The sequence below is a fragment of the Kitasatospora kazusensis genome (assembly GCF_039529945.1).
GTDB classification, from domain to species: Bacteria; Actinomycetota; Actinomycetes; order Streptomycetales; family Streptomycetaceae; genus Kitasatospora; species Kitasatospora kazusensis.
On the sequence record NZ_BAAANT010000032.1, the window covers coordinates 1 to 57,037 of the forward strand.

Consider the following 57,037-nt stretch of genomic DNA (forward strand, 5'->3'; position numbering starts at 1 on the left):
ACATATCTGGCGTTGACTTTTGGCACGCTGTTGAGTTCTCAAGGAACGGACGCTTCCTTCAAGCTGCTCTCGCAGGCTCTCCGGGCGCTTCGTTCTTGTCACTAGCTTACCAGATCCGTTTGCCTGGTCTTAACCAGAGCTTTGCGGTTCTGACTCGCAATGTTCACCGCTTCGTTCCGCGGCGACTCGACAAACGATAGCCCTTCCCGCGCCGAGTGCCTAATCGAGCCGCGCGGCGCGTCGCCCGGCTGGCGCAGTCAGGGCGGGCCGCGGGGGCGGTCGAGGCGATCGTGCCTCCTCATCCCGATGCCGTAGAGTGCGGCGAGTCGGCCAAGAGGACTAGACCACTTGGGCGCGCAGGGGCCGCCGGCCACTGGTACGACTGCCCTGTCGGCACGTGGCGATGGGCCGGTGGTGCTGATGAAGCAGCTCGGTACCGCCTGGCCATCCCCTGTGGGTCGAGTGCGATATGTCCGTAGTTGACATGATTTAGGCTTCAGCCGATGTCCTTGCCGCTGTCCTGCGGCTGCACCTTGTACTCCGCACCCGGGAGGCTCCCCCATGACCACTGTGATGTCGCCGCTGGCCGGCCGCGCCGTCGGGCTCGCCGCCGTGCCCGACCCCGTCTTCTCCGGCGCCATGGTGGGCCCCGGCACCGCGATCGACCCGGTGCGCGAACCGACGGAGGCGGTGGCTCCGGTGGACGGCGTGGTCGTCTCGATGCACCCCCACGCGTTCGTCGTCGTCGACGGGAACGGGCACGGCGTGCTCACCCACCTCGGTATCGACACCGTGCAACTGAACGGCGAGGGCTTCGAGCTGCTCGTCAGCAAGGGCGACACGGTGACCCGCGGGCAGGCCGTCATCAAGTGGGACCCTGCCGCCGTCGAGGCGGCCGGCAAGTCGCCGATCTCCCCGATCGTCGCGCTGGAGGCCAGCTCCGACGCGCTCGGCGAGGTCCGCGAGGACGGGGACGTCAAGGCCGGCGACACCCTGTTCAGTTGGCAGTGACCTCTGCTGCGTCCCGGGCCGCTCGGCGCCCTGGGCGCGGGTGCACAGCGGGTGCACAGTGGTGTGGGCCAGCAGGCGGACACGCAAGCCGAGCATCCCGCCTCGTCGGACCGGACGGGGCGGCCAAGGACAGCGCGGCCGTCAGCAGGCCGCATCCCAAGCGGAGACGGTGAGATGGAAAAGACGCTGCGAGGCGTAGGTGTCAGCCACGGTGTCGCGATCGGCCCCGTGCGGCACATGGGTACTGCGGTCCTGGAGCCGCCCGCGACGCAGATCCCGACCGAGGACGCCCCCCGCGAGCAGGCCCGGGCCCAGGCCGCCGTGGACGCCGTGGCGGCGGACCTGATCGCCCGGGGCAACCTGGCCGGCGGCGAGGCGCAGGCCGTGCTGGAGGCCCAGGCGCTGATGGCGCAGGACCCCGAGCTGATGGCCGACGTCAGCCGCCGGATCACCGTCGGCAGCAGCGCCGAGCGCGGCGTCTACGACGCGTTCGCCGCCTACCGGGCGCTGCTGGCCGCCGCCGGGGAGTACCTGGCCGGGCGGGTCGCGGACCTGGACGACGTGCGCAACCGGATCGTCGCCCGGCTGCTCGGTGTCCCGATGCCCGGCCTGCCGGACAGCGACGAGCCGTACGTCCTGTTCGCCCGGGACCTCGCGCCCGCCGACACCGCGCTGCTCGACCCCGCGCTCGTGCTCGGCTTCGTCACCGAGGAGGGCGGCCCGACCAGCCACAGCGCCATTCTGGCGCGGGCGATGGGCGTGCCGGCCGTCGTCGCGCTGCCCGGTGCCGCCGAGGTGGCGGAGGACGTGGTCGTGGCCGTCGACGGCAGCAGCGGTGAGGTGCTGATCGCTCCCTCCAAGGAGAAGCAGACCGAGCTGCGGCGGGTCGCCGCCGAGCGCAGGGCGGCGCTCTCCGCCAGCTCCGGCCCCGGGCAGACCTCGGACGGGCACCTGGTGCCGCTGCTGGCCAACGTCGGCGGGCCCGCCGACCTGCCCGCCGCGCTGGACGCCGGTGCCGAGGGCGTCGGCCTGTTCCGGACCGAGTTCCTCTTCCTCGACGACTCGGCGAAGGCGCCGAGCGAGGAGAAGCAGGTCGAGGCGTACCGCAAGGTGCTGGAGGCCTTCCCCGAGGGCCGGGTGGTGGTGCGGGCGCTGGACGCTGGCGCCGACAAGCCGCTGGACTTCCTCACCCCGGCCGACGAGCCCAACCCGGCGCTCGGCGTACGCGGGCTGCGGACCCTGCTGGAGCACCCCGAGGTGATGCGGACCCAGCTGCGGGCCCTGGCCAAGGCCGCCGAGGGTCTGCCGGTGCACCTTGAGGTGATGGCCCCGATGGTGGCCGATCGGGTGGACGCCAAGGCGTTCGCGGACGCCTGCCGGGAGGCCGGGCTTCGGGCGAAGTTCGGCGCGATGGTGGAGATCCCGTCCGCCGCACTGCGGGCCCGCTCGATCCTGCAGGAGGTCGAGTTCCTCTCGCTGGGGACCAACGACCTCGCGCAGTACACCTTCGCCGCCGACCGCCAGGTCGGTGCGCTGGCCCGTCTGCAGGACCCGTGGCAGCCGGCGCTGCTCGACCTGGTCTCGCTGTCGGCGGACGCGGCGCGCTCGCTGGGCAAGAGCTGCGGCGTGTGCGGTGAGGCCGCGTCCGACCCGCTGCTGGCCTGCGTGCTGGTGGGGCTCGGGGTGACCAGCCTGTCGATGGGCGCGGCGTCGATCCCGTACGTGCGGGCGGCTCTCGCCAAGGTGACGCTGGCGCAGTGTCAGCGGGCGGCGGAGGCTGCGCGGGCGATGGACAGCGCGGAAGAGGCGCGGGCTGCGGCGGCGCAGGTGCTTTCCGGGGAGTAACTCGGGCGGGGCGCGGGGAGCTGGGCTGCGCAACTGTGCACGGAGGTGTGTGGTTGGCAGCGCAGTTCCTCGCGCCCCTTTGGGGTTCACCGGTGATGAGAGAGACGTAGGGGGCGCGGGGAACGCGCTGCGCGGCTGTGCACGGGAGTGCAGGGTCGGCAGCGCAGTTCCCCGCGCCCCTCTGGGGTGCTCAGCCGCGGCGGGTGGCGGCGAGGCGTTCGAAGAAGCGGAGGTGGTCGAGGTTGTCGACCGAGCCGGGGTTGACCGCCTGGTCGAGGGGGGTGCCGGAGAGCAGGCGCTTGACCGGGACCTCGATCCGCTTGCCGGTGAGGGTGTGCGGGAGGCCCTCGACGGCGATCACCTCGTCGGGGACGTGGCGCGGGGAGAGCTCGGTGCGCAGCGAGGTGCGGATCCGGCCGATCAGCGGGTCGTCGAGGGTGGCGCCGGGGGCGAGGACGACGAAGAGCGGCATCCAGTAGCCGCCCTCCGCCTCTTCGAGGCCGATCACCAGCGACTCGGCGATCTCGGGGAGGCGCTCGACCACCTCGTAGATGTCCGAGGAGCCCATCCGGACGCCCTGGCGGTTCAGGGTGGAGTCGGAGCGGCCGTGGATGACGACGGTGCCGCGCGAGGTGACGGTGATCCAGTCGCCGTGGCGCCAGGTGCCCGGGTACATCTCGAAGTAGCTGTCGCGGTAGCGGGCGCCGTCGGGATCGTTCCAGAAGCCGATCGGCATGGACGGCAGCGGCTGGGTGACGACCAGCTCGCCGACCTCGTCGGTGTGGGCCTTGCCCTGGACGTCCCAGGACTCGACGGCCGCGCCCAGGCAGGGGGCCTGGATCTCGCCGAGGTACACCGGGAGGGTGGGTACGCCGCCGACGAAGCAGCTGCAGACGTCGGTGCCGCCGCTGACCGAGGCGAGCCAGAGGTCGGACTTCACCTCGTCGTAGATCCAGCGGAAGCCGTCGGGCGGCAGCGGCGAGCCGGTGGTCCCCAGGCAGCGGACGGCGCTGAGGTCGAGGTCACGGCCCGGGTGCAGGTCGGCCTTGCGGCTGGCGATCACGTACGCGGCGGAGGTGCCGAGGACGGTGGCGCCGGTGCGGGCGGCGACCGACCAGAAGGCGCCGGTGTCCGGGTGGCCCGGGCTGCCGTCGTAGGTGACGACGGTGGCGCCGACCAGCAGGCCGGCCGCCAGGAAGTTCCACATCATCCAGCCGGTGGAGGTGTACCAGAGGAAGCGGTCCTCGGGGGTGAGGTCGAGGTGGAGCCCGGCCTGCTTGAGGTGTTCGACCAGGATGCCGCCCTGGCTCTGCACGATGGCCTTGGGCAGGCCGGTGGTGCCGGAGGAGTAGAGGACCCAGAGCGGGTGGTCGAACGGGAGCTGCTCGAAGACCGGCTCGGTGGCGGAGGCGGTGAGGTCGTCCCAGTGCAGGGCGCCTTCGGGGGCGGGGCCGCCGAGCAGCGGGACGTGGACGACCGCGCGCAGGGTCGGGAGTTCGCGGCGCAGCTCGGCGACCACCTCGGTGCGGTCGTGGTTCTTGCCGCCGTAGTGGTAGCCGTCGACGGCGAACAGGACGACCGGCTCGATCTGCTGCAGGCGGTCCAGGACGCTGCGGGCGCCGAAGTCGGGAGCGCAGGAGGTCCAGACGGCGCCGATCGAGGCGGTGGCGAGCAGGGCGACGATCGCCTGCGGGATGTTCGGCAGGTAGGCGCCGACCCGGTCGCCGGGGCCGACGCCCTGGGCGCGGAGCGCGGCGCTGAGCGAGCCGACCTGGCGGCGGAGCTCGGCCCAGCTGAGAGCGACCGGCTCGGGGGTCTGCTCGTCCATGTGCAGGATGGCGGGCCGGTCCGCGTTGGCCAGGTCCTCGCCGTGGCGCAGCGCGTGCTCGGCGTAGTTGAGGCGGGCGCCCGGGAACCAGCGGGCGCCGGGCATCGCCGGGTCGGCGAGGACTGCGTCAGGTGCGGTGGAGAAGCGGACGTCGAACCAGGCGGTAACGGCCGTCCAGAACCGGTCGAGGTCCTCGGTGGACCAGGCGTGCAGGGCCGCGTAGCGGGCGGCGGCCTCGTCGTCCGTGGTGGTGGGCGCGAGGGGCGCGGCCGGGGCTCCGTGGTGTTCGGCGGCCCAGGCCTGGAAGGCCACCAGCTGGGTGGCAGCGGCGCGCTCGGGGGCGGGCCGCCAGAGCGGCTGGTCCTGGGTGGAGGTGGTCACGGTGGTGGTCTCCCGGCCGAAGGATGGGGGACGGGGGCTGCTGGTCGCAGGGCCCGTCCGGGGTGGCTCTGACGGTGCAGACCCTGCCACGTGCGGCCTGGCTGCGCCAGGGGCTCGCCTGGTCACGGGGGGTCGGGGGGTGCGTGGTGCGGGAGGGTGCGGGGGTCGGTTGGGGGGTGCAGCTGGCTCTGGGTGCGGACGGTGCGGGGCGGTCGCCTTCCGGGTTCGCGCAGTTCCCCGCGCCCCTGGGGAAGTGCAGCTGACTTTGGGTGCAAAGGGTGCGGGGCGGTCGCCTTCCGATTTCGCGCAGTTCCTCGCGCCCCTGGGGTGGCTGGGCTGGTGTTCAGAGTTTGGCGTAGTCGCCGGTGAACCAGGACTGTTGGACGCCCGTGTGGAACTGGAAGGCGAGGGGGGTTTCGGCGGTGGCGAGTTGCCAGCCGTCGGTCTCGTCGGTGGGGCGGGAGGGTGGGAGGTCGGCGAGGGGGCGGGCGGGGAGGAGGCCGAAGAGGCAGAGGAAGCCGCCGGCCGCGTCGGAGGCGGTGGAGACCAGGGTGATGTCGGCCGGGTCGGCGTGGATGCCGGTCTCCTCGCGGAGTTCGCGGACGGCGGCCTGCTGCCAGCTCTCGCCGTAGTCGATGTAGCCGCCGGGGAAGGCGAGTTCGCCGTAGCCGGGCTCGATGGTGCGGCGGATGACGACCAGTTGGCGGTCGCCGTCGGGTACGTCGACGGGGAGCAGGACGACCACCACGGGCAGTGGGTTGCGGTAGCTGATCTCCGCGCAGCCGGGGCAGCTGCGGGGCCAGTCGACGGTGCCGGGCGGGTAGGGCGTTCCGCACCAGTGGCAGTGGGAGTGGGGCCCGTGCGCGGTCCGGTCGGCCTCGTGAGTGGTCATGTTGTGGATGGTAGTGCGGCGGGGAGGTGCGGTCAGGCGTCTTGCCCTACGGGGTCGGCGGCCGTGCGGTCGTAGAGTTCAGGCACTGTCCGAGCCCCGCTGGAGGCCCTCCGTGCGCGTCCGTCCCGCCACTTTCGCCGAGGCGCTGGCCGCCGGGCCGCTGGTGCTCGACGGGGGGCTGTCGAACCAGTTGGCGGACGCGGGCCAGGACCTCTCGGACGGGCTGTGGACGGCCCGGCTGCTGGCGGACGAGCCGGAGGCGGTCGTCCGGGCGCACGCCGGGTACTTCGCGGCGGGGGCGGAGGTCGCGGTGACCGCGAGTTACCAGGCGAGTTTCGAGGGGTTCGCGCGGCGGGGCATCGGGCGGGCCGGGGCCGTACGGCTGCTGGGGTCGAGTGTGGAGCTGGCGCGGGAGGCCGCGCGGCGGACGCCCGGGGGCGGTGCACGCTGGGTGGCGGCGTCGGTCGGGCCGTACGGTGCGGTGCTGGCGGACGGGTCGGAGTACCGGGGCCGGTACGGGGTGGGCGAGGCGGAGCTGGAGCGGTTCCACCGACCCCGGCTGGAGGCGCTGGCCGCCGCCGGGCCGGACGTGCTGGCGGTCGAGACGATCCCGGACGCGGACGAGGCGCGGGTGCTGCTGCGGGCGGTGCGCGGGCTCGGGGTGCCGGTCTGGCTGTCGTACAGCGTCGAGGGGGCGCGCACCCGCGCGGGGCAGCCGCTCGCGGAGGCGTTCGCGCTCGCCGCCGAGGTGGACGAGGTGGTCGCGGTGGGTGTGAACTGCTGCACGCCCGGGGACGCGGGGCGGGCGGTGCGGATCGCGGCCGGGGTGACGGGCAAGCCGGTGGTGGTCTATCCGAACAGCGGCGAGGCCTGGGACGCCGGAGCCCGGGACTGGCGGGGTGTGCAGGGGTTCCGCGCGGCGGAGGTGGCCGGGTGGGTGGGCGACGGCGCGCGGCTGGTGGGAGGCTGCTGCCGGGTGGGTCCGGCCCAGATCGCGGAGCTGGCGGCCGCCGTCCGGGGGCGGGCGGCGGGCGGTAGCTGACGGGGGAAGGTGCACGGTCGGGCGTCAGCCTGGCAGACTCATGCCGAGACCATTCCGGTCGACAATGTCGACCACTTGTCAGCGGAGGTACCCATGCCCGGCCCGATCCAGTCGCTCTCCCGGGCAGCCGCGATCATGCGACTGCTGGCCGGCGGCGAGCGCCGGCTCGGCCTGTCGGAGGTGGCGACCTCGCTGGACCTGGCGAAGGGCACCGCCCACGGCATCCTGCGCACCCTCCAGATGGAGGGGTTCGTCGAGCAGGACCCGGAGAGCGGGAAGTACCAGCTGGGCGCGGAGCTGCTGCGGCTGGGCCAGAGCTACCTGGACGTGCACGAGCTGCGCGCCCGCGCCCTGGTCTGGGCGGACGACCTGGCCCGGGCCAGCGGCGAGACGGTCTACCTCGGGGTGCTGCACCAGCAGGGGGTGCTGATCGTCCACCACGTGTTCCGGCCGGACGACACCCGGCAGGTGCTGGAGGTCGGCTCGATGCAGCCGCTGCACAGCACGGCGCTCGGCAAGATGCTGCTGGCGTACGACCCGGTGGCCCGTGGGGAGTTGGGCGAGGGGCCGTTGGAGTCGTACACCTCGCGGACCCTGACCGACCTGGGCGACATCGACGCCGAGTGCGCGTTGGTCCGGGAGCGCGGCTGGGCCGACTCGATCGAGGAGACCTGGGAGGGCGTCGCCTCGATCGGCGCGCTGATCCAGGACCGGCGGCGCAACCCGGTCGGCGCGGTGTGCATCAGCGGCGCGGTGGAGCGGGTGTGCGAGGACGGGTTCGTCCGTCCGTCGCTGGTCGCCTCGGTGCGCAGCGCCGCGCGGGCGATCTCGCGGGACCTCGGCGCGGGACGTTTCTGACCCCTTCCTCCCTGTGAGCGCGGGCGGGCTTCGGCCTGTCCGCGCTCTGGCGTTTTGTCAGGATTTCGTGGCGTTCTGCTGCTAGTTTCACGGGCGACCTACGGTCACAGCGAGTGATGGGTCACAGGAGGGTCACCCTCCCTTGACGTGAGCCGGGACGAGAGAGCAAGCTTCCGCATGACGGTCGACATTGTCGAACGGTGGCCGCAGAACACCGAACGACACGCCGTTCTCCCCCACCTGCTCCAGGCCATACGGACAAAGGAGTCTTTGTGTCCGCCTTCTCCAACGGCGACATCTTCGTCGGCGAAACCATCGGCACCGCTGCGCTGATACTCCTCGGCGGTGGCGTCTGCGCCGCCGTCACGCTCAAGAAGTCCAAGGCTCTCAACGCCGGCTGGCTCGCGATCACCTTCGGCTGGGGCTTCGCGGTGATGGTCGCCGCCTACATGGTGCTCCCGAAGTCCGGCGCCCATCTGAACCCGGCCGTCACCATCGCCCTCGCCGTCCAGAGCGGCGACTGGAGCAAGGTCCCGGTCTACATCGGCTCCCAGCTGCTCGGCGCGATGATCGGTGCCGTGCTGGTCTGGGTCACCTACTTCGGCCAGTTCCAGGCCAACGAGGAGCCGACGCTCGGCATCTTCTCGACCGGGCCCGAGATCCGGAACCCGGTCCAGAACCTGCTGACCGAGATCATCGGCACCATGGTGCTCTGCCTGGCGATCCTCACCCACGGGCTGAACAAGGGCGACCTGGCCCTCAACGGCGTGGGCGTGCTCGTCACCGCCTTCACCGTGGTCGGCATCGGCCTCTCGCTCGGCGGCCCGACCGGCTACGCGATCAACCCCGCCCGTGACCTCGGCCCGCGCATCGTGCACGCGCTGCTGCCGATCCCGAACAAGGGCGGCTCCGACTGGTCGTACGCCTGGATCCCGGTGGCCGGCCCGGTCATCGGAGCCCTGCTCGCCGGCGGGCTGTACAACGTCGCCTTCTAGGAAGTCGCCTTCCCGTCGGAGCGCCGCCTTCAGCCCGGGTTTGCCCGAGCACGATATACGGGACTGAACCTGCGTCAGGCAGACCGGTCCCGTTCCCCCCAACCCCTCCTTCCGAGCCGAGGACCTCATGACCACCGAGCTTTCCGGTAACTACATCGCCGCGATCGACCAGGGCACCACCTCCAGCCGCTGCATCATCTTCGGCGCGGACGGCCGGATCGTCGCGGTCGACCAGCAGGAGCACAGCCAGATCTTCCCGCAGCCGGGCTACGTCGAGCACGACGCCGCCGAGATCTGGACCCGGGTGCAGTCCGTGGTCCGCGGCGCGCTGGAGAAGGCCGGCCTGACCAAGGACGACATCCGCGCGATCGGTATCACCAACCAGCGCGAGACCACCGTCCTGTGGGACAAGAACACCGGCAAGCCCGTCCACAACGCGCTGGTCTGGCAGGACACCCGGACCGAGGCGCTCTGCCGCGAGCTCGGCCGCAACGTCGGCCAGGACCGCTTCCGCCGCGAGACCGGCCTCCCGCTGGCCAGCTACTTCGCCGGCCCGAAGATCCGCTGGCTGCTGGACAACGTCGAGGGCCTGCGCGAGCGCGCCGAGGCCGGCGACATCCTGTTCGGCACCATGGACACCTGGGTCATCTGGAACCTCACCGGCGGCGTCGACGGCGGCAAGCACGTCACCGACGTCACCAACGCCTCGCGCACCATGCTGATGAACCTGAACACGCTGGCGTGGGACGAGAAGATCGCCGAGTCGATGGGCGTGCCGCTGGCCGTCCTGCCGGAGATCCGCTCCTCCGCCGAGGTCTACGGCCACGCGGTCGGCGACCTGGCGGGCGTACCGGTCGCCGCCGCGCTCGGCGACCAGCAGGCCGCGCTGTTCGGCCAGACCTGCTTCAGCGAGGGCGAGGCCAAGTCGACGTACGGCACCGGCACCTTCCTGCTGCTGAACACCGGCGAGAAGATCGTCAACTCGTACCACGGCCTGCTGACCACCGTCGGCTACCGGATCGGCGACCAGGCCCCGGTCTACGCGCTGGAAGGCTCGATCGCCGTCACCGGCTCGCTGGTGCAGTGGCTGCGCGACCAGCTCGGCATCATCTCGACGGCCGCCGAGATCGAGACCCTCGCCAACACCGTCGAGGACAACGGCGGCGCCTACTTCGTCCCGGCCTTCTCCGGCCTGTTCGCCCCGTACTGGCGCTCCGACGCCCGCGGTGTGATCGCCGGTCTGACCCGGTACGTGACCAAGGGCCACCTGGCCCGCGCCGTGCTGGAGGCCACCGCCTGGCAGACCCGCGAGGTCGTCGACGCGATGGAGAAGGACTCCGGCGTGACGCTGACGGCCCTCAAGGTCGACGGCGGCATGACCTCCAACAACCTGCTGATGCAGAACATCGCCGACGTCCTGGACGTCCCGGTCGAGCGCCCGTACGTGGCCGAGACCACCGCGCTGGGCGCCGCCTACGCGGCCGGCCTCGCGGTCGGCTTCTGGCCCGACCTGGACACCCTGCGGGCCAACTGGCACCGCGCCGCCGAGTGGACCCCCCGCATGGACGAGGCCACCCGGGAGCGCGAGTACAAGAAGTGGCTGAAGGCCGTGGAGCGCACCATGGGTTGGGTGGAGGAGGACGAGCAGAACTAGCCGTACGAGCCGGCCGGGGCCCTGGGCCCCGGCCGGCCGAAGATGTTTCCGGCTCTGACGGGCCGGACCCCGGCCTCCAGCTGAGGCCGATCGCACACCCGAGAGGAGAAACGGCGCCCGCCCGCACCGGACGCCGTAAAACAGACCATGGCTACCTTCCCGACCCTGGGCGCCGGCCGCAGCACCGGCCACACCGCCTCCCGCGCCGAGACCCGCGAGCAGCTGGGCAAGGCCACCTACGACCTGCTGGTGATCGGTGGCGGCATCCTCGGCACCGCGACCGCCTGGACGGCGGCCCAGTCGGGCCTGAAGGTCGCCATGGTCGACGCCGGCGACTTCGCCGGTGCCACCTCCAGCGCCTCCTCCAAGCTCGTCCACGGCGGGCTGCGCTACCTGCAGACCGGCGCGGTGAAGCTCGTCGCGGAGAACCACAAGGAGCGCCGCGTGCTCTCCAGCGACGTGGCCCCGCACCTGGTCAACCCGCTGACCTTCTTCGTCCCCGTCTACAAGGGCGGCCCGCACGGCGCGACCAAGCTCGGCGCCGGTGTCTTCCTGTACTCCGCGCTCTCCGCCTTCCGCGACGGCATGGGCCGGGTCTCCACCGCCGCGCACGCCGCGCAGCAGGTGCCCGCGCTGCGCACCGAGGGCCTGCGCTCGGTCGCGGTCTACGGCGACCACCAGATGAACGACTCGCGCGTCGCGGTGATGACCGTGCGCGCCGCCGTGGAGGCGGGCGCCGTGGTGCTCAACCACGCCGAGGTCACCGGCCTGCGCTTCACCGGCACCCGGGTCACCGGCGCCGAGCTGAAGGACCGGCTGGACGGCACCGAGTTCGGTGTCAACGCCCGCCTGGTGCTGAACGCCACCGGCCCCTGGGTCGACCACCTGCGCAAGATGGAGGACGCGGGCTCGGCCCCCAGCATCCGCCTCTCCAAGGGCGCGCACGTGGTCGTCAAGCGCCGTACGCCGTGGCGCGCCGCGCTGACCATCCCGATCGACAAGTACCGCGTCTCCTTCGCCATCCCGTGGGAGGACCACGTCCTGCTCGGGACGACGGACGAGGAGTACACCGGTGACCCGCAGGACGTGCGCGCCACCGAGGCCGACATCGACCAGATCCTCGGCGAGGCCGGGCACGCGATCAAGGACGAGCACCTCGACCGCGACCTGATCACCTACTCCTTCGCCGGCCTGCGGGTACTGCCCGGCGGCCCCGGCGACACCTCGGCCGCCAAGCGCGAGACCGTCGTCACCGAGGGCCGGGGCGGCATGCTCTCGGTCGCGGGCGGCAAGTGGACGACGTACCGTCACATCGGCCGTACCGTGCTGGAGAAGCTGGCGCACGTCTCGGGCACCGGGCTGGCCGAGGACATGTCGGCGATCCCGAACACCGTCCCGCTGCCGGGTGTCGGCGCGCCGAACGCCGTCGCGCACCGGCTGCTGATCGACCGTGAGCCCGGCTCGCGGATGGAGCCGCTGGTCGCCAAGCACCTGGCCAGCCACTACGGCACGCTCTCCTTCGAGATCGCCCGCCTGATCGCCGACAACCCCGAGCTCGGCGAGCCGATCCACCCGGACGGCCCGGACGTCTGGGCCCAGGTCGCCTTCGCGGCCGACAACGAGTGGGCGTACACCACGGACGACGTGCTGCGCCGCCGCACCACGATGACGGTCCGTGGGCTGGACACCCCGGAGATCCAGGCCCAGGTCGCCGCCTTCCTCGCGAAGCGCGGAGCGAAGTAGGCACCCGCTCAGCCACAGTCAGGGGCGCGGGGAACTGCGCGAGAGCGGTAGGGCACAGGTCGTCGCCTTCCGGTCTCGCGCAGTTCCTCGCGCCCCTTTTGGTTACCCGGGTGCGCGGAAGCTCAGGGGAAGCTCAAATTTTCTTGATCTTGCCGGTTCGCGGGCGATCCATGATCAACACTTCGAACGTGCTGGTGGAGACCACCGCGACCGGTCCGGCACAGTGACCTCCGGTCCGACAATCAGCAGACGAAGGCGACGGCCATGCCCGACATACCCCTGACCACCCTGGCCCTGCTCTGCCTCGCGGCGGGCGGGGCCGGGTGGGTCGACGCGGTGGTGGGCGGCGGCGGCCTGATCCAGCTGCCCGCGCTGCTGCTCGGCCTGCCGCACCTGCCGACGGCGTACGTCCTGGGTACCAACAAGGCCGTGTCGATCGTCGGCACCGGCGCGGCGGCCGTCACCTACACCCGGCGGACCAGGATCGACCTGCGGACCGCCTTCCGGATCGGCCTGGCGGCGGCCTGCGGCTCGCTCTGCGGGGCGTTCTTCGCGGCAGGGATCGACAGCGCGGTGCTGCGCCCGCTCATCATGGTGGTGCTGCTGACCGTCCTGGCGTTCGTACTGTTCCGGCCGTCCTTCGGCTCGGCGCCGGCCACCGGGCCGGTGAGCCGGCAGCGGGTGCTGGTCGCCATCCTGGTCGTCGGAACGGGCATCGGCTTCTACGACGGGCTGGTCGGCCCCGGTACGGGCACCTTCCTGGTGCTCGCGCTGGCCACGACCCTGCACCTGGACCTGGTGGCCGCCTCGGCGACCACCAAGATCGTGAACCTCTGCACCAACCTCGGCGCACTGGTGATGTTCTCCTACCAGGGCAGGGTGCTCTGGCAGCTGGCCGCGCTGATGGCGGCCTTCAACCTGACGGGCGGGCTGATCGGCGCGCGGATGGCGCTCAAGCGCGGCAGCGGCTTCGTCCGGGGGGTACTGGTCGTGGTGGTGGTGAGCCTGGTGGTGAAACTCGCACACGACCAGTGGTTCGCCTGAGCAACGCTCAACGGGGGGCGGGGAGGGCCCGGCACCGGAGGACAGCCTCCGGTGCCGGGCCCTCCCCGCTCCCCCCGGCGCAGTGGGTCAGACGAGCAGGCTGAGGGGCATGATCAGCGCGATGGCGACCACCGAAATGATCGTCTCCATCACTGACCAGGACTTCAGGGTCTGACCGACGGTCATCCCGAAGTACTCCTTGACCAGCCAGAAGCCGGCGTCGTTGACGTGGGAGAAGAAGAGCGAGCCCGCGCCGATCGCCAGGACCAGCAGGGCCGTGTGGGAGGTGGACAGCCCGGCGGCCAGTGGGGAGACGATGCCGGCGGCGGTGATGGTGGCGACCGTGGCGGAGCCGGTCGCGAGGCGGATCAGGACGGCGATCAGCCAACCGAGCAGCAGGGCCGAGACGTGCCACTTGCCGGACCACGCGCTCACCGCGTTGCCGACCCCGACGTCGATCAGGGTCTGCTTGAAGCCGCCGCCCGCACCGACGATGAAGACGATCCCGGCGATCGGCGCGAGTGACTTCTCCAGCGTGGTGGAGATCCGGGCCTTGCCGAACCCGGCCGCCCGGCCCAGCGTCAGCATGCCGAGCAGGACGGCGGCCAGCAGCGCGGTCAGCGGCGAGCCGACGAAGTCCGCCACCCGCTGCGGCAGCGCCTTCGGTTCGTCGACGACCACGTCCGCCAGGGCCTTGCCGAGCATCAGCACGACCGGCAGCAGGATGGTCGCCAGCACCGCGCCGAAGGACGGGCTGCGGTCGCGCTGCACGCTCTCGGCGGGCGTGACCTGGGCCGGGAGGTCGAGCGGGCCGACCCAGCGCTCGGCGAGGCGGGCGAACAGCGGGCCCGCGACGATCAGGGTGGGGACGGCAATCAGCAGGCCGAGCGCGAGCGTGACGCCGAGGTCCGCCTTCAGCGCGTCGACGGCGACCAGCGGGCCGGGGTGCGGCGGCACCAGGCCGTGCAGGACGGAGAGTCCGGCCAGCGCGGGGATGCCGATCCGGATCAGCGGCAGGTTGCCGCGCCGGGCGACCAGCAGCACGATCGGGATCAGCAGCACCACGCCGACCTCGAAGAACAGCGGCAGCCCGAGCACCGCCGCGATCAGCGCCATGGACCAGGGCAGCATCCGGCGGCTGGACCGGCCGAGCACGGTGTCCGCGATGATGTCGGCCCCGCCGGAGTCGGCGAGCAGCTTGCCGAGCATCGCCCCCAGCCCGATCAGCAGGCCGACGCTGCTGACGGTGGCTCCGAATCCGGTGGTGAAGCTGGTGGTGAGCTTGTCGAACGGCACGCCGGCCACGGCGGCGAGCAGGCCGGAGCCCAGCGTCAGGGCGAGGAAGGGGTGCAGTTTCAGCCTGGTTATCAGCAGCACGATCGCGCCGATGCTGAGCAGCACCGCGACCAGCAGGCGGCCGTCGCCGCCGCTGTGGGGCAGCGCCGGCGGGGCGGCGGCGAGCAGGGTGGGGAGCGTCACGCGAGGTCTCCATTGACGGGCCGGAGCAGGGCTTCGGCCATCTCGACGAGTTGTGCGGGGGTGTGGGCGACGTCCAGGACGGCGCCGTGCTCGTCCGGCTGGAGCGGTTCGAGCGCGGCGTACTGGGAGTCAAGCAGCGAGGCCGGCATGAAGTGCCCGGCCCGGTGGGCGAGGCGGTCCTCGACCAGGCCGTGCCCACCGCTGAGGTGCAGGAAGAACGCGTCCGGGCAGTGCGTCCGCAGGGTGTCGCGGTACCGCCGCTTGAGCGCCGAGCAGGTGACCACGCCGCCCGCCCCGGCCTGCGCCCGGTCGCCGAGCCAGCCCGCGAGGGCGGCCAGCCAGGGGGCGCGGTCCGCGTCGTCCAGCGGGGTGCCGGCCGCCATCTTGGCGATGTTGGCGGGCGGGTGGAAGTCGTCCGCCTCGGCGTACGGGAGGGCGAGCCGCTCGGCGAGCAGCCGGGCGACGGTGGTCTTCCCGACGCCCGAGACGCCCATCACCACGATGGTGGGCCGACGGTTCTCGACGCTGAGAGCCATGGGGTGGTGCTCCTGTTCTCCCTGATCTGGCGCAACCTTCTCGCAAAGGTATGACTTATTCAAGACCATGAAACTCAATCGTCATACTTTTCATGCCCGTCTCCTCCGACCCGGCCCGGCCACCCCGGTGATCGGCCTCTAATCTGGACGGATGGACATCCAGGGCCTGCCCGGCCGACTGCTCGCAGACCTCGGACCAGCCATCGCCTCGGGTGAGATCCCGGTCGGCGCGGTACTGCGCGGCGAGGAGCTGGAGGCGAAGTACGGGGTGTCCCGGACCGTCGTCCGGGAGGCGGTCAGGATCCTGGAGTCGATGCGGCTGGTGGCCTCGCGGCGGCGGGTCGGGATCACGGTGCAGCCCAGGTCGGACTGGGACGTCTTCGACCCGCTGGTGATCCGCTGGCGGCTGGCCGGCGCGGACCGGGGCCCCCAGCTGCGCTCGCTCGGTTCGCTGCGGGTCGCCGTCGAGCCCGCCGCCGCCGCGCTGGCGGCCCGTCAGGCCACCGACGACCAGCGCCGGGAGCTCGGCGCCCTGGCGGTCGAACTCACCGTCACCGCGCGCGCCGCCGACCTGGAGACCTTCCTACGGCACGACATCGCCTTCCACGCGACCATCCTGCGGGCCTCCGGGAACGAGATGTTCGCGCACCTCGGCGGCACCGTGGGCGCGGTGCTCACCGGGCGGACGGAGCATCAGCTGATGCCGCACCAGCCGAGGCCGTACGCCGTCCAGTTGCACCGCGAGGTGGCCGACGCGATCTGCGCGGGCGACGCGGAGCAGGCCGAACGGGCGATGCGCACGATCGTGGTGGGGGCGCTGGAGGAGCTGGACGCGACCCTGGGCTGACCCGGATGCCCGGTTTGCGGCGAATTTGACCATTCGTGGGAATGAATCGGCCCGGACGGGGCACTCTGTGGCACGGAGGGCGCGTTGTGCGCCGTCGCACGCCGCCCGCGCTGGGAGTCTCCGATGTCAGCCGTCCGACGCCGTCTGCCCGACGAGGTGCGCTCCGCAGCCGTCCGGGCCTGGCTGTACCTCTCGTGCACGGTGGTCGCCCTGCTCGTGGCCGGGCTCGCCTCGATCGCCCGGAGCCCGCTGCTGACGCCCGCCCTGCTGGCCACCGCACTCGGCGTGTTCGGGACGGCCTGGGGCCTGCTGGACATCGTGATCGCGCGCCAGATCGCCGCGCAGCGGCTGCGCGGACCGAACTCGGCCTCCCCCTTGGCCGGCAGCCGCCCGCCGAAACAGCGGAAGCGGGAGCAGCAGGAGCGGGAGCGGCAGGAGCGGCTCCCGGCGGTGGGCCGGAAGCCGCTCCAGGGCTGAGCCTCGCCCGGCCCGGCTCAGTCCTCTTCCTCTTCCTCCGCGCTGTGCGGCAGGTCGATCCCGTACCGTGCCGCGATGTGCAGGAGCCCGGTGATCCGTCCCCGGTAGGCGTCCACACCGTCCTCGTCGTCGGCAGCGCGGGCCGCCGCGAGTTCGAGGCGCGCCTGCGCCAGCTGCTCGCGCAACTCCTGGCCAAAGACGTCTGCCACGGCTGCTGCCTCCGGTCCCGTTCAGGGACGCTTGAGCGCCCCCGGGTCCCCCCGAGGGCTTCAGCATCCATGAGTACGAACACTTCTTCAACCCGGCCGTGGCACAGCCGCGCGCGGCGCACCGCTACTCGGCGGGCTGGGCCTCCAGGGGGCGCTTGAACATCCGGGTCGCCGTGATCTCGCCGTGGATCGCCGGTCCGTCCGGGTCCTGCGGGGCCGGGAGGCCGGGGCGCAGGTGCTCCTCCACCGAGATGTACTTCAGGCCCGCCCGCAGGTCGGCGTCGTTGCGCAGCCGGATGACCAACGGGAACTCGGCGAGGGCGGTGGTGTCGAAGAGGCCGGTGGTGTAGATCAGCTGGACGCCGAGGGCGTCCGCCACCGCGCGCTGGAGCTCCAGCAGGTAGGTGGCGTTGGCCCGGCCGATCGGGTTGTCGAGGAACAGCGTGCCGGCGTGCCGCAGCTGGGACTGCCCCCGGTCGTTGGCCCGCAGGGCGGCCATCGTGCAGTAGAGGGCGATGGCGGCGGTGAGCAGCTGGCCGCCGGAGAAGACGTCCGACATCTGGCCGACGCTGACCCGCTCGGCGCGCAGCACGGCGTCAGGCTTGAGGATCTCGACCGAGACCCCCTTGGGCCCGATCGCCGCCGCGACGCCGCGCAGCAGCAGGGACATGCCGTCCCGGCGCAGGTCGGAGTTCTTGCGGACGGCGGCGCTGGTCGCCTCGTCGATCACCTCGCCGAGGCGCTCGACCAGCACGGTGTGGTCCGGGTCCTCGAAGCGGATCCGGAGGAACTCCTGGCCGGACCACTCCCCCAGGCCCTCGGGCAGCCGGGAGAGCCGCTGGGCGGCGCGCAGGGTGGCGAGCGAGCTCTCCACCAGGCCGCGCAGGCGGTCCACGATGGAGCCCCGGTTGCGCTCCAGCTGGGCCAGCTCGTCGGTGAGCACCCGCAGGCGGGGCGCGAAGGCGGCGGCCCAGGCGGCGGCGTGGTCGGGCAGCGAGGCGGCGGGCAGCTCGCGGATCTGCTGGCGGGCGGGGGTGCGGACGGCCTCGTAGCGGGCCGCGTTGGCGTGCCGGATCAGCCCGTCGGAGGCGTCCCGGACGGCGAGTTCGGCGGCCGTCAGGTCGGCGGAGGCGCCGCGCAGCATGCGTCGGGTGTCGGCCGCCGCGCCGCGGGCCTCGGCGAGGCTGCCGAGGTACGGCTCGGCGTTCTGCTCGGGCTCCTCCGGGCCGTGGTCGCGCAGGCCGTCCCTGAGCTGGCCGGCCGCCTCGTCGAAGTCGGCGGCGGCGCTCTGCGCGGCGTCCAGGGTGCGCTGGAGGTCGGCGAGCTCGATCCGGGCGGTCTCCAGCCGTTCGCGGCGCTCGGCGAGCCGGGTGGTGGCGGTGCGCAGCAGCAGCTGGGCGTGCTCGGGGTCGGTCGGGACGAGGTCCTCGGGCAGCTCGGTGTGCGCCTCGCCGCTGGCGGGGGCGGAGCGTTCGGCCTCGCCGCGCAGGCGGCCGAGCTGCTCGCTGGCGGTGGCGGAGCGGGCCTCGATGGTGGCGACCAGCTCCTCGGCGCGGGTGACGGCGGCCTGCCGGGCCGGGCCGTCGGCGCCGTCCGGGCTGGCGAGGAGCTCCTCGGCGCGGGTGCGGACCTTGTTGGTGAGGCGGTCGAGCTCGGTGGCGGCGGCCGCCTCGTCGCCCTCGGCGCGGGCCTGCTCGGCCCGCAGGTCGGCGCCGACGCCGACCTTGTCGTAGAGCTGGGAGGCCGCCCGGTACGCCTCGCGCAGGGCGGGCAGCGAGGCGGGGGCCTGGTCGGCGTCCTCGGTGAGGTCGGTCGCGGAGAGCTCGGCCCGCTCGGCGCGCAGGGTGCGGGTGGTGCGGCGGGCGTCGTCGGCGGCGCGCTGGGCGGCGCGGCGGTCCTCGTCGCAGGTGCGGGCGCGTTCGGCGCAGGCGGCCTGGCGGCGGTCGCACTCGGCGGCGTCCTCGGCCAGCTCGCGCTGCCGGCGGGTCCAGTTGGCCCGCTCGCGCAGCCGGAAGGCGAGGCCGGCCAGGGCGTCGGCGCGTCGGCGGGTGCGCTGGGCGGCCTCGCGGCGCTCCTCGTACGCGGACGCGGCGGCGGCGTGGTCGGTCTCGGCCTCGGTGTGCTCGGCGCGCAGGGTGGCGAGTTCGGCGGCGGCCGTCTCGGCCTGGTGGGACGCCGCCTGGGCGGCCGCGGTGAGCTCGGCCAGCGTGCCGGGCGGGCACTGGGCGTGCCAGGAGGCCAGCCGGGAGGCGAGCGCGCGGTCGCCGCCGAGGCGGGCGGCCAGCTCGCGGATGTGCTCCTCGCGGGCGGTGGCGCGGGTGCGCAGCTCCCGGCGTTCGTCGTCGGCGGCGCGTTCGTCGTGCATGGCCGGGTTCGGCGGCACCAGGAAGAAGGGCGGCTCGTCGGCGATCGGCGCGATCAGCGCGGCGGCCGTACCGACGGCGACGGTGGAGCGGGGCAGCAGGGCGGCGGCCTGGAGGGTCTCGCGGGCCCGCTCCAGCGAGGACGGGTCCGTGACGACCACGCCGTCGACCAGCTCGGGGCGGGCGGCGAGGATCGCGTCGTGGTCGGCCGGGTCGACGGACTGGGCCAGGTAGCGCCAGCCGGGCAGCGCGGGGATGCCGTGCTCGCCGAGGTACTCGACGGTGGCCAGTACGTCCGGGCCGGGCGGCAGCAGGCCGCCGTCGCCGAGGGCGGCCAGGATGCGGGAGTCGTCGGCGGCGGCCGTCCGGAGGTCGAAGAGGGTGCGCTCGGCGGTGGCGACGGCCCGGTCGAGCTGGGCGCGCAGGTCCTCGGCCGCCGAGTCGAGGATGGCGGGGGTGAGCGCGCCCTCCTCGTCGTCCTGGAACGGCTTGAGCGAGAGCAGGTCCGCGAGGCGGGGTTCGGTGGCGAGCTGGGCGGCGGTGCGCTGCTCGGCGGCGAGGGCGCGGTGGGCGTCCTTGTACGCGTCGCCGGCCCGGGCGGCGGCGAGTTCGGCCTTCGCTTCGAGCGCGGCGCTCTCGCGGACCCGGGCGGCGGCCTGTTCGGCGGCGCTCCGGGCCTGCTCCAGTGCTGCGGTGGCGGCCTTCTCGGCGTCGGCGGCCTGGAGCGCCGCGCGGGCCGGGTCCGGCTCGTCGGCGCTGCCGTCGATCCAGCCCGCCTCGACGGCGGCCGCGGTCTCCTGCTCGACCTCGGCGAGGCGCTGGCGCAGGTGCTCGGTCTCGCTGCGGGCCTTCTGGGCGGCGGTCGCGGCGGCGGTCGCCTCGCCGTGGGCGGCGGCGCCGTCCTCCTGGAGCTCACCGGCCCGCAGCTCCTCCTGGTCGGCCCGGGTCTCGGCCGCGAGGGCGGCCGTCTCCAGCGCGCGGGCGAGGGCTCCGGCGGCCTGGGCGCGGGCGGCGAGGGCGGGCGCGGCGTCCAGCTCGGCCTCACGGATCGCGACGGCGACCCTGGCGACCCGGTCGGCGGCGGCGCGCCGGCGCAGCACCGCCTCGGCGGCCTGCCAGGCGGCGTGCAGGGTGCGGGCCTCGATCAGCTCGCGGCGCAGTGCGGCGGCCTCGGTGGTGGCGGCGGTGAGGCCGAGGGTGGCGTGGCGGTGCGTCAGCTCGGCGGTGATCAGCGAGTGCCGGGTCCGGTCGGTCTCGGCGGCGGTGACGGCGCTCGCGGCGGCGGCGACCTCGATGGCGAGGTCGTGGCAGCGCTCGCGCTCGGCGCCGGCGCGGGTGGCGAGGCTCTGGGCGAGGCGGCGGGTGCGGCGCTCGGCGGTGCGGTGGGTCTCGCGGACGGACTCGCGGGCGGCGGTGGCGTCGACGATCCGCTGGAGCAGGTCGAGCGAGCCGCCGGTGAAGTCGCGCTCGGCCGTCAGCTCGGCGCGGCGGCCGAGCTTGGCGGCGAAGCCGTGGACGAGGTCGGCGAGGCCGTCGGTGTCCCGGGTGTCGGTGACGGCGCGCAGCAGCAGATCGGTGAAGTCGGAGTCGTGCTTGACCGCGAAGAGGCCGGCCGCCTCGCCCTCGTCGGCGTTCATCTCGCGCTGGTAGCGGAAGAGTTCGGGGTCGAGGCCGAGGTCGCCGAGGTGCTCGTTCCAGCGGTCGTGGATGTCCTCGAAGGTGAGGTCGAGGTACGGGTACGCCTTGCCCGCCTCGGTGAGGGCGTCGCGGAAGCCCTTCATGGTGCGGCGGCGGCCCCGGGCCCGCTCGCTGGTGAGGCCGATCCGCTCGGCGACCGGGAGGGAGTCGAGGGTCAGGCCCGGGCCCGGGCGGAAGGAGTACCAGGTCTCGGCGAACTTGCGCGGGTCGGAGGAGACCTGGCGGCCGCGCCACTCGCTGACCTTGCCGACCACGATCAGCTCGCCGGTGACGGTGTGCTGCCACTCCAGCGCGACGTGTCCGCAGTCGTCCGCGAGCAGGAACTTGCGCAGCACGCCGGAGCTGGCGCCGCCGAGGGTGTTGCGGTGGCCGGGGAGCATCACCGAGAAGATCAGCTTGAGCAGGACGGACTTGCCGCCGCCGTTCTCCAGGAAGAGCACACCCGCCGGGGCCGGACGCCGGGGCGGACCGTCGGGCTCGTCACCGAACAGGCCGGGCTGCTGCGGCGCGGGGTTCGCCACCGGCTCGCCGACACCACGCAGGTCGAGCAGCGTGTCGGCGTAGCGGGCACCGGCCGGCCCGATGGAGTACAGGCGGACCCGGTTGAGCTCGTACATGAGGTGAGATCTTTCCTGGACAGGCTGGAGAGAGGTGCGGGGCGCGGTTCGGAGCGCGGTTCAGAGCGAGTGGAACGGCAGGCCGGCGTCGGCGACCAGGTCCTCGCTGTGGTCGGCGGGGAGCAGGGTGGCGGTGCCGTCGGTGACGACGGCCACGCCGAGGTCGAGCAGCTCGGCCATCGCGGCACTGCCCGCGAGGTCGCGGACCTGGAGCTGGTAGCGGGCGGTGGTACGGAAGGTGCCGCCGGCGTCGTCCGAGGTCTTCTGCAGGAAGCCGGAGTCGACCAGGAAGAGCACCGCCTTGGAGACGATGCCGATGGTCGAGCCGGAGAGCCGGCGGGCGTCCTTGGTCGCGCCGGTCGCACTGCGGCGGGCCCAGACCCGCCAGGCGGCCTCCAGCCCGGGCGCGTCGCTGGCCGGGTCGGTGTTGGCGCCCTCGGCGTCGGCCTGCTCCTCCAGGCGGCGGCAGGCCTGCCGGACGAACGCGTCCACGCCGTTGGTGGTGATCCGGCCCAGGTAGCCGTCGTCGGCGAGGTCCTCGGGGCGGGGGAAGGCCATCGCGGCGACCGCGAGGTGGGCCAGCCCGTGCAGGAACCTGTCGGCGGACTCGCTGGCGGCACGGCGGGAGTAGTCGCCCATCCGGACCGCGAACACCGAGTCCTCGGCGGCGGCCACGGCCATCCCGGCCCGGGAGGACACCTCCAGCACGACCAGGCCCATCCCGGTCGCGACGGCGTCCGCGAGGCGGGCGAAGCCCGGGTCCTCGCGGTGCCGGCGCACCAGCTCGGCGTACTCCGCATCCCGGGCGGGGAGCAGCTTGGCCTGCAGCCCGAACGAGACCAGCCGGGCGGCGTCGGTGACGTCGGCGGGGGTGAGGGCCGCCTGAGCGGCGGGCTCGCTCTCGGGGGCGGCCCAGGACGTCTCGGGGTAGGTCGTCACGGGCGGGGCTCCTTGGTGCTGTTCACGGGCGGGTTCTTCAGGGGCGCGGGGAACCGCGCGAATCGGGAGGTCACGGAGTTGTGGCTCCGTACGGAGGGTCCGGTGCACCGCCTCTGTGGACGGCTGCGGGGTGCCCTGCGGGCGGCGACCCCGGCTGAACCTTGGGGGCCTTCCGAGTCGCGCAGTTCCCCGCGCCCCTGAGGTGCTGCCACCTGGGGTCGGTTCGCGGGTGAACGGAGGGCGCCTTCCGAGTTGCGCAGTTCCCCGCGCCCCTGGGGAGGTGCCACCTGGGGTCGGTTCTCGGGTGAACGGAGGGCGTCTTCCGACTCGCGCAGTTCCCCGCGCCCCCAATGGTTCGCCGTCAGCCCGGGTTCGCGCAGTTCCCCGCGTCCCTGGGGTGCTCGCCTCATCAGCTCGCGTCCTTGCGGTCGGCTGCCATGCCCGCCGCGTCGAGAAGGGCGCTGCCGACGATGAGGTCGGCGCCGCCGAACTCGGGGTCGTCGAGGGTGGCGCCGTCGTCGACGGCGAAGAGGAGGCGCTCCTCGCCCTGGCGGTAGGCGGTGCCGACCGGGGGGCTGGCCGCGTGGACGGCGAGCAGGGCGACCAGGTACGGGAGTTCCGGGTCCTGGCGGCGGGCGTCGGCGAGCAGGCCGGAGAGCCTGCGCGGGGCGTCGGCGGGGAGGTCGAGGAGTTCGAGCGCGGCTTCCAGCTGGGCCTCGGAGAACCGGCTGTCGTCGGGGGTGGCGACCAGGTCCGGGTCGGGCAGCTCCGCGCCGAGGTGCTCGCGCTCGACCGGCGGGGTGAGCAGCAGCTCGACCAGGTCGGCGACCCGGACGGAGGTGGGGGTGCGCAGGCCGGCGCCCCGGGCGAAGAACACGTCGGTGGGCCGGGTCGCCTGTGCTATCGGGAGCCGCAGCAGGGGGGCGAGCAGGTGTCCGTACAGGTCGATGCCGCTGCGGGCGCCGGGGGCGGCGAAGGCCTGGCGGTCCTGTTCGGCGCGGAACAGCGGGCCGGCCTCCAGCAGGCGGGCCTGGAGCTGGGTGTGGCGGCGGATGCAGTCCTTGACGATGTCGACCAGCTCGGCGGCGCGGCGCTTCTGCTCGTGCTCCTCGGTCTCGTCCCGGGCCTTGCGGATGTTGGTGAGGATCGCGTTCTCGTGCCGGTAGCGGTCGGCGATGTGGTCGAGCGCCTCGTCGATCAGGTCGGGGACGGCCTGCATCCAGTCGACGGCGCGGACGTTGCGCCGGGTCGCGTCGAGGGCGCGGCGCAGTGTCTCGGCGTACTGGACGGTGCGGTAGCGGGCCTGTTCGGCGGCGAGCTGGGCGTCGGCGAGGCGGCCGCGCCGGATCAGCACTTCGAGCTTGACCTCGGCGGCGATCTGGGCGGACGTCACGTCGGTGTCGAGCGCGCCGACCAGGACGTTGACGGCCTCGTCGGTGCTGCGCAGGTAGACGCCGCCGTCGGGGCCGGGGACCTCTTCGAGGAGCTTGAAGTCGTAGTCGCGCCGGATGTACGTGCCGTCGGCGCCGAAGGTGCCGTAGACCGCGCGGAAGCCCCGGTCGACGCTGCCGACGTTGATCAGCGACTCCAGCACCCAGCGGGCGACCCGCTCGTGCTCGGCCGTCGGGCGGGCCGGGTTCTGGGCGGCGACCCGGGGCAGCAGGCGGCCGAGGACTATGTCGCGGTCGGCGCCGGTGTCGAAGTCCATGTGGAGCGTGACGAGGTCGATCACGGCGAGGCCGACCTCGGCCATCGCGTACGAGCCGTACTCGCCGGCCAGGTTGGCCTTGCGGCTCTCCAGGTCGTGCAGCGGCGCGGTGCAGGCCAGCGCCTTGAGCCGGCGGGCGAGCCCCTCGTCGGCGGCCGGGCCGGGGGCCGGCCGGGCTGCCGGGGCGGCGGGCCGGAGCTCGTGCTCGGTGGGCTGGTCTGCGATGACGGTCACGGTGGACAAGATTAGGGGTTCGCACCCACAAGGTCCGAAACGAGCCCGCTTGTACGGGTTCTCCCACCCCGCTCCAGCAGAGTTGAACACGTTCAATTCCAGGTCTAGAGTCGGCCCCGTGCAGACGGGGCAAGACCCCGACCGCGATAGCCGCATGGGGGTTCCCGAAATGACAAGCGATCCGGCGCAGACCGAGACCTCGGCCCGACGGCTGGTCCGGCGGTGGCTGTGGATCTTCGTGGTCGGCCTGGTGCTGAGCGGACTGACGGCCTTTCCGCTGCAGAGCGAGTCCCGCTGGCTCGCGGACGCGGTGCACGGTTCGGCGCTCGGCGCGCACTTCCCCTCCCTGGCCGACTGGACCACCAGGATCCGGGACGGGCTGGCCGAGACGGACGCCCGCTACCCCTTCCTCGCCTACGGGACCGACTGGCTGGCCTTCGCCCACCTGGTCATCGCCGCCGCGTTCTGGGGGCCGCTGCGGGACCCGGTCCGCAACGTCTGGGTGATCCAGTGGGCCATGATCGCCTGCGGCGGGGTCATCCCGCTGGCACTGATCTGCGGACCGCTGCGCGGCATACCCGTGTACTGGCGATGTGTCGATATGTCCTTCGGAGTCGTCGGGGTGATCCCGCTGCTGATCGTGCTGCGCGGGATCCGGCGGCTGGAGCGGGCCACGGCGCTGCGGGAGCAGCCGCTGCCGGCCCGCTGAGCGGCCCCTCGGGGCGGTCCGCCGGGCCGCCCCGAGAAACGTTCCGCCAGCTGGGGGAGCGCATACCGCCAGGTGCGCGCTCGGCGCCCGGGTCAGTTGCACGGGCGCCCCCGGGCAGGCCCTACCATCACCTCCAGGAAGCTGGCGCGGGAGGCGGGCATGGCGTGGCCGATGCGGTGATCGATCTCAATGCGGACCTCGGCGAGGGGTTCGGACGGTGGACCCTGACCGATGACGAGGCCCTGCTCTCCGTGGTGACGAGCGCCAACGTGGCCTGCGGCTTCCACGCCGGGGACCCTTCGACCATGCGCCGGGTCTGCTCACTGGCCGCCGAGCGCGGCGTACGGATCGGTGCCCAGGTCTCCTACCGGGACCTGGCCGGGTTCGGCCGCCGGGCGATGGACGTGCCGTCCGAGGAGCTCGCCGACGAGATCGCCTACCAGATCGGCGCCCTCCAGGTCTTCGCCCGCGCGGCCGGCTCCCGGGTCAGCTACGTGAAACCGCACGGCGCCCTCTACAACAAGGTGGTCGGCGACTCCGAGCAGGCCGAGGCCGTGGTCGCGGGCGTCCTGCGGGCGGGCGCCGTGTGCGACGGGCCGCTGCCGGTGCTGGGCCTGCCGGGCTCGCGGCTGCTGGCGGTCGCGGAGGGGGTCGGGCTGCCGGTGGTCGCCGAGGCGTTCGCCGACCGCGCGTACACCTGGGCGGGGACCTTGGTGCCGCGCCGCGACCCGGAGGCGGTGATCCACGATCCGGAAGCGGTGATCGCCCGCGCGGTCGGCATCGCCCGCGACGGCGTGGTGACGGCGGTGGGCGGCGAGCCCGTCGCGGTCGAGGCGCGCTCGCTCTGCGTGCACGGCGACACCCCGGGCGCGGCGCAGCTGGCCTGGCGGGTGCGCGGGGCGCTGGCCTCGGCGGGCGTGCGGGTCGAGGCGTTCGCGTGAGGCAGGCCGCAGCGGCGGACGGCCTACTGCTCCGCCCGGTCGGCGAGGACGCCCTGCTGGTGGAGGCGGACTCGGCCGAGCGGGTCGGCGCGCTGTACGCGGAGCTGCTGGCCCGGCGGGCGGAGCTGCCGGAGGTCGCGGAGATCGTCCCGGCCGCGCGGACCGTGCTGCTGGACGGGATCGCCGACCGCGCCGCGCTGGCCCGGGTGCTCGCGGGGTGGAGCGTCCCCGCCCGGCCGCCCGCGGTGGGCCCGCTGGTGGAGGTGCCCACCGTCTACGACGGCCCCGACCTGGCGGAGGTCGCCCAGCTGTGGGGCGTCCCGGTGGCGGAAGCGGTGCGGATCCACAGCAGCGCCGAGTACCGGGTGGCGTTCTGCGGTTTCGCCCCCGGCTTCGGCTACCTGACCGGCCTGCCCGCCCGGTATGAGGTACCCCGGCGGGCCACGCCGCGCAGCTCCGTCCCGACGGGTTCGGTCGCGCTGGCCGGCCCGTACACCGGCGTCTACCCGCGCTCCTCCCCCGGCGGCTGGCAGTTGATCGGGCGGACGGAGCTGCCGCTCTGGGAGGCCGGACGGGAGCCGACGGCGCTGCTCGCGCCGGGCGTGCGGGTGCGGTTCGTGGCGGTTGACAGCGGTTCGGGGCCGGGCGGTTCAGGACACACCGGTTCAGGACACGTTGATTCGGGACACGCTGGTTCGGGGCCGGGCGGTTCAGGGCAGTCGGGGGGCTGAGGTTTGAGCGAGCTGGTGGTGGTGCGGCCCGGGCCGCTGACCACGGTGCAGGATCTGGGGCGGCGCGGCGTCGCGCATCTCGGGGTGCCCCGGGCCGGGGCGCTGGACGGGCCGGCCCTGCTGGCGGCGAACCGGCTGGTCGGCAACGAGCCCGGCGCGGCCGCACTGGAGACCACCCTCGGCGGGGTCGCCCTGCGGGCCTCGGCCGCGGTGCTGATCGCGGTGACGGGGGCGCCCGCCCCCGTACGGGTGGCCGGGCGGCCCGCCGCGTGGGGCGCGCCGGTGGCCGTGCCGGCCGGTGCGGTGGTGGAGGTCGGGGCCGCCACGCACGGGGTCCGCAGCTATCTGGCGGTGGCGGGCGGGATCGCGGTACCGGAGCTGTTCGGCAGCCGCTCGGCGGACCTGCTGTCGGGGCTGGGCCCGGCGCCGCTGGCGGTCGGCACCGTGCTGCCGGTCGGGCCCGCGCACCCGCGTCCGGCGGTGGAGCTGGTGCCGCTGCCCGCGCCGCCGGGCGAACTGGTGCTGCGGCTGCGGCCCGGCCCCCGGGCCGACTGGTTCACCCCCGAGGCGGTGGCCGGGCTCCCCCGGCAGCGCTACCGGGTCGCCGGGGCCAGCAACCGGATCGCCCTGCGGACGGAGGGCCCGCCGCTCCCCCGGGCCCGGACGGGCGAGCTGCCCAGCGAGGGGATGGTGCTGGGAGCCGTCCAGGTCCCGCCGGACGGACGGCCGGTGGTCTTCCTGGCCGACCACCCGACCACCGGCGGCTACCCGGTGATCGGGGTCGTCCCAGCCGCCGATCTGGCGGGCGCCGCGCAGGCCCGGCCGGGCGTGCCGGTGCGGTTCCTGTTGCTGCGCGAGTAGCCGTCCGGGGCCTGGGGCTCCGTCCGCGGGCTCATCGGAGCGGCGCCGCCCCAGGACGGGCCGCGCGCTCCGCTGTCTACCCGGGCGCGGCCTGGAGGCGGGTCCGGACCGATGCGGCCTCGGGGTGGTCGAGGGCGGTGAAGAGGGCGAGGGCGGCACGCCAGTTCTCCTCGGCCTGCGCCCGGGCGCCGGCCTGCTGGTGCACGTCGCCGAGCCTGAGCAGGGCCACGGCCTCGGAGGGGCGGTGGCCGTTCGCGCGGTGCAGGTCGGCGGACTGCCGGTAGCGGCTGAGGGCCTCGGCGGTCTGGCCGAGCTGCTGGTGGATCCGGCCGAGGCTGTCGAGGGTCTGGGCCTCGCTCTCCTGTTCGCCCGTCTCGCGCAGCAGGGTCAGGGTCTCCTCGCAGTCGGTCAGGGCCTGCTCGTGGTCGCCGAGCTGCGAGCGGTACCAGCCGACCGCGTTCAGCAGGCGGGCCTGTCCGGACCGGTGCCCGGCCGCCCGGTGGAGTTCCAGGCCCCGCCGGGCGTGTTCCAGCGCCTCGGCGTGGCCGTCCGACAGCGCGTGCCAGAAGGCGAGACTGTGCAGGACGTCCCCCTGGCCGCTGAGGCTGCCGAGGCGCCGCTCCAGATCGAGCGCCTGTTCCAGGTGTTCGCGGCCGGCCTCGCGCTCGCCGGGCTCGCGGCAGAGCTGCCCGAGGACGCGTTGGGCCAGCGCCTGGCCGCGCAGGTCGCCCAGCCGCTGGGCGGCCGCCAGCCCGCTGCGCTGGCTCGCCCGCACGTCGCGCAGGCGTCCGGTCCGGACCAGGTAGGTGGTCAGTGACCACGGGATCTGCCAGGCGTGGGCGTCGGACCCGCGGTCGGCCGCGAGGACGCCGAGCGCCAGCAGGACCGGGTGCTCCGCGTCGAACCACGCCGACGCCGCCGCGGCCGTGCCGAGCTCGACCGGGACGGCGCCGGGGTGGCGGGCCCCCAGGGTGATCGGGTCACGGGCCGGGAAGATCAGCCGCTCGGCCGCGTGCGCGGTGTGCAGGTAGTGGTCGAGCAGCCGCTCCGTCGCGGCCGCCCGGGCCGCCTCGTCCTCGGTGCTGCGGGCGAGGTCGGCGGCGTAGGCGCGCAGCAGGTCGTGCGAGAGGTAGCGGCCCGGCGCGTGCTCGGTCAGCAGGTGCGAGTCGATCAGCTCGTCCAGGGCCGCCCGTGCCTGCGCGGGTGTCAGGCCGGCCAGGCAGGCGGCTGCGGGCAGCGCGACGTCCGGGCCGGGGTGCAGGCCGAGCAGCCGGAACAGCCGGGCGGCCGGCTCGCCGAGCTGTTCGTACGACCAGGAGAACACCGCGCGCACGTCGGTGACGGTGTCGCCGCCGTTCAGCGTGCTGAGGCGGTCGCGGGCGTCGGCGAGCCGGGACAGCAGCTCCTCGAACGGGAAGCCCGGGTTCATCGCGAGCCGGGCGGCCACCACGCTCAGGGCCAGCGGCAGCCGGGCGCACAGCCCGATCAGCTCGTCGACGGCGGCCGCCTCCCCGGCCACGGTCTCCGCGCCGAGGCGGCGGGCCAGCAGGTCCCGGGCGTCGGCGAGGCTGAGCAGGTCCAGCGGCAACGGCTGCGCACCCTCGATGGCCACCAGGCTGGCCAGCCGGCTGCGGCTGGTCACCAGGACCGGGCACCGGGCGGTGCCGGGCAGCAGGGGGCGGATCTGGTCGGCGTCCCGGGCGTTGTCCAGGACCACCAGCAGCTGCCGCCCGGCGACCAGGCTGCGGTAGAGCGCGACCTGCGCCTCGAAGCTCGCCGGGATCCGGCCGGGCGGCGTGCCCAGGCCGTCCAGGAAGCCGCGCACCGCGTGCTCGGCCGTGACGGGCTGCCCGTTCGGGTCGAAACCCCGGAGGTTGACGTACAGCCGGCCGTCCGGGAAGCGGTCGGCCGCCCGGTGGGCCCAGTGCACGGCGAGCGCGGTCTTCCCCACGCCCGCCGTGCCGGTGATGGTGGCGATCAGCGCGGCGCCGGGGGTGTCGTCGGCGCTGTCGAGCAGGCGGGACAGCGTGCCGAGCGCCTCGCTCCGGCCGGCGAAGAACCTGGTGGTCGGCGGCAGCTGCTGCGGCACCGGCTGCGCCGGGCGGCCGGGTTCGGCCGCGGCGGGCGGGCGGACGGTGGAGCCGGTACCGGTATCGGTACCGGTGGCGGGTTCCGGGGTGGCGTCGAGGATGCGCTGGTGCAGTTCCCGCAGCGCGGGCGAGGGTTCGACGCCGAGTTCCTCGACGAGCGACTGCCGCAGGTCCCGGTAGACCTTGAGCGCGTCGGCCTGGCGCCCCGCCGCGTACAGCGCGCGCATCAGCTGCCCGTGCAGCGCCTCCGCCCAGGGGTGGTCGCGGACCACCGGCCGGAGCTCGCCGATGGCCTGTCCGTACTGCCCCAGCCGCAGGCGGGCCTCGGCCAGTCCTTCGGCCGCCTGCAGCCTGCTCTCGCGGAGGTGGTCGAAATCCCCGGCGTCGAGGCCGGCGACCGGGACGTCGGCCAGCGGATCACCCCGCCACAGCTCCAGGGCCGCCGACAGCGCGTCCGCCGCATCGTGCCAGCGGCGCGCCGCCAGTGCCTCGCGGCCCAGCCGGGACTGCTCGTCGAACTCGTGCAGGTCGAGCCGGCCCGGGCCGAGCGAGATGAGGTAGCCGTCGGGGGTCCGCTGGATCGCGGCCGCGCCCTCCGGCCCGAGCAGGCGGCGCAGCCGCATCACGTGGTTGTGCAGGGAGGCGGTGGCGGTGGGCGGCGGGGCCTCGCCCCAGAGGGCGCCGACCAACCGGTGCACCGGGACCGTCCGGCCGGCGTTCAGCAGCAACAGCGCCAGCAGGGTGCGGCCCATCCGCGCGTTGACCGGGACGGGTACGCCGTCCCTGGTCACCGTCACGGGTCCGAGCACCGCGAATCTCATCGAAACCCCTCATGGCCCGTTGCCGCTGAGCAGCCACGAGCCCCCGGTGAGCTCTGTTAGTGGCATGTTAGAGGCCACCTGCAGGATGTTCCCGACGGGTCCGGCCCGACGGTGCGGACGCGCCGGCGGCCGCACGGGGGACGAGCCGCCGGGCCGGACCCGTCGAGACGGAGCCGAGCGAGAGAGGACACCGGATGACCCGACCCACCGGCCGGGGGCCGTGGGAGCACGGGGCCCCGGACCTCCGGCGCCCGGGTCCGCCACGCCGGTCCGGTCTCGGTGCGGGCGCGGCCGGACGCGGTTCCGGTACGGGCGCGGCCGGGTACGGTCCTGCGGTGCGGGCTCGGCTAGCCGCGGTCCCGCGCGGTGAGGCGGCCGCGGACGGCGGCGTGCACCTCGGCCTCCTCGGCGGGGTCGGCCGCGAGGCGGCGCAGGCGTTCCAGGACTCTGACGTCACCCGTGGTGGTGACGTGGCGCGCGGCCAGTTCGCGGGTGCTCTCCTCGCAGTCCCAGAGGCACTCGACGGCGAGGCCGCGGGCGAAGTAGACGTCCGTGACGGCCAGTGCCTGGGCGGCGCGGCCGCGCAGTTCGGAGGAGACGGCCTCGCCGTACACATGGCGCAGGGCGGGAACGGCTCCGGCGGCGGCCAGCCGCCCCACGCCGTCGATCAGGGTGCCGAGGCCCGCGCCGACCACGCCGCGTACCGAGATCCAGCGGCGCAGCGCGGCCACCACCAGCGGGCCGTCGACGGGCTCGCCCGAGTCGGCGAGAAGTTGGACGGCGGCCTCGCCGAGGGCGCTGTCGGTGCCGCCGGTGGACGGATCGGCCCAGCGGCGGGCGTGCTCCAGCGCCTCGGGGCCGCGCATCCGGCCGAGTACCTCCAGGGCGGCGGCGACCACGCGGTCGTCGATGTCGGCGGCGGCCGCCTCGATCAGGGCGGCGGCCTCCGGGTCCTGTTGGTCGACCAGGTAGCGCAGGGCGGCCGTCCGGGCGCCGGGCTCGCCGTGCCGGGCCGCGTCGAGGACGACCGAGCGGTCCTGCGGCCGGACGACGGCGGCGAGGCAGCGGGCGGCCGCGGCGGCGCGGCGGGCCGCCGCGCCGGGGCCGGACTCGGCGGGGGTGTCCGCCCAGGCGAGCACGTCGGTGGTGCTCCAGCCGGGGGTGATGCCGGCGCGGTTCAGCTGACGCTGCCAGAGGTCGAAGGGTGACTGCTCGCTCGCGGCGGCGACCCGGGGGTGGTGGGCGGCCCACAGCCGCCACGGCCGGGGCTCGTACGCGGCGGCGATGACGGCCCGCAGGGCGGCCTCGCCCGCCGGATCCTCGGGGAAGCGGCCGAGCACGGCGGGGGCCAGCCGCAGCAGCGCCTGGTCGTCGTCGCGCAGGGCGAGCTCGTCCAGCGCCCAGGCCCAGTTGGTGCCGACGGCCACGTAGCCGCGCAGCAGGTCCAGCGCGTCGCGGCGGCCGTAGGCGGCGAGGTGGCCGAGGACCGCGAGGGCCAGGCCGGTGCGGTGGTCGTCCTCGTCGAACACGTCCTCGGGAGCGTGCAGGTGCTCCTCCAGGCCGGTGAGCGGCGCCTCCAGCTCCATGTAGAGGCGGGCGTAGTAGAGCGAGCGGTTCTCGATCTGCCAGTCGGCCCGTGCGTCACGGGTGACGCACTCTTCCAGGGCGGCGACGGCCTCGTCCCGGTCGGCTGCCAGCGCATGCAGCTGCCCGTCACCACGGCCCCGCTGGAGGAGGCCGAGGAGGCTGGCACTGGGCGCTATCACTGGCTCGAACATGAGGTCAGCATCCGTTGCGGCGGTCTGAGTGGCAACGGGATTTCCGTCGCCGGGGGTCTGGTCGGTCCTACGAGGGCGCCCGGGCGCCGGAATTACCGAAGGTTACCGCCTGGGCGCCCCTTACGCACACAAGCTCGGATCTGCACATGCCAGAAATAATCTCAACCGAATTTGTCGGAACGGCCGGCACCGCCCGCCGGAACGTGATAGCGCCTAGGCCTGCCGCCGGGGCCGGGGCATCGCCGCGTCGATCTCGTCCCGGAGCTCGGCGACCGAGGCCAGGCCCTGGTAGCGGCCGGAGAGCCGGTACATCTCGCGCAGCCTGTCCCAGGTCCGTAGCGAGGAGGTCTGCCCGATCGCCGCCATCGCCAGTTTGGCCTGCACCTGGGCCTCGTCGGGCTCGCCGGAGATCCAGTACACCGAGGCGAGGGTGATCCGGTCCAGCAGCGCCGAGCGTTCGAAGCCGTTCGCGGCCCGCAGGTCGATCGCGCGGCGGGCGTGCAGCTCGGCGAGCCGGGTGGCGCCCGGGTCGTGCTCGGCGAGGGTGCGGTAGACCAGGGCCTGCATGCCGTGCAGTTCGGCCTCGTTGAAGAGCTGCATCCAGCTCGGCGAGGCCTCGCCGGTGTCCTGGACGAAGAGGTCCTCGGCCTCACCGAGGACCCGTCTGGTCGCGTCCGAGCGGCCCAGTGCGGCCTGCGCCCACGCCTCCACCGTGTGCAGCATCGCCCTGGTCCGGGGCAGCGCGCGGGTGCCGCTGCTGGCCTGGGCGAGCTGGACCAGCTCCAGCGCGTCGTCGGCCCGGCCCAGGTGCAGCATCTGCCGGGCGGCCCGGGAGATCGCCTCGCCGGCCCGGGGCCGGTCGCCGGCCTCCTTCGCCGCCTGCGCGGCGATCACGAAGTACCGCTGCGCGGTGGGCTCCAGGGCCACGTCGTGGGACATCCAGCCGGCCAGGACCGCGAGGTTGGCCGCGACCGTCCAGAGCCGCTGCTTCACCACCGGGTGCAGGTCGTGCGTCAGCAGGCCGCCCACCTCGTTGAGCTGGCCGACCACCGCCTTGCGCTGGAGGCCGCCGCCGCGCGAGGCGTCCCAGGCCCGGAACACCTCGACCGAGCGTTCGAGCGCGGCCACCTCCTCGAAGCCGACCGGGCCGGGCTCGTAGACGTCCACGACCGGACGGGAGCCGCCCTGGGTGATCACTTGCCGGGTGCCGGGGCGGGTGGCGGCGTACGCCACGTCCGGACCGCTGAGCCAGTCGTACAGGTTGTCGGCGATGACGGCGCCGGCCGTGAGCGCGGCGCCCGCGCCCACCAATCCGCGTCGGTTGAGCATGAGGTCCATTCCCGTGAACTCGGTGAGGACCGCAGCCGTCCGATCCGGCTCCCAGAGCTCCTTGGAGCGCGTGCTGTCCGACCTGGGGGGCCGGTGTCGTTCCAGACCGAGGTCCTCAGTGGTGACGACACGGCCGAGCCGCTCGGTGAACACGGCCGCCAGCACCCGCGGTACCGGATCGCGCGGGATCTCCCCCTGCTCGATCCAGCGCCGCACCCGCGAGGTGTCGGTGGACAGCTGCTGCTGGCCCATCGACGCGCCACGCCGGTTGACCAGCCTGGCCAGCTCGCCCTTGGACCATCCGGTCAGGGCGAAGAGGTCGGCGAGTCTGGTGTTCGGCCCCTTGCTCACGTGAAGCCCCCAGGTTCCTCGGCTCTTCCGACCCTAGTGCGCTGTCATGTGCCACGCGACCATTCGCCAGGCTTCGCCAGGGTCCGCCACATGGTGTGCCAGTGGCGATCGGGTGTCATGTAGAGCTGCGCCACCCCAACCTCGGGTCGGGAAGGCCGGAAACCGCCTCAGGGTACGTCACCTGACGGTCGGTCAACGACCGTCCCGTGGCCTCATCCGAGGGGGTGGCGCGGCCGGGTGGCGCGAAGGCACCGGGCACGGCCTCGGCAGTCGCGGGCCGCCGTACTCCCCAGGGTGCGGACGGTGCGCGGAGGCCGGACTCCGTGCCCGGCGCCTTCGCTCCACCTCGTCCCCCACCCGCCTCCGCCCCGCTCTCCGACCCGCGTGAGCAGGGGTCAGCTGCACGCCGCGGCACCACCGCTCACCCGGCGCCGCCACCACCCGCGTCAGCTCTCACTGGCAGAGGCCACCGTCGGCCAGGAAGGGATTCTCACCACCCCATGTACTCCTCAGCGACAACCGGTACCTCCACCCAGACCCGCACCGCTCTGCGTCCCCCCACCGCAGTCGGCGGCCGAGCCGGGCAGGGCCCCGCTCCCCGCGGCACCGAGTTCCGCGACCCCCGGGCCCTGGCGGTCCGCCCGCCGGCCGGCCGTCCGGTGGACCAGCTCGCCGCCCGCGCCGGTGCCGAGCGCCTGCTGCGCGGCCGCGCCGAGACCGTCGTCGACCGGGTGGACCCGGCGACCCTGCAGACCCCCGGCGTCCGGGCCGCGCTCGCCAACATCGCGCGGATATGTCCCGCCTTCCTCCCCCGCCAGGTGCTCCGGGAGGGCAGCCGGCACATCCTGATCGCCGGCACCATCGGCCGGGCCGCGGTGGTCGCCAAGTGCCTGGCGCCGCAGGCCGTCCGCGGCGAGCAGTTCCAGCAGCTGGTGGAGCGCTTCCACCACGAGGTGGCGGTCTACCGGGCGTTCGTCCGGCACCGCCCGCCGATCCGGATGCCCCGGCTGGTGGCGGCCGACCACGACCGCTGCGTGCTGGTGCTGGAGCGCGTCCCCGGCCGCCCGGCGGCGCGTGAGCGCCACCCGGTGAACGCGCCGACCCCGGGCGAGGTGCGCGCGGTGCTCGGCGCCGTCCGGACGCTGAACCTGTGGCGCCCGCCGACGGACGTGTTCGGCAAGCCGCTCGACTACCAGTTGGAGATCGCCCGCTTCCACTCGGTCGGCCAGCTGACCGACCGCGACGCGGGGGATCTGCGCGGCCTGCTGCACGGACTCGCCCACACCCCGTTGCAGCTCTGCCACGGCGACGCCCTGCTCGGCAACATGCTGCTCGCGCCGTCCGGGCCGGTCCTGGTCGACTGGGAGGAGGCCGGCTGGTACCTGCCGGGCTACGACCTCGCGGTGCTCTGGAGCGTGCTCTCCGGGGACACCGCCGCCCGCCGCCAGATCAGCCAACTCGCCCAGTCCGGCGGCACCGTGGCCCGCGACGCGTTCCTGGTCAACCTGGTGCTGGTGCTGATGCGGGAGATCCGGCTGCACGACGTGCCGGGCGCCGGCGAGGAGCAGCGCATCATGATCCGGCGCCTGTACGACGACGCGGCGCTGGCCCGTCGCGCCGTCCGCGCGGCGGTCGGGACCCGCTGACGGGAGCCCAGCCTGCGGGGGTGCGGGGAACCGCGCGAGAACGGGAGCAACGGCGCCCTGCCGTCCGGTTCGCGCGGTTCCCCGCACCCCCGCGGCGCTACCCGAGAGCCGAGCGGCAGACGTCCTCCAGGACGGCCTCCTCCGGCGGGAAGTGCATCCGCCCGGTGAGGACGTCACGCAGGTACCGCTCCAACGGGTGACGGCGGCTCAGGCCGGGATTGCCGGTGAGGGCGACGGCCTGCTGCACGACGGCGGTGGCGGCCCGGTTGGCGAGCAGCTGCACGGCTCCGGCGCGGTCCACCGCCGCCGGGTCGCCGCGGTCGATCCCGGCGGCCAGCCCGGCGACGAGTTCCTCGGCGCCGATCAGCGAGCTCGCCATCTCGCCCAGGGCGCTGCGGTAGCGGGGCAGCGTCGCCAGCGGCTCGGTCAGGTTGGCGGGGGTGCGCTGGCGCAGGAAGCGGACCAGCCAGTCCAGCGCGGAGCGGGCCACCCCGAGCGAGACCGCGCAGAGCGCCAGGTCGTGCCAGGCCGCGCCGATCCGCTCCTCGTCCGCCCGCCGCCCGTCCGGCTCGGCCAGCCCGACGACGGCGTCGGCGGCCACCTCGACCCCGTCCAGCTGCACGTCGTGGCTCGCGCTGGCCCGCAGCCCCAGCTGGTCCCAGACCGGATCGACCTCGATGCCCGGGCTGTCACCGCGCACCAGGAAGAGCCCGGTCCTCGGGACCGGCTCGTCGGTGCGGGCCCAGACCGCCAGCCAGGCCAGCGCCTCGGCTCCGGCACAGAAGGTCTTGCGCCCCGACAGCGACCAGTTCGCGCCGTTTCGGCGGGCCACCGTGGCGGGCAGCCCGCCCGCTCCGCCGGGCTCCGCGCGCAGCGCGTTGACCAGGGCCGGACCGCGCCTGGACTCCGCGAGCAGCCGCCGGTACCAGGCGGCCGGCCAGTTGCCCGTACGGGCTTGTTCGGCGTGCGCGAGGAGGGTGAAGGCCGCCAGGACCGCTACCGAGGCGTCCCCGCGGCCCAGGCCGGCCAGCACCTTGACGGTGTCCGTGAGCGTCCCGCCCGGGCCGCCGTAGCGCTGACCCACCGTCAGGGTGAGCAGCCCGGACTCGTGGAGGGCCTCGATGCCCTGGTACGGGAAGGTGGCGTCCCGGTCGTGCTCCTCGGCCCGGGCGGCCAGCAGGTCGACCACCCGGGGCAGCCCGGCGAGTACGGCTGCGGCGCCGTCGGCGGCGCTCTCGGCGACGGTCGGACCCTCGGTCGGCAGGTCGGCGGTGGGGGTCATGGTGCGTACGCCTCCGGGCGGCAGCATGGAGCTCGGCGGACTGCGGGCGGCGCGCCGGGTCGGACGCGCGGTGACCGGATGCGGCGGCCCCCAAGAGGCAGGGAGGGGCCCGGCCGGATCAGCCGGGCGCGCGCCGCCGAGGGAGCCTGCGGCCCCCTCTCAGCAGCCCGGACAGGTCGCGCCGGCGGTACGCCGCAGATCGAGGTAGCTGCGGCGGGTCAGCAGCAAGCGGCGAGGCGACATGCTGGTGACTGTACGAAGCAGTGATCGAAACCGTCAAGCAGCGCCGGCCCCCGGGGCCGGATCCCCCGGGTGGCGGACCGCCGGCGAGCGGACCGCCCGGACCCGGCGCCGGGGCGCGCCGCCGGGCTCAGTCCTGCTGGAACATGTCCGAGGGCAGCGGCTTGAGCAGCTGGTAGAGGTCGTCGGCGATCGGGCGGTCCCAGGAGGCGATGGTGACCTGGACGCCGTCGCTGCGCCCGAACTGGGCGCAGAACACCCGCTCCTCGCTGACCTTGACCTTCTTCACGATCAGCAGGTCGTCGCCGAGCATCACCGGGAAGTCCTCGGCGGAGACGAACTCGACCGGCTCCTCGTTCTCCAGCGCCGCGAGAAGCTGGCTGATTTCGAACGGGACTCCGTCAGCTGTCTCCCGGGCCGGCGAGCCCTCGGGGAGGTTCCCGATGAACATCGCGGGGCCGCGACCGCCGAACAGGTCGTAGCGCAGGAAGATCCCCTGGCAGGAGCCGTCCGGGCCGCTCATCACCATGGCGCCGAAGTGGCCAGGCCAGTCGCCCGGGTCCATCGCGAGCACGTCGAAGTCCGGTCCTGCGGGAGAGCCGGAGCGACGGCGGAGAAATGACATGACACCATCGTACGTGCCCGTCACGCCCTGCTCACGGGGCGGGTGGGCCGTCCGGCCGAGATCCACGCTCAGAGACCAATGTTGACTCTGAGCAACCGTCCGGGCTACGTTCGGTTCTGCACGACAACCGCTGTGGGCTCGATCCACCGGGGGGCGGTATGTCGCAGCGCGCCCATCTGCGCGTTCCATCACTGTGTCCCGTCGTGCGACCCACCTGAACCGCCTGTGCACCGCCAGCCGTCCACAGACCGATCAGACCCGAAACGTCTCGACCCGAACCAACACAACACCAACAAGCCAGGTTCGCGGGGCCCCGGCCCGTCGCACTCGCGAACCTCGCCCGGGATGCCGCCGCGTGGGGGCGTGCGGATTCCGGGCATCCGGCACCTGTGCCCGAGTCGCTCTCGGACGCCAGGGCCACGCCTCCCGGCGACGGCGCACCCTGGTGCGTCCGGGTATCACCACGGGAGGAGTCCGGCACTCGTGCCGGGCATCACGGCAGGCGCCGTGCTCGGTCGCGTGGGGGCGATGGGCACGGCGTCTGTCTGTTCATACTGTGGGCTGCTTCTTGTCGAACAGTCAACAACAAACAGGTGATTGGCGCCCACCTGAAACACACCGCCGCACACCACCGGGCGGCCGTCGATCGGGCACCGCACCCCAGGCCCCTTGGGTCCCACGTGTCGCACCGGCACGAACTGGATTCCACCGGGCGTTCACCTCCGCCGAGCGGATTCGCGCCGGTCGGCCAGACTCTCCGCTCTTCGCGGCGTCCTCTCCTGCCTGTGGTCGGCCGGCGGACGGAATCAGCGCGTCCGGTCTCCGGGCGGCGGACCCCGGCGGCCGATGGAGAACAACCCGGGCCCGGGCCGGGGACGCTCCGGACCCGGAACGGACCGGAGCGCCCACTGCGTCCCCAGGGCTTCAAGCTCGGGGGCTCAGGGCTCAGGGCCCAGGGCCTCAGGTGAGGTCGAACTCGCCGTCGCGGGCGCCGAGGACGAAGGCCCGCCACTCCCCCGGGGTGAAGACCAGCACGGGCCCCTCCGGGAACCGGCCGTCCCGCATCGCGATGTAGCCCTCGACGAAGGCGATCTGCACGTCCCCGACCCCCTGGCTGCTGGAGAGCCAGTCGGCGTCGGTCAGGTCCAGTTGGGGCTTGCGACCCGCCCCCAGGGTGCCGACTCCGCCGTTCTCCACGCTCGTACCCATGTCCGCCGTCACTGTCCGGCTCCTCCCACGGTCGTCAGGAGGTCCAGCGTATACAGCGGGACACGACGCGGAAGGGCTTGGGACCAGGACTCCTCCGAGCGGGCCGAGATGTCCGGTTCCGTCCGCTTCGGGGCGCCGACTGTGCTAGCGGGAGCACGGACTGCGAGAGTGTTGCTCTCACGTCCGTCCGCCAGATCTCGCCCAGCACCTCCGACAGGCCACCAGGAGCAGCCGATGGACCGCCGGGACGCCCACCGCGCCGATGTGATCCCGATCTCGACCGCGCCGTCCGCGCCGACGGTCGCCTCCGACGAACGGGAGACCACACCCCGGCCGGGCCGTCCGCCGGCCCACGGCCGGGTCGGGCTGGTCCTGGTGTCGCACAGCCAGGAGGTGGCGGCGGCCACCGGCGCGCTGGCGGTGGCGCTGGCCGGTACCGACGACCCGTCACCGGTCGCGGCCACCGGGGGCAGCCTGGCGGACGGTCCGGGCACCAGCGCGGTCCTGGTCGCGGCGGCCGCCCGCCGGGTGGACCAGGGGCACGGCGTGGCCGTGCTCGCCGACCTCGGCAGTGCCGTGAGCACCGTGCAGGCACTGCTCGCGGCAGCGGACGAGCACGGCCTGCCCTTCCCCGTCCGGTTGGCCGACGCCCCGTTCGTGGAGGGCGCGGTGGCCGCCGTCGCCACGGCCACGGCGGGCGGCGACCTCACGGCCGTCCTGGACGCGGCCGAGGAGATGTACCGGCAGCGCAAGCTCTGACCGGCCGACAGGCAGGAGGCCGGCCGGGCCGGCGGGGTCGGGGCTCAAGGGTCAGGGGTCAGGGGTCAGGGGTCAGGGGTCAGACCAGGTCGGCCGGGAACCCCGAGAAGTTGAACGCCGTCCCGCGCTCGGTCGAGAGCGCCAGGGCGAGCCGGTCCCGGGTGTAGTCGTCGAGGTCGGGCAGCTGCTCCAGCGCGAACCAGCCGACTTCGAGGGACTCGTCGTCGTTGACCCGGGCCTGGCCGGAGAGCAGGCGGCAGCGGAAGGTCAGGTCCAGGTACCGGGCCTGGTCGCCGTTCGGGTACTCCGTCATCGGCGAGACCGTCACCGAGGTGAGCTCCTCCGGCTCGACCCGCACGCCGGTCTCCTCGAAGCACTCCCGGACGGCGCAGTCGGCCGGCTCCTCCCCGGGGTCGAGGATGCCGCCGATGAGCGCCCAGCGGCCGTTGTCGGCCCGGCGGCCCAGCAGCAGCCGCCCCTGGTCGTCGAGGACCACGGCGGCGACGCCGGAGAGCCAGAGCGGGCGGGTGCCGACGTAGGAGCGAAGTTCGGCCAGAAAGGAAGGGATAGCCATGATCCGACCCTAGGGCCTGCCCGGTCGGCCGGGCCGCAGGACCCGGCCCGCCGGGCGCGGCAGAGAACAGGAAGGGCGCGCTGCTAGAGCACGGCTCGGCGGCCGGTGCGCAGCCACGCGAAGGCCACCCGGCCCAGCAGCAGCACCCCGGCCGCGAGGGAGCCCGCCACCGCCATCACCCAGGCCGCACCGTCGCTCTCGGGGACGGCGACGGCGATCAGGATGCCCACCCCGATGCAGGCCGCGCCGACCACGGACAGCAGCAGCCGGTCACGTTGGGTCTCCACCATGGTACCCACGGTATACCCCGGGCGGCTCAGAGGCAGCTCAGAGACAGCTCGGAGACAGCTCAGGCGGACCGCCGGACCGCCGGACCGCCGGACGGCTCCTCGGGGTTCTCGGGGGGCTCTCGGAGGACTGCGGCCGCTTGCGCGAAAACACGCCGACCGCCGTACAACCATCGGTGGGTGACAGTGGTCTCCACTACATTGAACGATCCAGCACCGAGCTATCCAGGACCGTCCACGGCGCAGGTCGGGAGTCCCCGCCGTGGACCGGAGAACCAGGGGAGCGGAGCCGCCGCGCCCCGGGTGCCGGAGGGCCGGGTACGGCACTCCGGCGGTACCGCCGCGCCGCATCGGCGACCGAGGGGGGACCCGTGCCGTACACCTTGTCCACGACCATCACCAGCCGGCCGCCGACCACCGCACCCAGCCCGGGGCCCGGACGCGAACGCGGCGGCTGGCTGCGGTTCGCGCCCGTCCAGCCGCTGTTCCGGGCCCGCGCCGCCGGGCGGCTCGCCGTTCTCGCGTACCACGGGGTGACCGACCCGAACTCCTTCGGCGCCCAGCTCGACCGGCTGCACCGGCTGGCCACGCCCGTCTCGCTGCAGGCCGTGGAGCGGGCGATCGCCGAGGGCCGGCCGCTGCCGCCGCGCAGTGTGCTGATCACCTTCGACGACGCCGACCGCACGGTCCTCACCCACGCGCTGCCCGCGCTCGCCGCACGGCGGATCCCGGCGGCGGCCTTCGTGATCGCGGAGCTGATCGGCACCGACCTGCCGTTCTGGTGGCACGAGGCGCAGTTCCTGGCCGCGCACGGCGGCCGGGCCCGCGCGCTGCCCGCGTACGGCGGACCCGAACACCTGCTCGCCCGGCTCAAGGCGCTGCCGGACCCGGACCGGCGGCGGAGTCTGCACGAGCTGCGGGTCAGCGCGGACCGGCAGGCACCCCGGCGGGAGCAGCTGCGGCCGGAGGACCTGCGGACGTTGCAGGACGCGGAGGTGGCGATCGGCAACCACACCCTGGGACACCCCCGGCTGAGCCGTTGCGACGACTCGACGGTGCACACCGAGATCTCGGCCGCGCACCTCGCGCTCACCCGGTGGCTGGGCGAGCCCCCGGCCGCCTTCGCGTACCCCGACGGCGGGTACGACGCACGGGCGGACGCGGCGCTGCGCCGGCTCGGCTACCGGCTCGGCTTCCTGTCGGACCACCGGCTCGGGCCGCGACTGCCGGAGCACCCGCTGCGGATCAGCCGGCTCCAGGTCGACTCGACGACCAGCACCCACCGCTTCGACACGATCCTGTCCGGCCTCGAACCGGCTGTCCGCCGCTGGCGGGGCCGGGCGGTCCCGGGCTAGCCGGCGCGGGCTCTCCTGAGCCGCCGCCCGGTGAGCGGGCTCGGGCGGTGGCTCAGGGGTCAACCAGCACGCCCGGCGCTGCCGAAGCGGAGCGCTCAGGCGGAGCGCTCAGACGCCGCGCTCAGGCGGCGGGCACCGGCGCCGCCGCGAGCAGGCGGCCCTCCGGGTAGCGGTCCGCCGCGGCGGGCAGCGCCGCCTCGCGGCCGCCGTGCAGCACGGTGAGGCGCCCGGTGCCGGTGGTGCGGCAGGTGGTGCCGATCCGGCGCAGGGCCTGGGCCGCGACGGCGTCGGCGGAGCCGTACCAGCGGAGCCCGGGGGCGGCGAGGGGGCCGACGGCGGCCAGGATCTCCTGCTCGACCAGCTCGTAGTGGGTGCAGCCGAGCACCAGCCCGTCCGTCCCGGCGGGGGTACGGGCCGCGGCGAGCGCGATCGCGGTGGCGATGTCCTCGGCGTCCCCGCGCTCGACCGCGTCGGCCAGGCCGGGGCAGGCCACCTCGGTGACCTCGGCCGAGCCGCCGAAGCGGCGGATCAGCTCGTGCTGGTACGGGCTGCCGGTGGTCGCCGGGGTGGCCCAGATCGCGACCCGGCCGCCGGCCGCCGCGGCGGGCTTGATCGCCGGGACGGTGCCAATCACCGGCAGCTCCGGCTCCAGCTCGGCCCGGATGGTCTCCAGCGCGTGGACGCTCGCGGTGTTGCAGGCGATCACCAGCGCGTCCGGCCGGAGTGCGGCGGCGGCGCGCGCGCAGGCCACCGCGTGGTCCGTCAGGTCGTCGGGGGTACGGGGGCCCCAGGGCATGCCGTCCGGGTCCGAGGAGAGCACGAGGTCCGCGTCGGGCCGCAGGCGGCGCAGCGCCGCCGCAGCGGCGAGCAGGCCGATGCCGGAGTCCACCAGTGCGATCTTCACAAGGCGAAACTCTACTGGAACCCGCCCTGCCGCCCCTGGTCCGGCGGTCCGGTGCGGCAGACTGCCGGGGTGACCGTGCTGCGCTGGCTCTCGGTGTCGTCCCTGCTGTGCTGGCTCTGGCTGACCTGCTGCCACGGGTTCTTCTGGCGCACCGACCAGCGGCTGCCGCCGCGCCGCCCGCCCGCGCGCTGGCCCGAGGTGGCGGTGCTCGTACCCGCCCGGGACGAGGCCGAGGTGCTGCCGGCCAGCCTGCCGAGCCTGCTGGCCCAGCGCTACCCCGGCCGGGCCCGGGTGATCCTGGTGGACGACCACAGCTCGGACGGCACGGGCGCGCTCGCCGAGCGGCTGGGCGCGGCGGGCGGCCTGCCGCTCACCGTGACCACCCCTCCCCCGCTGCCGCCCGGCTGGACGGGCAAGCTCTGGGCGCTGCGGCACGGCGTGGAACTGGCCGGTACCGGGGCCGAGTACCTGCTGCTCACCGACGCCGACATCGCGCACGGTCCGGACTCGCTCGCCGGGCTGGTGGCCGCCGCCGAGAGCAACGGGCTGGACCTGGTCTCGCAGATGGCCCGGCTGCGGGTGGCGACGGCCTGGGAGCGGCGGATCGTCCCGGCGTTCGTGTACTTCTTCGCGCAGCTGTACCCCTTCCGCCGGAGCAACCGGCCCGGCGCCCGGACGGCGGCGGCCGCCGGCGGGTGTTCGCTGGTGCGGCGCGAGGCGCTGGAGCGGGCCGGCGGGATCGCGGGGATCCGGGGCGCGGTGATCGACGACGTCTCGCTGGCCCGGGCGGTGAAGTCCTCCGGCGGGCGGATCTGGCTCGGCCTGGCGGAGCAGGTCGACAGCGTCCGCCCGTACCCCCGGCTGGCGCAGCTCTGGCAGATGGTCTCGCGCAGCGCGTACGCGCAGCTGCGGCACTCGCCGGCGCTGCTGCTCGGCACGGTGCTCGGGCTGTCGCTGGTCTACCTGGTGCCGCCGGTGGCGACGGTGGCCGGGCTGGTGGGCGGGCGGCCGTCGGTGCTGCTGACGGGCGCGGCGGCCTGGGCGCTGATGGCGGGAACCTTCCTGCCGATGGTGCGGTACTACCGGCAGCCGGCCGGGGCCGCGCTGCTGCTGCCGTTCACGGCGCTGCTGTACCTGCTGATGACGGTGGACTCCGCCGTGCAGCACTGGCGCGGGCGGGGTTCGGCCTGGAAGGGCCGGACCTATCCGAGGACCGGCTGAAAGCCCGTTTCACGGGAGCGGGTTCTGCGCCAGACTGATCCGATGGAACGTCAGCAGATCTCCCGGATCGCCCATTCCGCACACCCCGTCGCCGCGCCGCTCTCCGACGGGAGCGTGCGGCGGCTGCTCGACCAGGCCGTCGGGGACGGCACCGGGCGGGTGCTGGACCTCGGCTGCGGCGAGGCGCCGTGGCTGCTGCGCGCGCTCGCCGCGCACCCGAGGCTGCGCGCGGTCGGCGTGGACACCGACGCCGAGGCGCTGACGCTGGCGCAGCGGGCCGCCGAGACGCTCGGGGTCGCGCAGCGGCTCGGGCTGCACCACCAGGACGCGCGCGAGTTCGGCCTGCCGGAGCCGTTCGACGTGGTGCTGTGCGTCGGTGCGACGCACGCCTTCGGCGGGTTGGCGCCGACGCTGGCCGCCGTCGCCCGGCACCTGGCGCCCGGCGGGGTGGCGCTGGTCGGCGAGGGGTACTGGGAGCGCGAGCCGGACCCGGCGGCGCTGGCGGGGCTCGGCGGGGCGGACCCGGCGGAGTTCGCCGACCTGCCGACGACCGTGGCACGGGTGGTCGCCGAGGGGTGGACTCCCGTCCAGGGGCACATCAGCAGCCTGCGGGAGTGGGACGACTACGAGTGGTCCTGGACGGGCTCGCTCGCGCGGTGGGCGCTCGACCACCCGGACCACCCGGACAGTGCGCAGGCGGCGGCGGTCGCGGCGGAGCACCGGGCGGGGTGGCTCGGCGGCTACCGGGGGACGCTGGGGTTCGTCACGCTGCTGCTGCGGCGTAGCGCGTAGGCGCCGGGCACGCGCCTGTCCGGTACCCCGGGCGCCGTTCGACCGCACGGTGAGCGGCGCCCTGGACCGGCGGATGTCAGGGCTGTTCGAGCAGCCGGTCGAGGACGGCGGGGACCTGCTCGACGCCGCCCGCCTCGCTCGGGCCGGTGCGGTAGCGGCCCTGGATCACCACGGTGGGGAGTTCGGCGACCTCGTAGCGGCGGAACAGTTCGGGAGCCTCCTGGGTCGCCCGGTCAACCTCCGGGGAGCGGTAGGCGGCGCGGAACCGGGCGGCGTCCAGGCCGTGCAGCTGGGCCCAGGCGGTGGCGAGGTCCTCGGTGGTCAGGTCGGTGTGCTGCTCGCGGACGGCGCGGAAGACGTCGACCTGGAGACGGTCGGCCGCGCCGAGCCGCTCCAGCGCGTAGTAGAGCCGGGCGTGCGCGAGCTGGGTCGGCTCCTCGGGGCCGCCGGGCCAGACCGCCGGGACGCGGCGCAGCGCGACGTCGGTGCGGTGGCGTTCGGCCCAGCGCTCCAGCGGGAGTTCCAGCTGCTGGGAGTGGTAGCAGTCGTACCAGAAGAACTCGACGGCCTCCTGCTTCGCGGTCTCCCGGACCGGCTGCGGGTGGTCGAGCCGGACGTACTGGGGCCCTTGGTCCCGGCCGGTGGGCACGGCGGCGACGGCGGCAGGGCCGGTGAGCAGGCTGCCGGTGACGGCGAGCAGGACGGCGGTGCGCAGCAGGGAGTTCACATCCGTAGTCTGCCAGTCACGCGGAGCGACCACGGCGGCCGGGAGGCGGACCGGCCCGTGGTTCACCCGATCGGGACGGTTTGACTCCTTCTGTGGCGGTACGACCGCACAGACACACCGGGGCGGTACCACCCTCGCCCTGGACGATCGGCCATTGTGCCGGGAGCCGGCCGCCGCGAATCATGGACGAGCCGGCCGCCCGCCCCCTGGCCGGCCGTCACCGGCCGCCCGTCCCCCGTCGGGCCGCCGTGTCGAGGACCAGGAAGACCTTCTCCATGTCGCACACCCCCTCCGCCCCGCTGATCGAACAGCGCGGTGTCGAGACAGTCCCCGAGGCCGAGCGCACCAGCACCCCGCGCGACGTGCTCAGCATCCTGGTCGGCTCCAACCTCGCCTTCGGCGTGGTGGTCTTCGGCTGGCTGCCGGTCTCGTTCGGCCTCTCGTTCTGGGCCGCCGCCACCTCGCTGGTGCTCGGCACCGCGCTCGGCATCCTGCTGACGGCGCCGCTGGCCCTGATCTCGCTGCGCAGCGCGACCAACCTCTCGACCAGCAGCGGCGCGCACTTCGGCGTCCGGGGCCGGCTGATCGGCTCGGTGGTCGGCCTGCTGCTCTCGCTGGGCTACACCGCCCTGTCGCTCTGGGTCGGCGGCGACGTGGTGGTCGGCGCCCTGAACCGGATGCTCGGCCTGCCGACGGACGGCGCCGCGTACGTGGTGACGTACTCGGTGCTGGCCGCGCTCAGCGCGACGGCGGCGGTCTTCGGCTACCGGCTGCTGCTGAAGCTGGAGAAGGTGCTGATGTGGGCGATGTCCGGCCTGCTGCTGGCCGGTCTGATCGCCTTCGCGCCGCACTTCAGCGCCTCCGCGCACGGCACGTACCTGCTCGGCGGCTTCTGGCCGACCTGGCTGCTCGCGGTGGTCTCGGCCGGGCTGAGCGGCCCGATCGCGTTCATCACCCTGCTCGGCGACTACACCCGGTACGTCTCCCCGGCCCGGCACAGTTCGCGCAGGGTGCTGTGGGCGACGGCCGGCGGGCTGTTCCTGGGGCTGCTGATCCCGCAGCTGTTCGGCACCTTCACCGCCGTCGCGACCGGCGCCGGAAGCAACTACGTGGCGGGCCTGCTGGCCGGCGCCCCCGCCTGGTTCCTGCTCCCGCTACTGGTCAACGGGCTGTTGGGCAGTGCGGGCAACACCGGTCTGATGCTCTACAGCATGGGCCTGGACCTGGACGCCATCCTGCCGCGCGCCACCCGGCTCCAGGCCACCTACGTGGTCGCGGCGATGGCGACGGTCCTGGTCTTCCTCGGCCACTTCGTCTGGAGCGCGCAGGACGCGGTGACCTCCTTCGTCCTGGTGCTCACCGCGATCGGCACGCCCTGGGCGGTCATCACCCTGATCGGCTTCAAGCGCTGCAGGGGTGACTACGACCGGCAGTCGCTCCAGGTGCTCAACCAGCGCACCCGGGGCGGCATCTACTGGTACCGGGCGGGCTGGAACGTCCCGGCCACGACGGCCTGGGCCGTCGGCAGCGCGGTGGGGCTGTGCGCGGTGAACACGCCCGTCTACCAGGGCCCGCTGCTCCCGTACACCGGCGGGATCGACGTCAGCTTCCTGCTCTCGGGCCTGGTCGCGGCCGGCTGCTACCTGGTCCTCTCCCGCCACTCGCGCGGCCGCGCGGGCACCGTACGGCCGGCCGTCGAGAGCACTCGGGCCCCGGTGTGACCGGGCGCGCCGCCGCGTGGGTGCGGGTGGCGGGCGGCAACCGGTCTGCCCGGCAAGGGGGTTGTGGCCGGGTCAGCGTCCGGCCACCTGCTGGAGCAGCAACTGCCAGGCGTCGGTGACCACGGCCAGGTCGAACCGGGCGAGGGCGCGCTCCCGGGCGGCCGCGCCGAGTTCGGCGCTGCCGGCCAGCACCTTGCCGAGGGCCTCGGCGAGCGCCGGGGCGTCCCCGGGCGGGACGAGTGCCCCGGTCACGCCGTCCAGGACGAGGTCGCGGACCCACCCCACGTCGGTGGCGACGGCGGGCAGCCCGGCGAGGGTGCCCTCGATCAGCGCGCCGGGTACGCCCTCGCTGTCGCTGGTGAGCAGCAGGGCGTCGGCGGCGCGGTAGAGCGGCGCGGAGTCGGCGAGCCGCCCGAGGAAGTGGGCCCGGCCGGTGCGGTCGGCGCGGCGGTCCGGCAGCGGGCAGTCGCCCGCCACCGCCAGGTGCACGTCGGGGAGGCGCTCCAGCACGTCGAGGGCGAGGTCGAACCGCTTCTCGGCCGCGTCCGAGCCGATCCAGGCGACCAGCGGCCCCCGCGGCGGCAGCCCCAGCAGCTCCCGCGCACAGCGGCGCTCCTCGGCGCTCCCGGCGGGCCGGAACCGTTCGGTGGCCCGGCCGTTGGGGATGGTCCGGACCCGGGCGGCGGGCAGCCGGCAGCTCTGGATCAGCGCCTGCCGGGCGCCGTCGGAGATCGCCGAGACGGCGGCGGCGCAGTGCGCGAAGGCGGCCAGCCAGAGCCTGCGGGCCCGCCCGCCCGGGCAGTACCGGGGGTCACCGCTGGTCACGTACACGAAAGGCGTCCCGCTGCCGAGGAGCCCGAGCGCGCACGCCTGCAGGGTGGTGGAGCCGTGCGCGACGACCACGTCGGCCTCGCGGGCGGCGGCCCGCAGGGCGCGCAGGGTGACGGGGTGGCAGGCGGACGGCCCGAGCACCGGGATGCCGTCGGCCGGGGAGCCCGCCGGGTCGGGGCGGAGGGCGCGCAGGTCGGACGGCTGGCCCCGGCGGAGCAGCTCGGCGTGCAGGTCACGGGCGAGGTTCTGGGCACCGGACCGCCCGGGATCGGTGACCAGGTGGAGCACGCGGGGTGGAGCTGACGCGGCGTCGGACATGTCCCGACCCTGACACAGGCCGCACGGGCGCGCAGGCGGTTCGGGGAAGCGGTCCGGGCCGGGCGGGCCCGGCCTGGGCTATTCCCTGGCGGGCGGCCCTCGCGACCTGGGATGCTGATCCCCAGTCAGGGCGTACGGGGGTCGGGAGAGCCGTCGGACGCCGCGGAACGCGGGTCGTCGGCCGGGGGGTCACTGCTGTGCGCGTGCTCTATGTGATCGACAGCCTGGGCAGGGTCGGCGGCGCCCAGCAGGGCCTGGTCTCGATGGCCCCGCAGCTGGTGCGGGCGGGTGTGCGACTGGACGTGGCGTACCTCGCCGATTCATCCGACGGCTTCCAGACCGAGCTGACGGCCGCCGGGGCGAGCGTCTTCGGCGTGCACCGTCCGAACCGGGCGCGGACCGCCCTCGCGCTGCGCCGGCTGGTGCGGCAGCGCGGGCCCGAGCTGGTGCACACCACGCTGTACGAGTCGGACGTGCTCGGGCGCGCGGCGGCGCTGGCGACCGGTACGCCGGTGGTGTCGAGCCTGGTCAACCCCTGGTACGGCCCCGAGCACCTGCACGCCCGGGGCGGGCGGCCGTGGCAGGTGCGGGCCGCGCAGGCGGCGGACGCCGCGACGGCGCAGGGCACCCGGCGGTTCCACGCGCTGAGCGGGTACGTCGCGCAGGTGATGGCCCGGCGGCTGCGGATCGCGCGGGACCGGATCGACGTGGTGCCGCACGGCCGCGACCCGGAGCTGCTCGGTACGGTGACGCCCGAGCGCCGGGCGGCGGTGCGGGCGGCGCTGGGGCTGGCGGAGGGGACGCCGGTGGTGCTGGCGGCGGCGCGGCAGGACTACCAGAAGGGTCTGGACGTCCTGCTGGAGGCCTGGCCGCTGGTGCTGCGGGACGCGCCGGAGGCGGTGCTGCTGCTCGCGGGCGGCCCCGGCGCGGAGACCGCCCGGCTGCGGGCGCTCGCCGAGTCGGCGGGCCGGGTGCGCTTCCTGGGTCCGCGCGCGGACGTGTTCGACCTGATGGCGGCGGCGGACGCGGTCGCCGTGCCGTCGCGCTGGGAGGGCCTGGGGAGCACCGCGCTGGAGGCGATGGGCGTCGGCGTCCCGCTGGTCTGCTCGGACGTGGCGGCCCTGCGGGAGACGGTCGGCTCGGAGGACTACGCCCGGCTGGTCCCGCCGGAGCGCCCGGCGGAGCTGGCCGCCGCGCTGCTGGACACCCTCACCGACCGGGAGGCGGCGTCGGTGCGGGTCAGGTCGGCCCGGGCCAGGTTCCTGACCCGCTTCACGCTGCACCAGGTGTCCGGGCAGATCGTGGACTTCTACGAGCGCGCGCTGCGGCGGTAGGCCGCCACCCTGCGACCGGTTCCGGCCGTACGCAAAGGGCCGTTGCGGCGGGCGGGCCGAGCGGCCCGGTTCCGCCGGGCGTTAGGCAGTTCGGGTGAACTCGGTTGGACCACACGGCCGTTGAGTCGGAAGGATGGCCCGCCGGGCCTGCTGGCCCCTTCGACAGGCCGGTCCGCCGGCCTCCGCACCCGCATTGGAGTCACCCGGTGTTCAAGGGATTCCGCAGCTTCCTGCTGCGTGGAAACGTGGTGGACCTCGCCGTCGGTATCGTCATCGGCGCCGCCTTCACCGCCGTCGTCACCGGGTTCGTCACGGCCTTCCTCACGCCGTTGATCGGCGTCGCCACCGGCACCATCGGCGACTTCACCAAGAAGGCGTTCAGCATCGCGGGCACCACCTTCCCGTACGGCGCCTTCCTGAACGCCCTGATCAGCTTCCTGCTGGTCAGCGCGGTGATCTACTTCGTGGTGGTGCTGCCGGTCGGCAAGCTGCAGGCGCGCTTCGAGCCCGTCAAGGACACGCCGGTCGCCAAGACCGACTGCCCGGAGTGCCTGAGCACCATCCCGGCCGCCGCCGTCCGCTGCTCGTTCTGCACCTGCGGGCTGGCGGGCCGTCCCGGCTTCCCGGCGCAGCTGCAGGTCCAGGCGCTGCAGAACCGCTGACCGGCCCGCCCGTCCGGCAGGCCCTCCGGACCGTCGCACGGGCGTCCGGGGGGCTTGCCGCTGCCGCCCGCGCGCCCTCGACCGGACAGTGGGGCGCCACAGGGCGCTCGAATCGACCTATTCGTCCACTGTTCGACTGTTCATCGGACGGTTGTCGACCCGCCGACCGACGGATCCTTGGCCTGAATTTAACGCCGAAATGTCCGATCTTCACATATTCGAGAGTTATGTTCGAGCGAAGACTCTGTAAACACTCGAACTCCTGGGCCTCCCACTCTCCTCAGCAGGCGCATTGTGGGCTTACGGTATGCCCCATGACCTCGCCCCGCTCCTACGACGGAGTCGGCTACCCCTCTCCGTCCTTCTCGTCCGGCACGCCCATCTACGACAGCCTGGTCGCAGAGCGCGGTGTCCCCCAGATCGCCCCCATCAACGTGCCGGCGGCGCTGCCCCCAGCCCTGTCCGCCGGTTACCAGGCGGGCTTCGGCACCACTCACAGCCAGGGCTACGGCTCGCAGGGCTTCGACAGCCCCGCGAGCAACCTGCCCGCGCTGCCCCCCGCCCGCCTCGCGCTCGGCCCCGGCCCGAGCAGTGGCGCCCCCACCACGTACATCCCGGCGCAGCCCGGCACCTACGCCGTGCCGCCGCAGCCGCCGATGCCCGGGTACGGCAGCCCCCAGCAGTACGCGCAGCGGCCGCCCACCCCGGCCCCGGCGTTCCAGCAGCAGGCCGGCGGCTTCCAGAACGGCGGCCAGAACGGCCAGAGCTTCGGCGGCCAGAACACCTTCGCCACCGCGCCGCAGGGCTTCGGCGGCCAGGGCTTCGGTGGGCAGACCTTCGGCGGCCAGGGCTTCGGCAGCCAGCCCGCCGGTGCCCAGCAGGGCTTCGGCCAGCAGGGCTTCGCCGGCCAGGGCGGCAACGGCCAGGCGTACGGCGGTCAGCCGCAGCAGAGCTTCGGCGACCAGAGCTTCGGCGGCAACCAGCTCCGCCCGGCCGCGCCGGTCGCACCCGTCCGCCCCGTCCCGCAGGCCCGCCCCGCGCAGTACGGCGAGCAGGCGCAGTACCCGCAGGCCGGCTTCCAGGGGAACGCCTACTGAGTCCTGCCGCACCACCGCCCGCACATCGGGCACCCGGTGAAGGAGGGGGCCGGGTGCACCGAGGGCGCAGGTCGTCCCGAGGGCCGTCCGGACCACCGCTGCACAGCAGTGGCGGTCCGGACGGCCCTCGCGCACAAGGGCTCCCGTCCGTTCCGCACAGTCGGGCCCTCACACGCACGGGTGACGGACCGACTGGCAGGATGGGCCCATGCCTCAGTTGACCGGCCTCCACGTCTACCCGCTCAAGTCCGCCTACCGGCTCAGTCCCGAGAGCGCCCAGGTCGAACCCTGGGGCCTGACCGGCGACCGCCGGTGGATGCTGGCCGACGAGACCGGCCGGGTCGTCACCCAGCGCGACGAGCCCGCCCTCGGCCGGCTCCGCGTGATGCCCTCGCCGGACGGCTCGCTGACGGTCACCGCCCCCGACGGCTCCCGGCTGGAGGTCGTCGCACCGTCCGCCCGGGCCGGCGCGGAGGTCGTCGACGCGAGCGTCTTCGCCTCGACCTTCACCGCCGCCGTGGCGGACAAGGAGGCCGCGGACTGGTTCAGCGAGCGCTTCGGCGAGCGGTTCGGCCCGCTGCGGCTGCTGCACCTGGACGATCCGCTGAGCCGGGCCGTCGACCCCGAGTTCGCGGGCCCGGGCGACACCGTCAGCATGGCCGACGGCTACCCCCTGCTGCTCGCCACCACCGCCTCGCTGACCGCACTGAACACCCTGATCGCCGAGGACCACCCGGACGACGAGCGCAAGGCCGCCGCGCTGCCGATGGAGCGCTTCCGTCCGAACCTGGTGGTCACCGGCACCGAGGCCTGGGCCGAGGAGGGCTGGCGGCGGATCCGGGTCGGCGAGGTCACCTTCCGGGTGGCCAAGCCCTGCGGCCGCTGCGTGGTCACCACCACCGACCAGGAGACCGGCGAGCGCCGGGGCCCCGAGCCGCTGCGGGCGCTCGGACGGCACCGCCGCTTCGGCAAGCGGCTCGTCTTCGGCCAGCACCTGATCCCCGAGCGCCCGGCGCACCCGGAGCGCCCGGCCGGCGACCTGCTCGGCACGGTCCGGATCGGTGACGAGGTGACCGTCCTGGAGCAGGGCCCGCTGCCGGTGCCGGATCAGCGGGACTGACGGACCGGCGAGGCCGGCGGCTCGGCGGCTGACAGCCTGACCGGCTGCCGGACCGGCGGAGCTGACAGAGCTGACAGAACTGACGGCGAGCCGGCCCGCCGGGAAAGCCGAATCGGTACCGGCGAGCCGGAACCGAAAGCCTGCTCGCTCGTTGTAGTACGTGAGCGACCGGGACGACGGCGCGGCGCGCGCTACGGTGGGCACGTCGGCGCGAGCGGGCTACGCGCAGGGTCTCGACGAACTCGACGAAGGTGGGGTGACGGATCGCCATGGGTGAGTACCGGGTCCGGGTCACGCAGGACAGCGCCTCACGGTGGCGCCGGCGCGCCGGGGAGTACGAGACGCTCCGCGAGGCCCTCGCCGCCGCCGAGCCCGGTGACACCGTGACCGTCCGGCCCGGGACGTTCCGGGAGAACCTGCTGATCGACAAGCGGGTCACGGTCCTGCCCGCCGAGGGCCCCGGCACCGTGCGGATCGACCCGCCGTCCGGGGTCCCGATCACCGTCACGGCGGCGGCGATCGTCCGCGACCTGGTGATCGAGGGCTCGGAGAGCTCCCTCCCGGCGGTGCTGGTGAGCGGACCGGAGGCCGCGGTCGAGCTGACCGGCTGCCGGGTGGAGACCCGGTCCGCCGTCGGTGTGGAGATCGCCGACCGGGCGGACGCGACCCTGCGCGGATGCACCGTCAGCAACCCCTCGGGCCTCGGCATCCGGGTGCGCTCGCAGGCCACCGCACTGGTCGAGGACTGCGAGGTGCTGGACGCCGGGCAGGCCGGGCTCGCGGTGCTCGGCGGCGCCAGCGCCCGGCTGGAGCGCTGCCGGCTGCACCACGCGAGCGGCGCCGGGGTGCTGCTCGCCGACCCGGGCAGCACCGCCGAGCTGGCCGGCTGCGAGATCTACGAGATCCGGGGCAGCGGGGTGCAGGCCGAGTCGCAGTCCAGGGGCCGGCTCGCCGACTGCGAGATCCACCGGGTCACCGGGAACGGGCTCACCCTGGACACCGAGGCCGAGCTGACCCTGACCGGCTGCCGGGTGCACACCCTCCCGGAGAACGCCGCCGACCTGCGCGGGCGCTCCCGGCTGACGCTGGAGCAGACCACCGTCCGTGACTTCGGCCGGGGCGCGCTCTCGGTCTGGGACCAGGGCACCCAGGCGGAGGCCAGCGGCAGCGAGATCCACTCCAGCACCGGCGACTACCCCGCCGTCTGGGTCAGCGACGGTGCTCAGCTCACCCTCACCGACTGCTCGCTGCACGACCTCCCGGACGCCCTGTTCGTGCTGGACCGGGAGTCCCGGGCCACCGCGAAGGACTGCTCGTTCAGCCGGATCCGCAGCTCGGCGGTCTCGGTCAGCGGTGGCGCCACCGTCTCGCTGGCGGACTGCCGGATCCAGGAGGCCGGCACCGGGCTCTGGTTCCGCGACCACGGCAGCGGCGGGCGGCTGACGGGGTGTGAGATCTCCGAGGTCGCCACCGGAGTGATCGTCACCAAGGGCGCCGACCCCGAGCTGCGCGAGTGCACCGTGCGCGGCAGCACCGACGCCGCCGTGTACGTCTCGGCCCAGGGCAAGGGCAGCTTCGAGGACTGCCGGGTCTCGCACGGCAAGGGCTTCGGCTTCCACATCATCGACGGCTGCCGCACCGCGCTGACCCGCTGCCGGGCCGAGCAGAACGGCCGCGCGGGCTTCGAGTTCTCCGAGCCGGGCCCGGTCACCGAGGGCTGCACCTCGGACGACGTCGCCCCGCCGGTGGCCGAGGTCCCGGCGCCGCGTACCGCGCAGCAGACCACCGCGCTGACCACCGCCGCAGCCGCCGCGACCGCCCGGATCGCGCCGATCCCCGACTGCCGCCCCGCCGACGAGGCGCTCGCCGAACTGGACGCGCTGATCGGGCTGGCCACCGTGAAGCAGGAGGTCCGGACGCTGATCGACCTGATCTCGGTCGGCCGCCGGCGCCGCCAGGCCGGGCTGAAGGCCCCCTCGCTCCGCCGCCACCTGGTCTTCACCGGCTCCCCCGGCACCGGCAAGACCACCGTCGCCCGCCTCTACGGCGAGATCCTGGCCTCGCTCGGCGTGCTCCAGCAGGGCCACCTGGTCGAGGTCGCCCGGGTCGACCTGGTCGGCGAGCACATCGGCTCGACCGCGATCCGTACCCAGGCCGCCTTCGACAAGGCCCGGGGCGGCGTGCTCTTCATCGACGAGGCGTACGCGCTGGCGCCCGAGGACGGCGCCCGGGACTTCGGGCGCGAGGCGATCGACACCCTGGTCAAGCTGATGGAGGACCACCGCGACGAGGTGGTGGTGATCGTGGCCGGCTACACGTTGGAGATGGAGCGCTTCCTCTCCGCCAACCCCGGGGTCTCCTCGCGGTTCTCCCGCACCATCACCTTCCCCGACTACACCGCCGCCGAGCTGCTCCAGATCGCCCGCTCCCAGTGCGCCGAGCACGAGTACGAGCTGGGCGAGGGCACGCCCGGCGCGCTGCTGGAGCACTTCTCCACGATGGAGCGCGGGCCCGGCTTCGGCAACGGGCGGACGGCCCGTCAGGTCTTCGAGACCATGGTCGAACGGCACGCGATGCGGGTCGCCCAGCTCGACGACCCGTCCACCGAGGAGCTCCAGTTGCTCGTCCCGGCGGATCTTCCGGCGCGGGAGTCTGCGAGGATGGCGCAGTAGCCCCACAGGCGGCACCCGTCCCACACGCGTGGAAGTGGTACCGGATGCAGCAGGACCGGATCGGGAGGGTCGACCGGATGGCCGACAACAGCAATCTGCTCGCCGAACAGCGCCGCGCGCTGATCCTGGACGAGGTACGGCGGCGCGGCGGGGTGCGGGTCAACGAGCTGACCCGGCGGCTGAACGTCTCCGACATGACGATCCGCCGGGACCTGGACGCGCTGGCCAAGGCGGGTGTGATCGAGAAGGTGCACGGCGGCGCGGTGGTGGTCGAGGAGGCCCGCACCCACGAGCCCGGCTTCGAGGCCAAGTCCGCGCTGGAGCTCTCCGCCAAGGAGGAGATCGCCCGGGCCGCCGCCCGGCTGGTCACCGCCGGCAGCGCGATCGCGCTCTCCGGCGGCACCACCACCTTCGCCCTCGCCCAGCACCTCACCGAGATCGAGCAGTTGACGGTGGTCACCAACTCCGTCCGGGTCGCCGACGTCTTCGAACGGGCGCAGCGCCAGAGCGGTGCGCCCGGCGCGACGGTGGTGCTGACCGGCGGGGTGCGGACGCCCTCCGACTCCCTGGTCGGGCCGGTCGCGGACCGGGCGATCCGCTCGCTCCACTTCGACCTGCTCTTCCTCGGCGCCCACGGCCTCTCCCCCGAGGCCGGCCTCTCCACCCCCAACCTCGCGGAGGCGGAGACCAACCGGAACTTCGTGGCCTCGGCCCGCCGTGTGGTCACCGTCGCCGACCACACCAAGTGGGGCATCGTCGGCCTGTCCACCTTCGCCGAACTGGCCGACGTGGACACCTGGGTGACCGACGCGGCGCTGCCCGCGGAGGCGGCCGAGGCCGCCCGCGAGCACGTCCGTGAGCTGATCCTCGCGGGATGAGCCGCCCTCCGGGGGAGCCTGCGGGCTGCTCCAGGGGCGCGCGCCCCTGGAGGAGCGCGCGGGTCTGCTAGCCGAGCGGGAGCTCGTAGTACTTGAGCTGCTCGTCCTCGCGGACGAAGCTCAGACCCGCCGAGAGCATCACGCGCTGGGACGGGATGTTGTCCAGGTCGGTGTTGCCGAGGAACTTGGCCACGCCCTGCTCGCGGGCGAGTTCGATCATGCGGCGGACGGCCTCGACGGCATAGCCCTGACGCCGGGCGGACTCGGCCAGGCCGTAGCCGATCTCGACGGCGCCGTCCTCGTCCGGACCGCCGTGGAAGCCGATGCCGCCGATGGCCAGGCCGTCCGAGGCCCGGCGTATCTCGTAGCCGCCGAAGGGGTGCGGGTCGCCGTAGGCCTCGGCGGCGTTGGCGAACATCCGGGCGCCCGTCCGCTCGCCCTCGGCCGGGTAGTCGGGAGCCCAGTTGTGCTCGGGACCGCGCTCGGCGGCCTCGACCTGCCGGGCCTCCGCGACGGTGAAGGGGTGCAGGACGAGACGGTCGGTCAGAAGATCTTGGTTCATGACAGGTTGACTATCACACCGATCGGACCGTCGGCCAGGGGTTTAGCTCTCAGTCGAGCCGGTCGGCGGCGCCGTCGAGGAAACGTTCCAGCATGGTCCGGTACGGCGCGATGTCGATGTCCTGCTCGGCCAGCCAGGCGTCGGAGTAGTACTTGTCGAGGTAGCGGTCGCCCGGGTCGCAGATCAGGGTGACGACGCTGCCGCGCTCCC

The 57,037-nt window shown here is 74.2% G+C and carries 47 protein-coding genes (1 of these 47 cut by a window edge); 26 read left to right on the forward strand and 21 right to left on the reverse strand.

The annotated features are described in order from the left end of the window. Positions 1 to 561: 561 nt before the first annotated feature. Positions 562 to 1,011 (forward strand): PTS sugar transporter subunit IIA, encoded by a 450-nt coding sequence (locus ABD330_RS23295; RefSeq protein ID WP_344467903.1) that lies wholly within the window; start codon positions 562 to 564, stop codon positions 1,009 to 1,011. A 174-nt stretch (positions 1,012 to 1,185) separates the two neighbouring features. Next, complete coding sequence (ptsP, locus tag ABD330_RS23300) at positions 1,186 to 2,856, forward strand: phosphoenolpyruvate--protein phosphotransferase (protein ID WP_344467904.1); 1,671 nt, start codon at positions 1,186 to 1,188, stop codon at positions 2,854 to 2,856. 190 nt (positions 2,857 to 3,046) lie between these two features. Here ptsP and ABD330_RS23305 read toward each other — a convergent pair whose 3' ends face one another. Together ABD330_RS23305 and ABD330_RS23310 are read right to left on the reverse strand one after the other, a co-directional pair. Then, on the reverse strand, positions 3,047 to 5,065 hold the full coding sequence (locus ABD330_RS23305; protein WP_344467905.1) for an acetoacetate--CoA ligase: 2,019 nt from the start codon (positions 5,063 to 5,065) through the stop codon (positions 3,047 to 3,049). A gap of 343 nt (positions 5,066 to 5,408) precedes the next feature. Continuing rightward, positions 5,409 to 5,957, reverse strand: coding sequence for an NUDIX domain-containing protein (locus ABD330_RS23310; protein WP_344467906.1), 549 nt, complete (start codon positions 5,955 to 5,957; stop codon positions 5,409 to 5,411). A 112-nt stretch (positions 5,958 to 6,069) separates the two neighbouring features. On the opposite strand from ABD330_RS23310, the gene mmuM reads away from it, so the two are divergent. From mmuM to ABD330_RS23340, 6 genes are all read left to right on the forward strand, one after another. Continuing rightward, positions 6,070 to 6,999: a homocysteine S-methyltransferase gene (gene mmuM, locus ABD330_RS23315; RefSeq protein ID WP_344467907.1), complete on the forward strand. Its 930-nt coding sequence runs from the start codon at positions 6,070 to 6,072 to the stop codon at positions 6,997 to 6,999. Between the two features lie 93 nt (positions 7,000 to 7,092). Continuing rightward, positions 7,093 to 7,857 carry an IclR family transcriptional regulator gene (locus ABD330_RS23320; RefSeq protein ID WP_344467908.1) on the forward strand — a complete coding sequence of 255 codons (765 nt, stop codon included), beginning with the start codon at positions 7,093 to 7,095 and terminating at the stop codon, positions 7,855 to 7,857. A gap of 272 nt (positions 7,858 to 8,129) precedes the next feature. Beyond that, on the forward strand, positions 8,130 to 8,852 hold the full coding sequence (locus ABD330_RS23325; RefSeq protein ID WP_344467909.1) for an MIP/aquaporin family protein: 723 nt from the start codon (positions 8,130 to 8,132) through the stop codon (positions 8,850 to 8,852). Between the two features lie 127 nt (positions 8,853 to 8,979). Further along, positions 8,980 to 10,506, forward strand: coding sequence for a glycerol kinase GlpK (gene glpK, locus ABD330_RS23330; RefSeq protein ID WP_344467910.1), 1,527 nt, complete (start codon positions 8,980 to 8,982; stop codon positions 10,504 to 10,506). A 147-nt stretch (positions 10,507 to 10,653) separates the two neighbouring features. Beyond that, positions 10,654 to 12,249, forward strand: coding sequence for a glycerol-3-phosphate dehydrogenase/oxidase (locus ABD330_RS23335; RefSeq protein WP_344467911.1), 1,596 nt, complete (start codon positions 10,654 to 10,656; stop codon positions 12,247 to 12,249). A 264-nt stretch (positions 12,250 to 12,513) separates the two neighbouring features. Next, entirely contained in the window at positions 12,514 to 13,293 is a 780-nt protein-coding gene (locus tag ABD330_RS23340) for a sulfite exporter TauE/SafE family protein (RefSeq protein WP_344467912.1), read from the forward strand. Between the two features lie 87 nt (positions 13,294 to 13,380). Here ABD330_RS23340 and ABD330_RS23345 read toward each other — a convergent pair whose 3' ends face one another. After that, a complete protein-coding gene (locus ABD330_RS23345; protein ID WP_425555618.1) occupies positions 13,381 to 14,772 on the reverse strand; it encodes a GntT/GntP/DsdX family permease in 1,392 nt (463 codons plus the stop codon). Continuing rightward, positions 14,769 to 15,308 (reverse strand): gluconokinase, encoded by a 540-nt coding sequence (locus ABD330_RS23350; protein ID WP_344467913.1) that lies wholly within the window; start codon positions 15,306 to 15,308, stop codon positions 14,769 to 14,771. Before ABD330_RS23350 ends, ABD330_RS23345 begins: the two co-directional genes overlap by 4 nt. A gap of 151 nt (positions 15,309 to 15,459) precedes the next feature. Between ABD330_RS23350 and ABD330_RS23355 the strand changes: the two genes are divergently transcribed. Then, entirely contained in the window at positions 15,460 to 16,155 is a 696-nt protein-coding gene (locus ABD330_RS23355) for a FadR/GntR family transcriptional regulator (RefSeq protein WP_344467914.1), read from the forward strand. A gap of 123 nt (positions 16,156 to 16,278) precedes the next feature. Further along, positions 16,279 to 16,632 carry a hypothetical protein gene (locus ABD330_RS23360; RefSeq protein WP_344467915.1) on the forward strand — a complete coding sequence of 118 codons (354 nt, stop codon included), beginning with the start codon at positions 16,279 to 16,281 and terminating at the stop codon, positions 16,630 to 16,632. A 17-nt stretch (positions 16,633 to 16,649) separates the two neighbouring features. Here ABD330_RS23360 and ABD330_RS23365 read toward each other — a convergent pair whose 3' ends face one another. The 4 genes from ABD330_RS23365 to ABD330_RS23380 all read right to left on the reverse strand — a co-directional run bounded on the left by ABD330_RS23365 (position 16,650) and on the right by ABD330_RS23380 (position 24,400). After that, positions 16,650 to 16,841 (reverse strand): hypothetical protein, encoded by a 192-nt coding sequence (locus ABD330_RS23365; RefSeq protein WP_344467916.1) that lies wholly within the window; start codon positions 16,839 to 16,841, stop codon positions 16,650 to 16,652. Between the two features lie 124 nt (positions 16,842 to 16,965). Beyond that, the gene (locus ABD330_RS23370) at positions 16,966 to 21,519 is read right to left on the reverse strand and encodes a hypothetical protein (protein ID WP_344467917.1); all 4,554 of its coding nucleotides are present in this window, start codon (positions 21,517 to 21,519) and stop codon (positions 16,966 to 16,968) included. A 60-nt stretch (positions 21,520 to 21,579) separates the two neighbouring features. Beyond that, positions 21,580 to 22,458 (reverse strand): hypothetical protein, encoded by an 879-nt coding sequence (locus tag ABD330_RS23375; RefSeq protein WP_344467918.1) that lies wholly within the window; start codon positions 22,456 to 22,458, stop codon positions 21,580 to 21,582. Positions 22,459 to 22,867: 409 nt separating this feature from the next. Next, on the reverse strand, positions 22,868 to 24,400 hold the full coding sequence (locus tag ABD330_RS23380) for a hypothetical protein (protein WP_425555619.1): 1,533 nt from the start codon (positions 24,398 to 24,400) through the stop codon (positions 22,868 to 22,870). A 169-nt stretch (positions 24,401 to 24,569) separates the two neighbouring features. Between ABD330_RS23380 and ABD330_RS23385 the strand changes: the two genes are divergently transcribed. From ABD330_RS23385 to ABD330_RS23400, 4 genes are all read left to right on the forward strand, one after another. Then, a complete protein-coding gene (locus ABD330_RS23385) occupies positions 24,570 to 25,109 on the forward strand; it encodes a hypothetical protein (RefSeq protein ID WP_344467919.1) in 540 nt (179 codons plus the stop codon). 164 nt (positions 25,110 to 25,273) lie between these two features. Beyond that, complete coding sequence (locus ABD330_RS23390) at positions 25,274 to 26,050, forward strand: LamB/YcsF family protein (RefSeq protein ID WP_344467920.1); 777 nt, start codon at positions 25,274 to 25,276, stop codon at positions 26,048 to 26,050. Further along, on the forward strand, positions 26,047 to 26,781 hold the full coding sequence (locus ABD330_RS23395) for a 5-oxoprolinase subunit B family protein (protein ID WP_344467921.1): 735 nt from the start codon (positions 26,047 to 26,049) through the stop codon (positions 26,779 to 26,781). The genes ABD330_RS23390 and ABD330_RS23395 overlap by 4 nt, the downstream gene beginning before the upstream one ends. Before the next feature lie 3 nt (positions 26,782 to 26,784). After that, entirely contained in the window at positions 26,785 to 27,642 is an 858-nt protein-coding gene (locus ABD330_RS23400) for a 5-oxoprolinase subunit C family protein (RefSeq protein ID WP_344467922.1), read from the forward strand. A gap of 76 nt (positions 27,643 to 27,718) precedes the next feature. On the opposite strand, the gene ABD330_RS23405 is transcribed toward ABD330_RS23400, so the two are convergent. From ABD330_RS23405 to ABD330_RS23415, 3 genes are all read right to left on the reverse strand, one after another. Next, a complete protein-coding gene (locus ABD330_RS23405; protein WP_344467923.1) occupies positions 27,719 to 30,553 on the reverse strand; it encodes an AfsR/SARP family transcriptional regulator in 2,835 nt (944 codons plus the stop codon). A gap of 347 nt (positions 30,554 to 30,900) precedes the next feature. Then, positions 30,901 to 32,331: a HEAT repeat domain-containing protein gene (locus ABD330_RS23410; protein ID WP_344467924.1), complete on the reverse strand. Its 1,431-nt coding sequence runs from the start codon at positions 32,329 to 32,331 to the stop codon at positions 30,901 to 30,903. Between the two features lie 213 nt (positions 32,332 to 32,544). Next, complete coding sequence (locus ABD330_RS23415) at positions 32,545 to 34,011, reverse strand: DNA-binding protein NsdB (RefSeq protein ID WP_344467925.1); 1,467 nt, start codon at positions 34,009 to 34,011, stop codon at positions 32,545 to 32,547. Between the two features lie 500 nt (positions 34,012 to 34,511). Here ABD330_RS23415 and ABD330_RS23420 point away from each other — a divergent pair, with 500 nt between their 5' ends. Further along, positions 34,512 to 35,657, forward strand: coding sequence for an aminoglycoside phosphotransferase family protein (locus ABD330_RS23420; protein ID WP_344467926.1), 1,146 nt, complete (start codon positions 34,512 to 34,514; stop codon positions 35,655 to 35,657). Between the two features lie 97 nt (positions 35,658 to 35,754). Here ABD330_RS23420 and ABD330_RS23425 read toward each other — a convergent pair whose 3' ends face one another. From ABD330_RS23425 to ABD330_RS23435, 3 genes are all read right to left on the reverse strand, one after another. Then, a complete protein-coding gene (locus tag ABD330_RS23425; RefSeq protein WP_344467927.1) occupies positions 35,755 to 36,939 on the reverse strand; it encodes an acyl-CoA dehydrogenase family protein in 1,185 nt (394 codons plus the stop codon). Positions 36,940 to 37,309: 370 nt separating this feature from the next. Next, the gene (locus tag ABD330_RS23430) at positions 37,310 to 37,804 is read right to left on the reverse strand and encodes a hypothetical protein (RefSeq protein ID WP_344467928.1); all 495 of its coding nucleotides are present in this window, start codon (positions 37,802 to 37,804) and stop codon (positions 37,310 to 37,312) included. Between the two features lie 960 nt (positions 37,805 to 38,764). Next, positions 38,765 to 39,013 carry a DUF397 domain-containing protein gene (locus ABD330_RS23435; protein WP_344467973.1) on the reverse strand — a complete coding sequence of 83 codons (249 nt, stop codon included), beginning with the start codon at positions 39,011 to 39,013 and terminating at the stop codon, positions 38,765 to 38,767. Positions 39,014 to 39,379: 366 nt separating this feature from the next. On the opposite strand from ABD330_RS23435, the gene ABD330_RS23440 reads away from it, so the two are divergent. Continuing rightward, positions 39,380 to 39,772, forward strand: a complete 393-nt coding sequence (locus ABD330_RS23440) for a PTS-dependent dihydroxyacetone kinase phosphotransferase subunit DhaM (protein WP_486327080.1) — start codon at positions 39,380 to 39,382, stop codon at positions 39,770 to 39,772. Between the two features lie 79 nt (positions 39,773 to 39,851). Here ABD330_RS23440 and ABD330_RS23445 read toward each other — a convergent pair whose 3' ends face one another. Both ABD330_RS23445 and ABD330_RS23450 read right to left on the reverse strand, forming a co-directional pair. Beyond that, positions 39,852 to 40,346 carry an NUDIX hydrolase gene (locus ABD330_RS23445; protein WP_344467930.1) on the reverse strand — a complete coding sequence of 165 codons (495 nt, stop codon included), beginning with the start codon at positions 40,344 to 40,346 and terminating at the stop codon, positions 39,852 to 39,854. An 83-nt stretch (positions 40,347 to 40,429) separates the two neighbouring features. After that, positions 40,430 to 40,636 (reverse strand): hypothetical protein, encoded by a 207-nt coding sequence (locus ABD330_RS23450; RefSeq protein WP_344467931.1) that lies wholly within the window; start codon positions 40,634 to 40,636, stop codon positions 40,430 to 40,432. Positions 40,637 to 41,004: 368 nt separating this feature from the next. On the opposite strand from ABD330_RS23450, the gene ABD330_RS23455 reads away from it, so the two are divergent. Beyond that, positions 41,005 to 41,988, forward strand: coding sequence for a polysaccharide deacetylase family protein (locus ABD330_RS23455; protein WP_344467932.1), 984 nt, complete (start codon positions 41,005 to 41,007; stop codon positions 41,986 to 41,988). Between the two features lie 121 nt (positions 41,989 to 42,109). On the opposite strand, the gene ABD330_RS23460 is transcribed toward ABD330_RS23455, so the two are convergent. Continuing rightward, positions 42,110 to 42,892 (reverse strand): glutamate racemase, encoded by a 783-nt coding sequence (locus ABD330_RS23460; RefSeq protein ID WP_344467933.1) that lies wholly within the window; start codon positions 42,890 to 42,892, stop codon positions 42,110 to 42,112. A 69-nt stretch (positions 42,893 to 42,961) separates the two neighbouring features. Between ABD330_RS23460 and ABD330_RS23465 the strand changes: the two genes are divergently transcribed. Together ABD330_RS23465 and ABD330_RS23470 are read left to right on the forward strand one after the other, a co-directional pair. Continuing rightward, entirely contained in the window at positions 42,962 to 44,113 is a 1,152-nt protein-coding gene (locus tag ABD330_RS23465; RefSeq protein WP_344467934.1) for a glycosyltransferase, read from the forward strand. 42 nt (positions 44,114 to 44,155) lie between these two features. After that, positions 44,156 to 44,905 carry an SAM-dependent methyltransferase gene (locus ABD330_RS23470; RefSeq protein ID WP_344467935.1) on the forward strand — a complete coding sequence of 250 codons (750 nt, stop codon included), beginning with the start codon at positions 44,156 to 44,158 and terminating at the stop codon, positions 44,903 to 44,905. Between the two features lie 76 nt (positions 44,906 to 44,981). Here the strand turns inward: ABD330_RS23470 and ABD330_RS23475 are convergent, their stop codons facing one another. Then, a complete protein-coding gene (locus tag ABD330_RS23475; RefSeq protein ID WP_344467936.1) occupies positions 44,982 to 45,632 on the reverse strand; it encodes a thiol:disulfide interchange protein DsbA/DsbL in 651 nt (216 codons plus the stop codon). A gap of 275 nt (positions 45,633 to 45,907) precedes the next feature. Between ABD330_RS23475 and ABD330_RS23480 the strand changes: the two genes are divergently transcribed. Next, positions 45,908 to 47,353 (forward strand): purine-cytosine permease family protein, encoded by a 1,446-nt coding sequence (locus ABD330_RS23480; RefSeq protein ID WP_344467937.1) that lies wholly within the window; start codon positions 45,908 to 45,910, stop codon positions 47,351 to 47,353. A gap of 72 nt (positions 47,354 to 47,425) precedes the next feature. Here ABD330_RS23480 and ABD330_RS23485 read toward each other — a convergent pair whose 3' ends face one another. Further along, positions 47,426 to 48,502 carry a glycosyltransferase family 4 protein gene (locus ABD330_RS23485; RefSeq protein WP_344467938.1) on the reverse strand — a complete coding sequence of 359 codons (1,077 nt, stop codon included), beginning with the start codon at positions 48,500 to 48,502 and terminating at the stop codon, positions 47,426 to 47,428. A gap of 203 nt (positions 48,503 to 48,705) precedes the next feature. Here ABD330_RS23485 and ABD330_RS23490 point away from each other — a divergent pair, with 203 nt between their 5' ends. The 6 genes from ABD330_RS23490 (at position 48,706) to ABD330_RS23515 (ending at position 56,265) form a co-directional block, all read left to right on the forward strand. After that, positions 48,706 to 49,836 carry a glycosyltransferase family 4 protein gene (locus ABD330_RS23490; protein WP_344467939.1) on the forward strand — a complete coding sequence of 377 codons (1,131 nt, stop codon included), beginning with the start codon at positions 48,706 to 48,708 and terminating at the stop codon, positions 49,834 to 49,836. A gap of 206 nt (positions 49,837 to 50,042) precedes the next feature. Further along, positions 50,043 to 50,498, forward strand: coding sequence for a large conductance mechanosensitive channel protein MscL (mscL, locus tag ABD330_RS23495; protein WP_344467940.1), 456 nt, complete (start codon positions 50,043 to 50,045; stop codon positions 50,496 to 50,498). A gap of 314 nt (positions 50,499 to 50,812) precedes the next feature. Then, positions 50,813 to 51,595: a DUF6643 family protein gene (locus ABD330_RS32525; protein WP_425555620.1), complete on the forward strand. Its 783-nt coding sequence runs from the start codon at positions 50,813 to 50,815 to the stop codon at positions 51,593 to 51,595. 208 nt (positions 51,596 to 51,803) lie between these two features. Next, positions 51,804 to 52,715, forward strand: a complete 912-nt coding sequence (locus ABD330_RS23505; RefSeq protein WP_344467941.1) for an MOSC domain-containing protein — start codon at positions 51,804 to 51,806, stop codon at positions 52,713 to 52,715. 269 nt (positions 52,716 to 52,984) lie between these two features. Continuing rightward, the gene (locus tag ABD330_RS23510) at positions 52,985 to 55,387 is read left to right on the forward strand and encodes a right-handed parallel beta-helix repeat-containing protein (protein ID WP_344467942.1); all 2,403 of its coding nucleotides are present in this window, start codon (positions 52,985 to 52,987) and stop codon (positions 55,385 to 55,387) included. Positions 55,388 to 55,464: 77 nt separating this feature from the next. Then, positions 55,465 to 56,265 (forward strand): DeoR/GlpR family DNA-binding transcription regulator, encoded by an 801-nt coding sequence (locus ABD330_RS23515; protein ID WP_344467974.1) that lies wholly within the window; start codon positions 55,465 to 55,467, stop codon positions 56,263 to 56,265. 67 nt (positions 56,266 to 56,332) lie between these two features. Here the strand turns inward: ABD330_RS23515 and ABD330_RS23520 are convergent, their stop codons facing one another. Beyond that, positions 56,333 to 56,827: a GNAT family N-acetyltransferase gene (locus tag ABD330_RS23520; protein WP_344467943.1), complete on the reverse strand. Its 495-nt coding sequence runs from the start codon at positions 56,825 to 56,827 to the stop codon at positions 56,333 to 56,335. A gap of 49 nt (positions 56,828 to 56,876) precedes the next feature. Further along, positions 56,877 to 57,037: the end of a PLP-dependent cysteine synthase family protein gene (locus ABD330_RS23525; protein ID WP_344467944.1), read on the reverse strand. The gene runs 946 nt beyond the window's last position; 161 of the gene's 1,107 nt are visible here — the last part of the coding sequence; the start codon falls outside the window, past its right edge — the gene reads right to left on this strand; it ends in the stop codon at positions 56,877 to 56,879.

Excerpts from the sequence above, each read along its gene's own strand:
- ABD330_RS23295 (WP_344467903.1), top strand. The coding sequence starts at position 562 with ATGACCACTGTGATGTCGCCGCTGGCCGGCCGCGCCGTCGGGCTCGCC.
- ptsP (WP_344467904.1), top strand. The coding sequence starts at position 1,186 with ATGGAAAAGACGCTGCGAGGCGTAGGTGTCAGCCACGGTGTCGCGATC.
- ABD330_RS23310 (WP_344467906.1), bottom strand. The coding sequence starts at position 5,957 with ATGACCACTCACGAGGCCGACCGGACCGCGCACGGGCCCCACTCCCAC.
- ABD330_RS23320 (WP_344467908.1), top strand. The coding sequence starts at position 7,093 with ATGCCCGGCCCGATCCAGTCGCTCTCCCGGGCAGCCGCGATCATGCGA.
- glpK (WP_344467910.1), top strand. The coding sequence starts at position 8,980 with ATGACCACCGAGCTTTCCGGTAACTACATCGCCGCGATCGACCAGGGC.
- ABD330_RS23335 (WP_344467911.1), top strand. The coding sequence starts at position 10,654 with ATGGCTACCTTCCCGACCCTGGGCGCCGGCCGCAGCACCGGCCACACC.
- ABD330_RS23340 (WP_344467912.1), top strand. The coding sequence starts at position 12,514 with ATGCCCGACATACCCCTGACCACCCTGGCCCTGCTCTGCCTCGCGGCG.
- ABD330_RS23350 (WP_344467913.1), bottom strand. The coding sequence starts at position 15,308 with ATGGCTCTCAGCGTCGAGAACCGTCGGCCCACCATCGTGGTGATGGGC.
- ABD330_RS23355 (WP_344467914.1), top strand. The coding sequence starts at position 15,460 with ATGGACATCCAGGGCCTGCCCGGCCGACTGCTCGCAGACCTCGGACCA.
- ABD330_RS23360 (WP_344467915.1), top strand. The coding sequence starts at position 16,279 with ATGTCAGCCGTCCGACGCCGTCTGCCCGACGAGGTGCGCTCCGCAGCC.
- ABD330_RS23370 (WP_344467917.1), bottom strand. The coding sequence starts at position 21,519 with ATGTACGAGCTCAACCGGGTCCGCCTGTACTCCATCGGGCCGGCCGGT.
- ABD330_RS23385 (WP_344467919.1), top strand. The coding sequence starts at position 24,570 with ATGACAAGCGATCCGGCGCAGACCGAGACCTCGGCCCGACGGCTGGTC.
- ABD330_RS23405 (WP_344467923.1), bottom strand. The coding sequence starts at position 30,553 with ATGAGATTCGCGGTGCTCGGACCCGTGACGGTGACCAGGGACGGCGTA.
- ABD330_RS23410 (WP_344467924.1), bottom strand. The coding sequence starts at position 32,331 with ATGTTCGAGCCAGTGATAGCGCCCAGTGCCAGCCTCCTCGGCCTCCTC.
- ABD330_RS23420 (WP_344467926.1), top strand. The coding sequence starts at position 34,512 with ATGTACTCCTCAGCGACAACCGGTACCTCCACCCAGACCCGCACCGCT.
- ABD330_RS23425 (WP_344467927.1), bottom strand. The coding sequence starts at position 36,939 with ATGACCCCCACCGCCGACCTGCCGACCGAGGGTCCGACCGTCGCCGAG.
- ABD330_RS23430 (WP_344467928.1), bottom strand. The coding sequence starts at position 37,804 with ATGTCATTTCTCCGCCGTCGCTCCGGCTCTCCCGCAGGACCGGACTTC.
- ABD330_RS23435 (WP_344467973.1), bottom strand. The coding sequence starts at position 39,013 with ATGGGTACGAGCGTGGAGAACGGCGGAGTCGGCACCCTGGGGGCGGGT.
- ABD330_RS23445 (WP_344467930.1), bottom strand. The coding sequence starts at position 40,346 with ATGGCTATCCCTTCCTTTCTGGCCGAACTTCGCTCCTACGTCGGCACC.
- ABD330_RS23450 (WP_344467931.1), bottom strand. The coding sequence starts at position 40,636 with ATGGTGGAGACCCAACGTGACCGGCTGCTGCTGTCCGTGGTCGGCGCG.
- ABD330_RS23470 (WP_344467935.1), top strand. The coding sequence starts at position 44,156 with ATGGAACGTCAGCAGATCTCCCGGATCGCCCATTCCGCACACCCCGTC.
- ABD330_RS23480 (WP_344467937.1), top strand. The coding sequence starts at position 45,908 with ATGTCGCACACCCCCTCCGCCCCGCTGATCGAACAGCGCGGTGTCGAG.
- ABD330_RS23485 (WP_344467938.1), bottom strand. The coding sequence starts at position 48,502 with ATGTCCGACGCCGCGTCAGCTCCACCCCGCGTGCTCCACCTGGTCACC.
- ABD330_RS32525 (WP_425555620.1), top strand. The coding sequence starts at position 50,813 with ATGACCTCGCCCCGCTCCTACGACGGAGTCGGCTACCCCTCTCCGTCC.
- ABD330_RS23505 (WP_344467941.1), top strand. The coding sequence starts at position 51,804 with ATGCCTCAGTTGACCGGCCTCCACGTCTACCCGCTCAAGTCCGCCTAC.
- ABD330_RS23510 (WP_344467942.1), top strand. The coding sequence starts at position 52,985 with ATGGGTGAGTACCGGGTCCGGGTCACGCAGGACAGCGCCTCACGGTGG.
- ABD330_RS23515 (WP_344467974.1), top strand. The coding sequence starts at position 55,465 with ATGGCCGACAACAGCAATCTGCTCGCCGAACAGCGCCGCGCGCTGATC.
- ABD330_RS23520 (WP_344467943.1), bottom strand. The coding sequence starts at position 56,827 with ATGAACCAAGATCTTCTGACCGACCGTCTCGTCCTGCACCCCTTCACC.